The sequence below is a fragment of the Mucilaginibacter sp. P25 genome, from assembly GCF_050859465.1.
GTDB lineage: Bacteria > Bacteroidota > Bacteroidia > Sphingobacteriales > Sphingobacteriaceae > Mucilaginibacter > Mucilaginibacter gossypii.
In genome coordinates this window covers 2,642,696-2,700,366 of the sequence record NZ_CP193937.1, presented here as the reverse complement: position 1 = coordinate 2,700,366, position 57,671 = coordinate 2,642,696, and the positions used below count along the sequence as shown (strand labels likewise).

At 42.9% G+C, this 57,671-nt stretch carries 53 protein-coding genes and 5 pseudogenes (1 of these 58 cut by a window edge); 32 read left to right on the top strand and 26 right to left on the bottom strand.

The genetic code is table 11. The features are described 5' to 3' along the window. Window positions 1–79: 79 nt before the first annotated feature. The 4 genes from ACRQ5D_RS14010 (at window position 80) to ACRQ5D_RS13995 (ending at window position 3,917) form a co-directional block, all read left to right on the top strand. Window positions 80–274, top strand: a complete 195-nt coding sequence (locus tag ACRQ5D_RS14010; protein ID WP_431199834.1) for a hypothetical protein — start codon at window positions 80–82, stop codon at window positions 272–274. A 4-nt stretch (window positions 275–278) separates the two neighbouring features. Then, window positions 279–1,076 (top strand): DUF4249 family protein, encoded by a 798-nt coding sequence (locus tag ACRQ5D_RS14005; RefSeq protein WP_431200788.1) that lies wholly within the window; start codon window positions 279–281, stop codon window positions 1,074–1,076. A 331-nt stretch (window positions 1,077–1,407) separates the two neighbouring features. Then, window positions 1,408–2,745 (top strand): carboxypeptidase-like regulatory domain-containing protein, encoded by a 1,338-nt coding sequence (locus ACRQ5D_RS14000; RefSeq protein WP_432329260.1) that lies wholly within the window; start codon window positions 1,408–1,410, stop codon window positions 2,743–2,745. Then, window positions 2,634–3,917: an outer membrane beta-barrel family protein gene (locus tag ACRQ5D_RS13995; protein ID WP_432329768.1), complete on the top strand. Its 1,284-nt coding sequence runs from the start codon at window positions 2,634–2,636 to the stop codon at window positions 3,915–3,917. The genes ACRQ5D_RS14000 and ACRQ5D_RS13995 overlap by 112 nt, the downstream gene beginning before the upstream one ends. Before the next feature lie 194 nt (window positions 3,918–4,111). Here the strand turns inward: ACRQ5D_RS13995 and ACRQ5D_RS13990 are convergent, their stop codons facing one another. Together ACRQ5D_RS13990 and ACRQ5D_RS13985 are read right to left on the bottom strand one after the other, a co-directional pair. Continuing rightward, window positions 4,112–4,912 carry a MutS-related protein gene (locus tag ACRQ5D_RS13990; RefSeq protein WP_431199833.1) on the bottom strand — a complete coding sequence of 267 codons (801 nt, stop codon included), beginning with the start codon at window positions 4,910–4,912 and terminating at the stop codon, window positions 4,112–4,114. Then, entirely contained in the window at window positions 4,807–5,919 is a 1,113-nt protein-coding gene (locus ACRQ5D_RS13985; protein WP_431199832.1) for a hypothetical protein, read from the bottom strand. The genes ACRQ5D_RS13990 and ACRQ5D_RS13985 overlap by 106 nt, the downstream gene beginning before the upstream one ends. A 63-nt stretch (window positions 5,920–5,982) precedes the next feature. Here ACRQ5D_RS13985 and rlmH point away from each other — a divergent pair. The 5 genes and pseudogenes from rlmH to ACRQ5D_RS13960 all read left to right on the top strand — a co-directional run bounded on the left by rlmH (window position 5,983) and on the right by ACRQ5D_RS13960 (window position 8,653). Next, window positions 5,983–6,455 (top strand): annotated as a pseudogene (rlmH, locus tag ACRQ5D_RS13980) (23S rRNA (pseudouridine(1915)-N(3))-methyltransferase RlmH). Between the two features lie 175 nt (window positions 6,456–6,630). After that, the gene (locus tag ACRQ5D_RS13975; RefSeq protein ID WP_091172098.1) at window positions 6,631–7,569 is read left to right on the top strand and encodes a cation diffusion facilitator family transporter; all 939 of its coding nucleotides are present in this window, start codon (window positions 6,631–6,633) and stop codon (window positions 7,567–7,569) included. Between the two features lie 65 nt (window positions 7,570–7,634). After that, window positions 7,635–7,916, top strand: a complete 282-nt coding sequence (locus tag ACRQ5D_RS13970; protein WP_091172096.1) for a hypothetical protein — start codon at window positions 7,635–7,637, stop codon at window positions 7,914–7,916. Between the two features lie 64 nt (window positions 7,917–7,980). Further along, window positions 7,981–8,388 (top strand): Dabb family protein, encoded by a 408-nt coding sequence (locus ACRQ5D_RS13965; RefSeq protein WP_091172094.1) that lies wholly within the window; start codon window positions 7,981–7,983, stop codon window positions 8,386–8,388. Next, window positions 8,381–8,653, top strand: a complete 273-nt coding sequence (locus ACRQ5D_RS13960; protein ID WP_091172092.1) for a hypothetical protein — start codon at window positions 8,381–8,383, stop codon at window positions 8,651–8,653. Before ACRQ5D_RS13965 ends, ACRQ5D_RS13960 begins: the two co-directional genes overlap by 8 nt. A gap of 13 nt (window positions 8,654–8,666) precedes the next feature. Here ACRQ5D_RS13960 and ACRQ5D_RS13955 read toward each other — a convergent pair whose 3' ends face one another. The 3 genes from ACRQ5D_RS13955 to ACRQ5D_RS13945 form a co-directional block, all read right to left on the bottom strand. Continuing rightward, complete coding sequence (locus ACRQ5D_RS13955) at window positions 8,667–9,185, bottom strand: DUF5606 family protein (protein ID WP_432329257.1); 519 nt, start codon at window positions 9,183–9,185, stop codon at window positions 8,667–8,669. Between the two features lie 78 nt (window positions 9,186–9,263). Beyond that, the gene (locus ACRQ5D_RS13950; protein WP_090534226.1) at window positions 9,264–9,701 is read right to left on the bottom strand and encodes a peptidylprolyl isomerase; all 438 of its coding nucleotides are present in this window, start codon (window positions 9,699–9,701) and stop codon (window positions 9,264–9,266) included. A 92-nt stretch (window positions 9,702–9,793) separates the two neighbouring features. Next, window positions 9,794–10,297 carry a hypothetical protein gene (locus tag ACRQ5D_RS13945; RefSeq protein WP_091172088.1) on the bottom strand — a complete coding sequence of 168 codons (504 nt, stop codon included), beginning with the start codon at window positions 10,295–10,297 and terminating at the stop codon, window positions 9,794–9,796. A 275-nt stretch (window positions 10,298–10,572) separates the two neighbouring features. On the opposite strand from ACRQ5D_RS13945, the pseudogene ACRQ5D_RS13940 reads away from it, so the two are divergent. Further along, window positions 10,573–11,753, top strand: a pseudogene (locus ACRQ5D_RS13940) (asparagine synthetase B). A 118-nt stretch (window positions 11,754–11,871) separates the two neighbouring features. On the opposite strand, the gene ACRQ5D_RS13935 reads toward ACRQ5D_RS13940, so the two are convergent. The 6 genes from ACRQ5D_RS13935 to ACRQ5D_RS13910 form a co-directional block, all read right to left on the bottom strand. Then, window positions 11,872–13,347: a serine hydrolase domain-containing protein gene (locus ACRQ5D_RS13935; RefSeq protein WP_432329254.1), complete on the bottom strand. Its 1,476-nt coding sequence runs from the start codon at window positions 13,345–13,347 to the stop codon at window positions 11,872–11,874. 348 nt (window positions 13,348–13,695) lie between these two features. Then, complete coding sequence (sucD, locus tag ACRQ5D_RS13930; protein WP_090534235.1) at window positions 13,696–14,574, bottom strand: succinate--CoA ligase subunit alpha; 879 nt, start codon at window positions 14,572–14,574, stop codon at window positions 13,696–13,698. 593 nt (window positions 14,575–15,167) lie between these two features. Beyond that, entirely contained in the window at window positions 15,168–16,415 is a 1,248-nt protein-coding gene (gene dctA / locus ACRQ5D_RS13925) for a C4-dicarboxylate transporter DctA (RefSeq protein WP_091172084.1), read from the bottom strand. A 133-nt stretch (window positions 16,416–16,548) separates the two neighbouring features. Next, the gene (locus ACRQ5D_RS13920) at window positions 16,549–17,325 is read right to left on the bottom strand and encodes a hypothetical protein (protein WP_091172082.1); all 777 of its coding nucleotides are present in this window, start codon (window positions 17,323–17,325) and stop codon (window positions 16,549–16,551) included. A gap of 337 nt (window positions 17,326–17,662) precedes the next feature. Then, entirely contained in the window at window positions 17,663–18,463 is an 801-nt protein-coding gene (locus ACRQ5D_RS13915) for a hypothetical protein (RefSeq protein WP_091172079.1), read from the bottom strand. A gap of 317 nt (window positions 18,464–18,780) precedes the next feature. After that, complete coding sequence (locus ACRQ5D_RS13910) at window positions 18,781–21,045, bottom strand: glycoside hydrolase family 31 protein (protein ID WP_091172076.1); 2,265 nt, start codon at window positions 21,043–21,045, stop codon at window positions 18,781–18,783. A 581-nt stretch (window positions 21,046–21,626) separates the two neighbouring features. Between ACRQ5D_RS13910 and ACRQ5D_RS13905 the strand changes: the two genes are divergently transcribed. Further along, window positions 21,627–22,013 (top strand): hypothetical protein, encoded by a 387-nt coding sequence (locus tag ACRQ5D_RS13905; RefSeq protein ID WP_091172075.1) that lies wholly within the window; start codon window positions 21,627–21,629, stop codon window positions 22,011–22,013. Between the two features lie 76 nt (window positions 22,014–22,089). Here ACRQ5D_RS13905 and ACRQ5D_RS13900 read toward each other — a convergent pair whose 3' ends face one another. Continuing rightward, window positions 22,090–22,992: a nucleotidyltransferase family protein gene (locus ACRQ5D_RS13900; RefSeq protein WP_091172073.1), complete on the bottom strand. Its 903-nt coding sequence runs from the start codon at window positions 22,990–22,992 to the stop codon at window positions 22,090–22,092. Window positions 22,993–23,093: 101 nt separating this feature from the next. After that, a complete protein-coding gene (locus ACRQ5D_RS13895) occupies window positions 23,094–24,209 on the bottom strand; it encodes a M42 family metallopeptidase (RefSeq protein ID WP_091172072.1) in 1,116 nt (371 codons plus the stop codon). A gap of 243 nt (window positions 24,210–24,452) precedes the next feature. Between ACRQ5D_RS13895 and ACRQ5D_RS13890 the strand changes: the two genes are divergently transcribed. After that, window positions 24,453–25,349, top strand: coding sequence for a DUF6340 family protein (locus tag ACRQ5D_RS13890; RefSeq protein ID WP_129568388.1), 897 nt, complete (start codon window positions 24,453–24,455; stop codon window positions 25,347–25,349). A 37-nt stretch (window positions 25,350–25,386) separates the two neighbouring features. Then, the gene (locus ACRQ5D_RS13885) at window positions 25,387–26,292 is read left to right on the top strand and encodes a DUF6340 family protein (RefSeq protein ID WP_143020835.1); all 906 of its coding nucleotides are present in this window, start codon (window positions 25,387–25,389) and stop codon (window positions 26,290–26,292) included. Here ACRQ5D_RS13885 and ACRQ5D_RS13880 read toward each other — a convergent pair. Continuing rightward, entirely contained in the window at window positions 26,267–26,701 is a 435-nt protein-coding gene (locus ACRQ5D_RS13880; RefSeq protein ID WP_091172066.1) for a GNAT family N-acetyltransferase, read from the bottom strand. The genes ACRQ5D_RS13885 and ACRQ5D_RS13880 overlap by 26 nt on opposite strands. Before the next feature lie 194 nt (window positions 26,702–26,895). Continuing rightward, window positions 26,896–28,437 carry an acyl-CoA carboxylase subunit beta gene (locus ACRQ5D_RS13875; protein ID WP_217633227.1) on the bottom strand — a complete coding sequence of 514 codons (1,542 nt, stop codon included), beginning with the start codon at window positions 28,435–28,437 and terminating at the stop codon, window positions 26,896–26,898. Window positions 28,438–28,543: 106 nt separating this feature from the next. Between ACRQ5D_RS13875 and ACRQ5D_RS13870 the strand changes: the two genes are divergently transcribed. The 5 genes and pseudogenes from ACRQ5D_RS13870 (at window position 28,544) to can (ACRQ5D_RS13850) (ending at window position 33,139) form a co-directional block, all read left to right on the top strand. Continuing rightward, complete coding sequence (locus ACRQ5D_RS13870) at window positions 28,544–28,768, top strand: hypothetical protein (RefSeq protein ID WP_432329249.1); 225 nt, start codon at window positions 28,544–28,546, stop codon at window positions 28,766–28,768. Window positions 28,769–28,984: 216 nt separating this feature from the next. Then, window positions 28,985–30,563 (top strand): annotated as a pseudogene (locus ACRQ5D_RS13865) (SulP family inorganic anion transporter). 14 nt (window positions 30,564–30,577) lie between these two features. After that, window positions 30,578–31,294: a carbonate dehydratase gene (can, locus tag ACRQ5D_RS13860; RefSeq protein WP_091172062.1), complete on the top strand. Its 717-nt coding sequence runs from the start codon at window positions 30,578–30,580 to the stop codon at window positions 31,292–31,294. A 415-nt stretch (window positions 31,295–31,709) separates the two neighbouring features. Further along, window positions 31,710–32,462, top strand: coding sequence for a YoaK family protein (locus ACRQ5D_RS13855; protein WP_091172060.1), 753 nt, complete (start codon window positions 31,710–31,712; stop codon window positions 32,460–32,462). Between the two features lie 20 nt (window positions 32,463–32,482). After that, window positions 32,483–33,139, top strand: coding sequence for a carbonate dehydratase (gene can, locus ACRQ5D_RS13850; protein ID WP_091172058.1), 657 nt, complete (start codon window positions 32,483–32,485; stop codon window positions 33,137–33,139). 217 nt (window positions 33,140–33,356) lie between these two features. On the opposite strand, the gene pruA is transcribed toward can (ACRQ5D_RS13850), so the two are convergent. Beyond that, complete coding sequence (pruA, locus tag ACRQ5D_RS13845) at window positions 33,357–34,994, bottom strand: L-glutamate gamma-semialdehyde dehydrogenase (RefSeq protein ID WP_091172057.1); 1,638 nt, start codon at window positions 34,992–34,994, stop codon at window positions 33,357–33,359. 131 nt (window positions 34,995–35,125) lie between these two features. Here pruA and ACRQ5D_RS13840 point away from each other — a divergent pair, with 131 nt between their 5' ends. The 4 genes and pseudogenes from ACRQ5D_RS13840 (at window position 35,126) to ACRQ5D_RS13825 (ending at window position 37,943) form a co-directional block, all read left to right on the top strand. Further along, window positions 35,126–35,593, top strand: coding sequence for a hypothetical protein (locus tag ACRQ5D_RS13840; RefSeq protein WP_091172054.1), 468 nt, complete (start codon window positions 35,126–35,128; stop codon window positions 35,591–35,593). Window positions 35,594–35,849: 256 nt separating this feature from the next. Further along, window positions 35,850–36,416: a pentapeptide repeat-containing protein gene (locus ACRQ5D_RS13835; protein WP_091172052.1), complete on the top strand. Its 567-nt coding sequence runs from the start codon at window positions 35,850–35,852 to the stop codon at window positions 36,414–36,416. Window positions 36,417–36,494: 78 nt separating this feature from the next. Next, window positions 36,495–37,226, top strand: a complete 732-nt coding sequence (locus tag ACRQ5D_RS13830; RefSeq protein WP_432329245.1) for a M23 family metallopeptidase — start codon at window positions 36,495–36,497, stop codon at window positions 37,224–37,226. Continuing rightward, window positions 37,183–37,943, top strand: a pseudogene (locus tag ACRQ5D_RS13825) (DUF4846 domain-containing protein). The gene ACRQ5D_RS13830 and the pseudogene ACRQ5D_RS13825 overlap by 44 nt, the downstream one beginning before the upstream one ends. A 62-nt stretch (window positions 37,944–38,005) precedes the next feature. On the opposite strand, the gene ACRQ5D_RS13820 reads toward ACRQ5D_RS13825, so the two are convergent. From ACRQ5D_RS13820 to ACRQ5D_RS13810, 3 genes are all read right to left on the bottom strand, one after another. Beyond that, window positions 38,006–38,605, bottom strand: coding sequence for a hypothetical protein (locus ACRQ5D_RS13820; protein ID WP_091172046.1), 600 nt, complete (start codon window positions 38,603–38,605; stop codon window positions 38,006–38,008). Window positions 38,606–38,677: 72 nt separating this feature from the next. Further along, a complete protein-coding gene (locus ACRQ5D_RS13815; RefSeq protein WP_091172044.1) occupies window positions 38,678–39,697 on the bottom strand; it encodes an aldo/keto reductase in 1,020 nt (339 codons plus the stop codon). Window positions 39,698–39,784: 87 nt separating this feature from the next. Beyond that, window positions 39,785–40,081 carry a GIY-YIG nuclease family protein gene (locus ACRQ5D_RS13810; RefSeq protein WP_175490110.1) on the bottom strand — a complete coding sequence of 99 codons (297 nt, stop codon included), beginning with the start codon at window positions 40,079–40,081 and terminating at the stop codon, window positions 39,785–39,787. A gap of 500 nt (window positions 40,082–40,581) precedes the next feature. Here ACRQ5D_RS13810 and ACRQ5D_RS13805 point away from each other — a divergent pair, with 500 nt between their 5' ends. Continuing rightward, a complete protein-coding gene (locus tag ACRQ5D_RS13805) occupies window positions 40,582–40,908 on the top strand; it encodes a hypothetical protein (RefSeq protein ID WP_091172039.1) in 327 nt (108 codons plus the stop codon). Window positions 40,909–41,306: 398 nt separating this feature from the next. Then, window positions 41,307–42,917, top strand: coding sequence for a mechanosensitive ion channel family protein (locus ACRQ5D_RS13800; protein ID WP_091172037.1), 1,611 nt, complete (start codon window positions 41,307–41,309; stop codon window positions 42,915–42,917). A gap of 130 nt (window positions 42,918–43,047) precedes the next feature. Here the strand turns inward: ACRQ5D_RS13800 and ACRQ5D_RS13795 are convergent. Together ACRQ5D_RS13795 and ACRQ5D_RS13790 are read right to left on the bottom strand one after the other, a co-directional pair. Beyond that, window positions 43,048–44,029: pseudogene (locus tag ACRQ5D_RS13795) on the bottom strand (acyl-ACP desaturase). Window positions 44,030–44,480: 451 nt separating this feature from the next. Next, window positions 44,481–44,939 carry a cellulase family glycosylhydrolase gene (locus tag ACRQ5D_RS13790; RefSeq protein WP_091172031.1) on the bottom strand — a complete coding sequence of 153 codons (459 nt, stop codon included), beginning with the start codon at window positions 44,937–44,939 and terminating at the stop codon, window positions 44,481–44,483. 327 nt (window positions 44,940–45,266) lie between these two features. Between ACRQ5D_RS13790 and ACRQ5D_RS13785 the strand changes: the two genes are divergently transcribed. From ACRQ5D_RS13785 to ACRQ5D_RS13770, 4 genes are all read left to right on the top strand, one after another. Beyond that, window positions 45,267–46,613 carry a sensor histidine kinase gene (locus ACRQ5D_RS13785; RefSeq protein ID WP_091172029.1) on the top strand — a complete coding sequence of 449 codons (1,347 nt, stop codon included), beginning with the start codon at window positions 45,267–45,269 and terminating at the stop codon, window positions 46,611–46,613. Window positions 46,614–46,624: 11 nt separating this feature from the next. After that, on the top strand, window positions 46,625–48,712 hold the full coding sequence (locus tag ACRQ5D_RS13780) for a cellulose biosynthesis cyclic di-GMP-binding regulatory protein BcsB (protein WP_091172027.1): 2,088 nt from the start codon (window positions 46,625–46,627) through the stop codon (window positions 48,710–48,712). Between the two features lie 163 nt (window positions 48,713–48,875). Beyond that, window positions 48,876–50,729, top strand: a complete 1,854-nt coding sequence (locus ACRQ5D_RS13775) for a glycosyltransferase family 2 protein (protein WP_091172025.1) — start codon at window positions 48,876–48,878, stop codon at window positions 50,727–50,729. Beyond that, entirely contained in the window at window positions 50,726–52,294 is a 1,569-nt protein-coding gene (locus ACRQ5D_RS13770) for a hypothetical protein (RefSeq protein WP_091172023.1), read from the top strand. The genes ACRQ5D_RS13775 and ACRQ5D_RS13770 overlap by 4 nt, the downstream gene beginning before the upstream one ends. 515 nt (window positions 52,295–52,809) lie before the next feature. On the opposite strand, the gene ACRQ5D_RS13765 is transcribed toward ACRQ5D_RS13770, so the two are convergent. Next, window positions 52,810–53,106, bottom strand: a complete 297-nt coding sequence (locus tag ACRQ5D_RS13765; protein ID WP_432329240.1) for a hypothetical protein — start codon at window positions 53,104–53,106, stop codon at window positions 52,810–52,812. 597 nt (window positions 53,107–53,703) lie between these two features. On the opposite strand from ACRQ5D_RS13765, the gene ACRQ5D_RS13760 reads away from it, so the two are divergent. From ACRQ5D_RS13760 to ACRQ5D_RS13750, 3 genes are all read left to right on the top strand, one after another. Then, the gene (locus ACRQ5D_RS13760; protein ID WP_432329238.1) at window positions 53,704–54,045 is read left to right on the top strand and encodes a hypothetical protein; all 342 of its coding nucleotides are present in this window, start codon (window positions 53,704–53,706) and stop codon (window positions 54,043–54,045) included. A 25-nt stretch (window positions 54,046–54,070) separates the two neighbouring features. Further along, the gene (locus ACRQ5D_RS13755) at window positions 54,071–54,562 is read left to right on the top strand and encodes a TIR domain-containing protein (RefSeq protein ID WP_432329766.1); all 492 of its coding nucleotides are present in this window, start codon (window positions 54,071–54,073) and stop codon (window positions 54,560–54,562) included. Between the two features lie 76 nt (window positions 54,563–54,638). Then, window positions 54,639–55,109, top strand: a complete 471-nt coding sequence (locus ACRQ5D_RS13750) for a hypothetical protein (protein WP_091172016.1) — start codon at window positions 54,639–54,641, stop codon at window positions 55,107–55,109. A gap of 294 nt (window positions 55,110–55,403) precedes the next feature. On the opposite strand, the gene ACRQ5D_RS13745 is transcribed toward ACRQ5D_RS13750, so the two are convergent. The 4 genes from ACRQ5D_RS13745 to ACRQ5D_RS13730 all read right to left on the bottom strand — a co-directional run bounded on the left by ACRQ5D_RS13745 (window position 55,404) and on the right by ACRQ5D_RS13730 (window position 57,265). After that, complete coding sequence (locus ACRQ5D_RS13745) at window positions 55,404–55,751, bottom strand: hypothetical protein (protein ID WP_432329236.1); 348 nt, start codon at window positions 55,749–55,751, stop codon at window positions 55,404–55,406. A 154-nt stretch (window positions 55,752–55,905) separates the two neighbouring features. Beyond that, on the bottom strand, window positions 55,906–56,733 hold the full coding sequence (locus ACRQ5D_RS13740; protein WP_432329234.1) for a hypothetical protein: 828 nt from the start codon (window positions 56,731–56,733) through the stop codon (window positions 55,906–55,908). After that, window positions 56,730–56,948 carry a hypothetical protein gene (locus tag ACRQ5D_RS13735; protein ID WP_432329233.1) on the bottom strand — a complete coding sequence of 73 codons (219 nt, stop codon included), beginning with the start codon at window positions 56,946–56,948 and terminating at the stop codon, window positions 56,730–56,732. Before ACRQ5D_RS13735 ends, ACRQ5D_RS13740 begins: the two co-directional genes overlap by 4 nt. Before the next feature lie 65 nt (window positions 56,949–57,013). Further along, window positions 57,014–57,265 carry a hypothetical protein gene (locus ACRQ5D_RS13730; RefSeq protein ID WP_432329231.1) on the bottom strand — a complete coding sequence of 84 codons (252 nt, stop codon included), beginning with the start codon at window positions 57,263–57,265 and terminating at the stop codon, window positions 57,014–57,016. Between the two features lie 264 nt (window positions 57,266–57,529). Between ACRQ5D_RS13730 and ACRQ5D_RS13725 the strand changes: the two genes are divergently transcribed. Then, a protein-coding gene (locus ACRQ5D_RS13725) for a transposase (RefSeq protein ID WP_091162066.1) crosses the window boundary here: on the top strand, window positions 57,530–57,671 show its 5' end (the start). It continues 1,253 nt past the right edge of the window; 142 of the gene's 1,395 nt are visible here — the first part of the coding sequence; the start codon lies at window positions 57,530–57,532; its stop codon lies off the right edge, out of view.

The following is a 57,671-nucleotide window of genomic DNA, read 5'->3' as shown; positions in this document are numbered from 1 at the left end:
CGTTGACGGCAACAGCATCACTTACCTCAACATCAGCGATAAAAATGCCGAACGTTTGCCGGCTTATCACCGGCTGGACATGTCAGTGTCATATGATCTGTTGAAGATAGACGGGCATAAAATAGGCTCTATAGGCTTGTCGCTGTTTAACGTTTACAATCATACCAACACCTGGTACCGCGAATACCAGATGCAAAATAACCAGGTTATCACTACCGATGTTAACTACCTCGGCTTTACCCCTAACGTTACATTAAGCTTAAGATGGAAATAAAAACATACATACGATATACATTTTTTGCACTGATAGCCGGCTGCCTGATGATGGCATCGGCCTGCAAAAAAACTCTTCTGATACTGATGCGGTAAACAAACCTGTTGTTGAAGCATACCTGGTTGCAGGGCAACCGCTTTCAGTAAAAGTTTATCAGCAAAAAGACCTGACGGATACTGCTACTTATGGATCGGCCATTACCGGGCTGACAATTAATGTAAGCAATGGTACACAGACTGTAAAACTCACCGAAGGAACAAACGGAACTTACACTTACAGCGATGCCTCGTTCGTAACTGCCGGTAAAACTTACTCCTTGCAGTTTACCTATAACAATTTGGTTGTGAGCGCGTCAACAGTGATGCCGGGCAAATCAGTTGGATTTAAACTAACCGACAGTGTATTCCATGAGCCTAATACGCTTGATCAGGCTTATAACGATAAGGTGCGTGATACCATTACCTGGACCAACCCCGATTCGTTACAGCATATGTTGCTTTTCAAAAACACCGACAGTAATCCTTTTGAGATCATAGCGGTAAGGAACAACAGGAACCCAAGTTTCGAAATCAATACCGAACGTGCCTCTACATACAGCATAACGCAAACCACTTTCAAATACTACGGGGTTTATAAAGTAATATTGCTAAGGGTAAACGACGAATACATTAATATATTAACCAGCAATACCCGCGGCAGCTCACAAAACCTGGTAAATACCCCAACCAATGTTGTTAACGGCCTCGGTATTTTTACCGCTATGCAAGCCGACACCTTGAATTTGAGGGTAACGACAGAGTAAAATCTGATAATTGGTATTGAATCATCTGCTGGCACAAGTTGCCCCGGTCCGGGCTTACTTGTGCCTTTCCTAAAAAACGGTGTTGAATCCAGATTTACGAAGTTTCAAAACTTCGTAAATCTTCCCTAAGTTTTATCACTCCTAATTGACATGGTTTTTATATCGTTGTCACTTCATTGCAAATCCCTCTTTTTAATCCCCCATTGTAAAATCCCCGGTTACATCATAATAGTGTAACTTATACATTACAAATGCACTATTTGTAAAAAAATAAAAATTCAGCATGTAACATTTAAAGTATTTTCGCCTCCAATTACCAAAATAATACTAAATGAAACGTTTTTACATACTTATTGCATTATTCTGCTTCGCGTTATCGGCTCAGGCCCAGTTTGGTGTGGGCGGCGGCGGACCTACAACAACAGGCAGAATATCAGGCACTATCATTGATTCGCTAACCAAAAAACCAATGGACTACGCCTCGGTTGGTTTATATCGCAGCGGAGGCAAATCGCCAATTACCGGTGTTGTAACCGATGAAAAAGGTAACTTTAAATTGGACAATATAAAGCCGGGCGTATATAAGCTGGCTATCTCTTTTATAGGTTACCCAACTAAATATATTGACCAGGTAACCACTACCCCATCAAAACCAGATGCTAAGCTTGGCCAGGTACTGTTGGCCCCAAGCTCACACGCGCTTAAAGAAGTTTCGGTAGTTGGCCAGGCCGCATTAATCGAAAATAAGATCGATAAGATAGTTTATAACGCGGAGAAAGATCTTACTGCCGCTGGCGGTAACGCTACCGATGTGTTACAGAAAGTGCCTTTGGTTGCTGTCGACCTTAACGGTAACGTATCCATCCGCGGCGACCAGAACGTACGTGTATTGATCAATGGCAAGCCATCCGGTGCTACATCTGCCAGCCTATCGGATGTGTTGAAAACCATCCCTGCCGACCAGATCAAGAGTATCGAGGTGGTAACTTCGCCATCGGCAAAATATGATGCAGAAGGTTCGGCCGGTATCCTGAACATCATTACCAAGCAAAAAAATGTTTCAGGTATCAGCGGTTCAATCAGCGGTGGTGTTGGTACACGTCAAAACAACGGCAACGCCAATATCAACTATAACCACAACAGGTTTAGTTTATCGGCAAACGCCGGTGGTAACGCAACATGGCCTCAAACCTCGCTTACCTCAAGCGATCAGAATTTTAATTACAGTGACCCTACCAAACACTATGAGCAAACATCTACAGGAACCAGCCGCGTTAAACGTCACGGCGTAATAGGTTCTGTTTCGGCTGGCTATGATTTTAACGCGTACAACAACTTACGTACTTCTATCCGTTTAAATCAGGGTGGTTTTGATCCGCATTCGCTGTCAACCACAAATCAAACTTATTATTTTGATCACACCAAAGATCAGTCTTACACTTCTGATGGTCGCGGGCATAATAGTTTTGGTGGCTTTGACTGGAACATTGATTACACGCACAAATTTAAAAAGAAGGTCATGAATTGGACCTGTCTGCACAATGGAGCCATAGCAAAATTGTTACCGATTATACTAACTTGTATTCGGCGGTGTTTGATTCCCTTGAAAACAATATTAATGGTAAAAACAACGAGTATACTATACAAGCCGACTATACTTTACCTGTAAGCAAACTGCTTAAGCTGGAAGCCGGTGGTAAAAACATCATCAGGAGGATAAAAAGTATTTCGGATTATTTTGTACCGGACGGAAACGGCGGTTTTGTATTCAGCGATCCAAACTCAAACAGGTATAATTATAATCAAACAGTTTGGGCCGGTTACACCGTATTAACTTTCTCTCTGCCTAAAGGCTACTCCATTATGACAGGTGCAAGGCTTGAAAATACGGATATTCACGGCGAGCCAATCAATAGCGCTCAAAATCTTAGCCCTTTTGATCAAAACTATAATACGTTTATACCGAGCTTAACTTTTCAAAAGGCGCTTACACCTACTCAAACTATCAAATTATCATATAGCAAGCGTATAACTCGCCCAAGCTTACAGTTTTTGAACCCGTTTGTTAACAGGAGCAATATTACAGCACAAACAGTGGGTAACCCCGACTTAGCGCCCGAAATATCGCAAACAGTTGAATTGGGTTACAACACATTCATAAAATCGTCTGTGATCAACCTGTCTGCTTATTATAAGCATACATCAGGCTTAATTGAAGGTATAGTTGAAAACCTGCCACCTAATGGTGATCAGAACGCTACTTTAACTACCTATCAAAACATTGGCGTAAATAACTCATATGGCGCAAGCTTTTTTGGTTCGGTAACCCCGTTCAAGATCCTGACCATACGCGGTCAAATCAACGCTTACACCTATAAGCCAACCGCTATTGACCAGTTTACGCACCAGCAAACACAAACCAATACTTATGTGCAGTACAACGCATTTTTAAGTGCTCAGCTTACACTGCCAAACAACTTTATAGCGGAGGCATTTGCTGTTGAAAATTCGGCACGCCGCACCATTCAGGGCTCAAACCCATCGTTCAGCATTATGGGCTTTGGCTTTAAAAAACAGTTTATGCAAAAGAAACTTGCATTGGGTATTAATGCCATTGAGCCATTCAATACTTACAAAAACTTTAATACCGACATAAAAACGCCAACATTTACACAAAGCAGCAAATTTGCGTTCCCATTCCGTTCGTTTGGTGTAACGTTTAGCTACAGCTTCGGTAAATTAAGCTTCAGCAACCCGCAACAGCAGAAAAAAGGCATCAACAATGATGACATGAAACAAGGCGACCAGGGTGCCGGCGGTTCACCTACGGGAGGCCGATAATATTTAAGAGTCAAGACTGTTAGAGTCAGGATATAAGAAAAAACTAAAGAGCCGGGAGCGTAAATGCTTCCGGCTCTTTTTCTGAACCAGGATTGTCTGAACTCGAATTTGTTGAATTCATTGAATTGACAGAATTTTAAAATTCGATAAATTCTTAAAATTCGTTTAATTCGAGTTCAGACAAAATCCCGGTTCTATTCCGCGTCCACCTCAATCCCTATCTGTTTAAGCAATAGCGAGGCATTGAAAGTTTTGCACTCGCCGTGCTTGATCTTGTAATCAAACAGCATTTCGCCGTTCACGACCTGGATATCAAAATAAAAATTACGTACGTAATCAGGATATTTGGTTTCGAGATGGGCTATCTGCAAATCATGAGTGGCTACCATACCCACCGCATTTTTGCGGATGAGTTGCTCGATAACCGCCTTTGAGCCGAGGTACTTATCAACCGAATTGGTACCGCGCAGCATTTCATCTATCAGGAAAAACACCTTAGGCTCATTTTCGACCGCGGCCAGCAGCATTTGCAGACGGTCGAGCTCGGCCTTAAAAGTCGAAGTACTTTCATTGAGCGAATCTTTGATGCGCATATAACTGATCATGGTGATCACCGAAACCTGCATGCTTTTGGCACAAACCGGTGCACCGCTTAAGGCCAACACGGTATTAATGCCCACGGTACGCAAAAAGGTACTCTTGCCGGCCATATTTGATCCGGTTATGATGTCAACTTTAAAGGTATTATCCAGTTCGTAATCATTTTCGATGCGTTTGGTGACATCAATAAGCGGGTGGGCAATGGCTTTAGCTGTAAGGGTATAGCCCTGCCTGTCGTCAATAACAGGAAAGCACCAGTCCGGATAGTTTACTACTAAACCGGCCAGGCTCAGGAGTGATTCAAATTCGGCAATGACATCAAAAGCGGCTTCAAGGCTGTCCTGGTTTTGCCGTTTCCAGTTTTCAATGGCGATGATCTGGCGGATATCCCACAAAAAAACAGGTTGAGTACAAAGCCAATTAATAGGTTAAGGTGATAATTAAGCTTATTGATCAGCTCTCCCAGCTCTTTTATTTTAGCCGATGTTTTATCTGTTTTAAGCTGTTGTGCTAATATATTGTTATAGGGAGCTTGCCATTGCTGGTCTTCAATGCACTTAAATACATTTGCATAGTTGGATAAAGTATCACCTATTTTACCGGCAATAAGATCGGCTTTGCTGATGTAGGCTGCTTTTGAAAACACCACCCCCATATTAAACAAGCCAACCACGATGGCCGCAAGCTTCGCCGGCGAATAAAAATAAGCAACTACCAACAACGCCGTAAACAAGTATGGCGCTATTTTTGTATAAGCGGCAAGCCATTTTTCGCCTGGCATATCGAGCGGAATGTGCAGGTATTTAAACAGGTTTTTAAGTTGGTTTACATCCTGCTTTATGGCGAAAATGAGCCGTGTTTGCAGATCGAGCTTCCAGCTGTTCTTAGCGGCTATTTCTTTAACGGCTTCCTGTCGTTGTGATACGGTTTGCTTGCTTGCCGGGGCATTGAGCCAACCCGCCAGTTTATTATTTCCCGGGGTAGTAGCTGCACGGTTGATGAGCTGGTATAACGATGCATTACCGTAAATATCCAGGTCGGAAGTGTAAAAGTGTTTGTCGTTAGCGTAGCGTGCGCCATCGTTGTAGATATTGCCATGGGTTTGGATACTGGCTATCTCGTTTTCATTTACCTGCTGCAGATCGTCATAATACTGTTTCTGCTTTTCAAAAGCGCTTTGGCGCGCTACCAGCCAGGCAAAGGCAAAAACCAGCAGTACAAAGGCTATGGCGATGATACTAAAATTGTCGAAGTGAATGGCAAAGGCTATAGTTAAGGCCACCATAGCAAATATGCCGAGCCTCAGCAGCGAATAGGTATTGGCAAGCTTTTTATATTTGGCCGCTTCTGCAGCGGCGAGGCTTGCCCTTTGCGTATAATCGTTTATAATTGTTTGTTCCATGTGCAGATAAATTCAACCAAAATAAACACATATATTTTAAATAAACGTTTATTTGTTTCAGATATGAAGATCACGTTCCTTACCGTTGGAAAAACAGAGGATGCCTATTTAAAGGAAGGCATTGATAAATATGTAAAACGGCTAAAACATTACACCAAACTGGAGCTTGTAGAAATCCCCGAGCTTAAGAACACCAAAGCCCTGAGCCCTGAGCAGCAAAAGGCTAAAGAGGCCGAGTTGATCCTCAAGAAAATCACCCCGCTTGATTTTGTGATCCTGATGGATGAGAAAGGTTCTGAATTTACCTCAACCCAGTTTGCGGCTTATATCAATAAAAAGAAGTTACCACATCTGCCAATTTAATATTCATCATCGGCGGGCCTTATGGCTTTGATACCTCCGTTTACCAGCGGGCTAACGACAAGATCTCTCTTTCGCGCATGACATTTTCACACCAGATGGTACGCCTGTTTTTTGTGGAGCAACTGTACAGGGCTTATACCATTATGAAGGGTGAGCCTTATCATCATGAGTAGGACTGAACCATGATTTATAGGATTTTAGGATTTCATGAATTGGCCTGATAATTTATATTCATAGCCCAATTCATGAAATCCTAAAATCAAGTTAATCAAGGTTCAAAAATGAACAACACATGAATCTGCACATCCATAATCTGCACATCTGCACATTTTCCCCTACCTTTGCTAAATGTCAGCAGGTCACGATCATTCACACTCACATTCGCACGGGCACCATCATCATGACCATGCCCCTAAGCTTGATCATTTAAATTCGGCTTTTATTTGGGGCATAGTGCTTAACTCGGTGTTTGTAGTGGTTGAGGCTATCACAGGTTTTGTTACCCACTCTTTGTCCCTGTTAACCGACGCCGGCCATAACCTGAGCGATGTGGCCTCGCTCGCGTTAGCCTTGCTTGCTTTTAAACTCACCAAAGTAAGCGCTAACAGTAAGTATACCTACGGCTATAAGCGGTCGACTATCATCGTATCTTTTTTTAACGCGGTAATATTATTTGCAGCCGTTGGTTTTATTATTTATGAAGCGGTTACGCGCTTCATGAACCCCGAAACAGTATCGGGCGGCACCATGGCCTGGGTTGCTTTTATAGGCATTGGCATTAACGCTTTTACAGCCTGGCTGTTTGTTAAAGATAAAGATACCGACCTCAATATTAAAGGCGCTTACCTGCACATGGCTGTTGATGCCATAGTATCCTTTGGTGTGGTGATATCTGGTATTGTCATATACTTTACCAAACTATACTGGATTGACAGCGCAGTGAGCCTGATAATAGGTTTTGTGATATTACGCGGCACCTGGAGCCTGCTTACAGCCAGCCTGCGTTTGGAAATGGACGGCGTGCCTGCCGAAATGGACCTTGATAAGATCAAAGCCGAACTTAAAAAAGCCAAAGGGGTGGTTGATGTTCACCACATGCACGTTTGGGCGCTCAGCACCACCGAAAACGCACTTACTGCCCACCTGGTCATCAAGCCTGAAGCCATGGCCGATTTTGATAATATCAAGCATGACCTTCGTCACCGTTTGGAACATCTGGATATCAGCCACAGTACTTTTGAACCCGAATTTTCGGAAGAAGGGTGTAAGCAGCCGGAGTGTTTGTAGGTTAGTTTTTCCTATTTCATAAAATTCCTCATTTTCTTATTTTTAAGGTAAACAATTACCTTAAAATGAGCAAAGCCCAAACCTTAAAAATACTATCCGTTATCACCTTTCTTGAAATCGTCGGGATGGTAATATGGCCAATTATATTGGGCTGGGGCCAGCTTATGGGTTCTGCTGGGCTGCTGCTTTCCGTAATATTCGTTTTTCCGCTTATTTATTATGTGGTTTTTATCATATTCCTGTCCCGTTATGCGCAAAGAGATGTGCAGGATCAGAACATCGGGCTTGTAATATTTTTAAATGTGCTGCCTATTATTGCGCTGCTTTATGTTTTGGATGTGTTTTGATTGAAACAACTTATAAACGTTTTAAATAATTCTTACTACCTTGAAAGCGATTATTTAACCTGTCATGAAATCAACCCGAAGAAAATTCATTACCACAACAGCGGCACTGGCTGCAGGTACAGTTACAGCATCGGCAATATCGCTGAAAGAGCAAAAAGAAGAATGGCCAATAGTACACCACGTATTTTTCTGGCTTAAAAACCCGGGATCAACAGAAGATCGCGATAAACTGGTAGCGGGTGTTAAAACCCTTGCCAAAATTGAAACCGTGCGCAAACTTCGTGTAGGTATTGTGGCCAGTACCGAAAAACGCGACGTAGTAGATAACTCCTGGGCGGTATCCGAGCTGATGTTTTTCAGCGACCTGGCCGGACAGGCAACCTATCAAACTCACCCTATCCACCTGGAGTTTATTAAAAACTGCAGCCACCTTTGGGAAAAGGTTATTGTTTATGATGCGATGGATGTTTAATTTCAAAAACCTATTTACCGCGAAACAAGTCTGCGCCGACATTATTACTCCGGAGGAAACACCACTTTTAAAAAGAAGGCCAGCACCCGGCGCAATAAAAGAAGCATTGAATCATGCTAACGGTTGGGTGTATGAAATAGACGCCACATTTGAGCATGATGTAAACGTGCCGCCGCAAGCTATCAAAGGCGCCTGGAAAGTGGATTCAAGTGGAATAATTGAAGGAGATTTTATCCCCAATCCTAATTATTTAGCTAAGAAGTAAAATATATCTTAAACTAAAAAAAGCCGATTATTCGGCTTTTTTGTGGCTTTTTAGCTTTTGCTTTTGGAGCTGCTGGTTCAGCTTCCGGTTCAGCTGTTACAGCTTCGGCAACGGGTTCTTCTGCAACCGGGGCAGGTGCTTGGGTTGGATCGGCCTCTTCAAAAATTGGAAGCGGCTTTAATATCTGGAACCAGGCTATTACCTTTTTAATATCCGATGAGTAAACTTTCTCTTCGTCATGATCAGGCGCTACTTCATAAAAGAAGGTACGCAATGCTTTTCCATCGGCTTTAACATCAGGTATGTTTGATGCTGTTTTCATGCGCTCAAGCACATCAGTTAACCTGATATCATCCTCAACACCAAAAATGGTGATCTCACTTAAAGCAGCTAATTTGGCTGTAGAAAGGTTGGCTATCAGCTTTGTTTTCTGTGCATCTAAACTTTCCAGCACATAGCCGGTTTTGTTTTGTGCCAAAGCTTTCCATAAACCCGGTTTTCCTGATACCGATACAATTCCCTGTAAATTCATATATTTTTTGTTGGGGCTGATTGGATGAGTAGTTTATTATGTTTAACCAATAAACTACTCACCTCATCAACTACTCACTTAATCTTCAATAACTTCGATTCCTAAAATTTTATCTCCCTGGCGAATAGCGTCAACAACGTCAACATTTTCAATCACTTTACCAAAAACGGTGTGGTTACGGTCAAGGTGGGCAGTGTTTGTGCGGTTGTGGCAAATGAAAAACTGTGAGCCACCAGTGTTGCGGCCTGCATGTGCCATTGAAAGCACACCACGGTCATGGTATTGGTTGTTGCCGGTAAGCTCGCAATCAATTTTGTAGCCTGGGCCACCAGCACCGGTACCGGTTGGATCGCCGCCCTGAATCATAAAATTAGGGATAACACGGTGAAATATCACGTTATCATAAAAGTTTGATTTTGCTAATTTTTTAAAGTTAGCAACGGTATTAGGGGCATCCTGATCGTAAAACTCTACGGTCATGTCGCCTTTTTCGGTTTTGATTATTGCTTTGCTCATGTTTTTGTTTTTTTGAAAACAGTTGGCAAAGGTAATAAAATAGAAGGTTAAAGGCGAAAGGTAAAAAGCGAAAGGTTTGCAATATTTATTGGTTACCAGGGTGTAAAAGTCATGGTAAGTACTTTTTCTTTTGGCGAATAACTAATCTCGCCTTTGCTTTTTGAATCAAACATTTTAATTTCCAAAAGCGGCTTTTTATAATCTTTACCCAATTCGGCCAATTGGGCAAAAAACCAGTCGAGTCCTTCCTGATCACCTAAAGTATTAGCAAACCAGGCCAGTTTTTGCAGTTCGGCAAGGTTCACTTTTTCGTCGGCCGTAAAAACGTAAGTCCACTTAACTATTGCCAGCTCATCGGGCTTGCCAATTAGTTGGGCCCGGCTTCCATTGGCATCTGTTGCGACAAAATTTGGTAGCAGGCTGATATCTGTGTCCTGCTTAAAAACAAGACTACTATCGGCTTCTGTAAGCTTTTTAATCAACACATTACGATTGAGGCGCATACCCTTACTTCCATTCTGCGCGTACGCGGCCAAACAGGATATTGATAAAATACCGACAAGGAAAATATTTCTGATAGTAACAGATAAACTCATTTAAGGACCGGATTTAACAACGCCATAAAATTAAAACAACATGCATAAAGCCAGAAGCCCTTATGTGTTAAAAATGGTTAAAATACATTAGCCCTTTATTCGTTACATTTGATAACCCGGCAGTAAACAAATCAACAAGGATCGTGAATAATTCATCAGGCAATAACTTTTCACCTCTTACATTTCGTCTTTTACTTATAAAGCTAAAGTTCCTTTTACCTTTCGCCTTTTACCTTTTACCTTTTACGTCGAGGGCTGCATCTATATTAATTCCTATGGATGATGAGCAAAAGGACCATCTCAAATCGTACGGGATAGCTTTCTGGGTGCTCAAAAACGGCGAAGAAGTCGACTGGCTGCTCAACTATCGTGGTGGCAGTTTCATGATGAAGTACGGCCAAAAAGTTGAGGAAGAGTGCAAGATCCGCGGGGTGAGCTACGAAGTTATTGCCGACGCCAAAGCAAACGAAATTATTACCGAAGTAAGCGATCCATCGGTAAATATGGACCTGGTTAAACTGGAGAAAGCCCCCGCATGGCGGTTTACTCCCCCAAAAACAAGCTGCCCTGGGATGATGCAGTTACCCTGGTTTTAAAATATGCCGAAATTCCGTACGACGTAGTTTACGATGAAGAGGTGATCCACGGCGAACTGCCTAAGTATGATTGGCTGCACCTGCACCACGAGGATTTTACAGGGCAATACAGCAAGTTTTATGGCGCCTTCCGTTACGCGCAATGGTATACCGATGATATCAAAATCCAGGAGACCATGGCCCATAAACTGGGCTTTAGCAAGGTATCAAAAATGAAGCTGGCCGTAGCCCAAAACATCCGAGATTTTTGCGCAGGCGGCGGCTTCCTGTTTGCCATGTGCTCAGGTACCGATACTTTTGACATTGCACTATCGGCTGCTAATACAGATATCTGCGAACGTATGTTCGACGGTGATGCTGCCGACCAGGACGCGCAATCCAAACTCGATTTTAGTCAAACGTTCGCCTTTCAGAATTTTACGCTGGATATGAACCCCATTTCGCATTCCTTCAGCAATATCGACGTTACCACCACCCGCCAGGTTGATCGTACCCGGGATTTCTTTACGTTGTTTGATTTTTCGGCCAAATGGGATGTAGTGCCGAGCATGCTTACGCAGGATCATGACAAAGTAATAAAAGGTTTTATGGGCTTAACCACGGCCTACAACAAAAGCATGCTCAAACCCGGCGTTACCATTATGGGCGAAATGAAAACCGCCAACGAAGCCCGTTACATTCACGGCGAATACGGCAAAGGCCAATGGACATTTTACGGCGGCCACGACCCTGAAGATTATCAGCATGCTGTAAATGATCCGCCGACAGATTTGAAACTACACCCCAATTCTCCCGGCTACAGACTGATCCTAAACAATGTGCTGTTCCCAGCTGCTAAGAAGAAAAAGCAGAAAACGTGATTGCTTTTGCTTAAAGCAAAATGCTCAAAGCCGAAGGCAACTTGGTAAACCAGTGTAACTATGCAACCCGCCCGCATTTACAACGAGCTTAAATTTAAACGACCGAATTAAGTACAAGCTATTGCACAATGTCGAAATGAAACTCTTGTACCAATGATGGGTTTTCGGGTGTAAGTGTAAAACTCACTTTGATATTTCCAGTTTCACATTTGATAATAAAATAGCCACGTAATTGATTTTCGGGCACCACATTGCCTGCGCTTATTATTCTGCCTGTTTTTGCAAAAGCTTCAGTTGCGGCTGCTTGAAGTTTATCGGGGAAATAATCCATAAAAAAGTTATCAGCAAAAATGCCGCTTTCTTTAGCCTTGCTCCAATCAGCGATGGCCTTAAGCAGATCATTTTTACGTTGCTCCAATATGGCTGATGCAGGCAATTGCCGTGGTTTTATACCCGAAAGAGCCAGTAACGTATCCAGAGCCTGGTTATTGGGATAACCAGCACGGGCATAAGTCAGGTTGGCAAATGAAACAACGCCCACACCGTACTCCGGCAAGATATTCCACTGACTGCCGAAACCCGGTAAGCCCCCTGTATGACCAATGTACACGCGGTTATCACAATCCTTTGCCCAACGTAAACCGTAGGCATAGGCACTGACATTGGGGCATGGTCTGCCCGTGGTTGTTTTGGCATTTACAGTTAAATAATTCACATCCCAGGGGTACTGCATTTCCCGGATAGAACTACGTTTTACAGGCAGGGCTTCGGCATCATCGCGCGGAGGCCAGGCATCCATATGTACAGCCATGTATTTGCTAAAATCCTCAATAGTGGTGATCAGGCCGCCCATCGCACCGTAAGCCCCGTCATGCAACAAAGGTTGTTCAACCCATTTACCATCAAGCCAGCGGTAACCATGCGCCAGTTTATCTTTGGGCACTTTGGTATATTCCCAATAGGTATGTGTCATACCTAACGGTTTAAGGATATTATCTGTGATGTATTGCTCGTAAGTTTTGCCCGATACTTTTTTGATGATATATCCCAGCGTAGCAAACCCAAGGTTGCTGTACTCATAGCCCTGCCCAGGATTATTGGAAAATGAAATGCCTTTTTTGTATAGCGCCAGAAGTTCTTCATCGCTAACTGCAAGTTGCCTGTCGCCCCATGGGTTATCTTCCGGGTAACCTGCTGTATGCGTAAGCAGATGCCTTACGGTTACAGGGACAGCATCTTTGGTCAAATATTTCAACCTCTTCATCTCGGGGATATAAATATAAGCCGGATCATCCAGTTTTAGCTTGCCCTCATCCCTGAGTTTTAGGATAGCCATAGCGGTAAGGCTTTTGGTCATGGAGGCGATCCGAAAATCCGACGATGAATCAGCCTTGATCCTGGCATCAATATCGGTATACCCTAAACCACCGCTGTGCACCAGTTTACCATCAACCACAATGCCATACACCAATCCCGGCCAGTGATTATCTTCAGCATATTTTTTATAAAGCTGATCGATGACAGGGAAAGTAGCCTGGATCTTTTTTAACCTGTCGGGATCAGTAAACATTGCGGGCTTGTAGGGTTGGGCCATAGATGAGTAGCTTACCGCAGCTAACGAAATGAATAAGACTAACTTAAGTAGATTTTTGACCATATACATAGATACGGAAAAATTGTCTGAATCTGAATTGCAGAATCCTATCGCTTTGAGCTATTTTATCCATTTGAATACTGTTAATAAAATATGTCATTGCAAACGCAGCGTGGCTAGGCATAACCGCCCTGTATAGCATGCGATTGCTCTCGTCGTTCCTCCTCGCAATGACATGTTTTTTGAGATTTAAGAAGTAATCATCTTAAACTAAAAAATCCCGGCCAAATCATGACCGGGATCTTCAATATTAAAAAGCTTTTCGCTTTCGGCTTTGCGCCTTAAGCATTAAGCTAACTTAGCCAATTCTTCTGCCATGGCAGCGCCAATTTCAGCTGGCGACTCAACCACTCGGATACCGCACTCGGCCATGATCTTCATTTTAGCAGCAGCAGTATCATCGGCACCACCTACGATAGCACCTGCGTGGCCCATACGGCGGCCCGGAGGCGCTGTTTGACCAGCAATGAAACCAACAACCGGTTTAGTACCGTTTGCTTTGATCCAGCGGGCAGCATCAGCTTCCATATTTCCGCCAATTTCACCAATCATGATGATACCATGAGTTTCCGGATCGTTCATTAATAATTCAACAGCTTCTTTGGTTGGTGTACCAATGATCGGGTCGCCACCAATACCGATAGCTGTAGTGATACCCAAACCGGCTTTAACCACCTGGTCAACCGCTTCATAAGTTAAAGTACCTGATTTTGAAACCACGCCAACGTTACCTTTTTTGAAAATAAAGCCAGGCATGATACCAATTTTGCTCTCATCAGCAGTGATGATACCGGGGCAGTTAGGACCAATCAGGCGTGCATCCTTATCTGTAAGATATTCTTTTACTGCGATCATATCCTTTGTAGGGATCCCTTCGGTAATACAAACAATAACCTTAATGCCGGCTTCAGCAGCTTCCATAATGGCATCTGCACCAAAAGCAGGAGGTACAAAAATGATGGATACATCGGCACCGGTTGCAACAACGGCATCTTTAACCGTGTTAAAAACCGGCCTGTCTAAATGGGTCTGACCACCTTTACCTGGTGTAACACCACCAACTAACTGAGTGCCATAAGCAATCATTTGCTCGGCATGGTATGACCCTTCTTTACCGGTGAAACCTTGTACAATAACTTTTGAATCTTTATTTACGAGTACACTCATTGGTTTTTTCGTTTTAGTACGGCAAAGCTAAAGTTTTTGCCCGAATGTCAAACCCTATTGTAATCTAAATTTATATGTTAACATAAAAGTGACTTTTAAGGGGATTGGATGTGGTTATAGGGTGTTTATGTGTTTTAAATTTTTTATGATTATAAAGTTCCCGTTGAATAAAACTGTCAACTGAAAACTATCTACTGCCAACTAAATTAGGGCGTTGCCTGCGGCCCAGGCTATTTGTCTGAACTCGAATTAAACGAATTTTAGCAATTTATTGAATTTGCTTTTCATTCTGGTAGATTCGGGTCCAGACAAAAAACCGTAAATCAAAAAATCCTATAAATCCCGGTTCAGACAAAATCCGAAATCATTACACTACCATCCATAACGTGGCCAATTACTAATTGAATGCAATTGCAAATTCAACCGCTGTAATTAAAACGAACACCAAAAACGTAGCAAGAAATATAATCCCGGCTTTTTTAAGTTTCACTTTATCGCCAGAAATACCCGGGATAAAATTGATCGCAGTAAATGTCAAACCAGTTAACAAAACCAGTGCTTTGAAAATTGTTAATAATATATATATATCCGATTTATTCATTAACTCCCCTTTCAGCGGGCTGGGCAACAAACTCCCCTTCACTCTTCGCAATCACAATTGTCGCCACACCATTGCCAATCACATTGGTAATGGCCCGCGCTTCCGACATAAACCTGTCGACCCCTATTAATATCGCCAGCCCTTCAACCGGGATTATTTTGATGGCTGTGAGCGTGCTGGTGAGCACAATAAAACCGCTTCCGGTTACACCTGCTGCTCCTTTGGAAGTGATCATCAGGATCCCGATAATCGTTAACTCCTGCCCTAATGAAAGCGGGATATTAAACACCTGCGCCAGGAATATCACGCACATGGACAAGTAAATCGTAGTGCCATCCAAATTAAAAGAATACCCCGTGGGGATCACCAGACCCACCACCGATTTGGAACAGCCAAACTTTTCCATTTTCTCCATCATGGCCGGTAATGCCGATTCGGATGAGGATGTACCAAGCACAATCAGGATCTCTTGCCTGATGTATTTCAGATATTCCCAAAGGCTGAACTTAAACAGCCGGCAAATAATATTCAATACTACAAATATGAACAGGAACATGGTCAGATAAACCGAGCCCATCAACAAAGCCAGCGGTTTAAGGGTTTGGATACCATATTTGCTCACCGTAAAGGCCATCCCTGCAAAAGCCCCTATCGGCGCCACCTTCATCACTATCTTCATGATATTAAAAAACACTTTCGAAAGCTTATCAAATAGCTGAATAACCGCTTCGCCACTTTTACCCATCCTGCTTAACCCAAAACCAAACAGTATCGCAAAAAACAGGATCTGCAAAATATCGCCTTCAGCAAAAGCTTTAAACATATTTGAGGGGACTATATGGGCAATAAAATCGCCCCAATGCATTTCGGCGGCAGCTTTTTCGTAAACGGCTAATTTGCCGGTATCCATTTTTGCTGCATGGTTTTCAAAACCGGCACCGGGTTTAATAATATTGGCTACGGTAACACCGATGACAAGTGCGAACGTGGTTACGATCTCGAAATACAACAAAGCTTTACCGCCTACCCTGCCCACTTTTTTCATATCGCTCATGCCGGCAATGCCCAGCACAATGGTTAAAAATATGATAGGCGCAATCAGCATGGTGATGAGACTGATGAACGTTTTGCTGATGAGTTCGGCAGTCGGGGCAAAACCTTTAACATATAAGCCGGCCACTACCCCAAGGGCAATGGCAATGAGTACCTGGAAAGTTAGGTTTGATAAGAGGCGTTTCATGATTGATCCCCCGGCGCCCTAAAGGGGGAGCAACAGGATGGGACGGCAATATAATAAGTTATTGTTTCAGGCACAAAAAAGCCCCGTACCGGAAACCGGCACAGGGCATAATTGATTGATTGAAAGATTGTGATTATGCAGGTGTTGATTTACCGGTTAGTAAATCAATTAAGAAAATTTTATTAAGGAAAGTTAGCTTTGCCTTGTGGTTGCCCAGGAAAACAATGGTGCCGCTATAATCCCAGCCGCCGCCGTTTGTTTTTCCTTCCGAACGGAAAGTAGCTGTGCCGCTGCTGATATCAAACTTATCGTTGCCATGTACATACAGGTTAGTGAACACGTAGGTATTATGCACCCTGCTAAACGTTTTGTATTTAGTGTATTCGTTATCAACATAGGCTTTCATCGGACCATCAAGCGAGAAGTTTGAGTTATTGGTGTTAAGGCCCCTAACCTTATATTTCTGCACAATATTGTAAACGAATGAATAACCCGGGCCACTGCCTTCGGTATTTAATGAATCAACCGAATCGTAACCAACAGTTTTGTTGCCGTCACAAATAAAATAATATTTAGTACCGCCTGTTTTGGTTGCTTTTAAAGTATCACCCTGGTTAAATACACGGTTCAGGCTGGTATCAATATAAAAACCGCAACTATAAGTACTCTGTACTTTAAGCTTTGATGAGGCATTGGTTGAGGGGGTAACACCGTCGTTAAGGCTGGCCCCTCCAAATGAGCCGGCCAACGATTTTGCCAGGTTATCTGCAATGGCCGAACTGGCTACATTATCGCTTGCTTTTACAGTTGATGGATCAGGTTTTACATTAATTCCTGTTTTTGTACAGGCCGAATAAAGAACAGCCACACCTGCTAATAAAGGTAATACACTCCGTAGATTTAGTTTCATAAACGTATAAGATAAAGTTTAGATCTCTTTGCCTCATTTCGCAATAAGCATACCACCAGGTAAAAAATTCGCAAAAAAAACGGCCGGGATATGTGTTTTTAGGCTCATTTTCCTTTTTTATAAAACAGTTAAAGATTTATACTGCTGATAGCAACGGAACACAAAACACACCCACTACCTACTTTCCCCGCTTCGGGGAAAAATACGTGGAAAATATTCCCCGTTTTTTTTATCAAATACAAGGTGATAAAAAGCATGCCGTTTTGAAAAACCATAGCATACAAAAAGCCCTGCCTCCTATTAGGGAGCAGGGCTCTACATATATTTAAAAACGAATTTAATTAACTTCGCCTGTCATCAGATCGGCGGTGTAAACAGTACCATCGATAGTGATCTTAGCTTTGTGACCACCTAAAAACGTTATTGTCCCTTTATAGTTCCAGACATTTTTTCCAATACTTCCTTTACTCGAAAAGGTAGCACTTCCGCTTAAAATAAAATCTGGGTCTTTTGTTGGATCAACAACAATTGATTTAAAATTGTAGTTAAACGTGCCTTCAACATTTGGCTGGTCTGTTGTAGGTTTGGTGTAGTTAACCCTGGCATAATAATTCACAGGGCCATCAAAAGAGTATTGCGCGTGTTCAACACCCGGATTAAGGCTTCTGAGTACCAGGTTTTCACCCATTTTTAAAACCATCGTAAAACCGCTGCCTGTCATAGTCATATTTAAACTATCATTAGCGGTAACACCTGAAGGCACTCCATTGGTACAGGTAAGCTCATATTTAACCTTAGCCCAGATATCAATTTTTGAGGTATCGCTTTGATCTAAATTAAATGCTATCGTGGTATCCATTTTGGCGCCGCACTGTGGCCGAGGGTCAACAGATTGTACTTTGATCTTACCTTTTTTGTTCAGGGATAGATCGGTTGGCATACTTAAACCGCTCTTAAAATCAAACCCGCCGTTTTCGGGGTTAAAAATGCCAACAAGGCTTTGCGCAATTTGCACACTCGCTTCTTTTTTACTTACTGTACTTTGATTATTAGGCGCCATGTTAAGCTTATGGCACGAAGTGTAAATGGCAGTAATACCGGCAAGCAGCAATACTATAATTTTGTACTTGTGTTTCATGTTTAGGATTTTAATTCCGCGCAAATTTAACTTATTATCAATTAATTAAAGAAATTTTGAAAATATTTAGGAGCAGAATGCTATAATATTGTTCATACCCATTTTGAACGATGAGTAAAGGCAAAAGGTTAGCCAATGTTTCGTCCACAATTAGGAGGCTCCGCTGGATCCCGCCATTCTTTAAATTTTCCATAATCATCATACCTCTCTGAGGCCGAATGGCAGGCCAGCCTGTTTTGGGCACCTGAGCCCCCTCCCGCCGCGTATTACAAACCATGAGACTGGTTCGATCACTACTCAAAGAAATGAAACAACAATTATAATTTCACTTCAATCTCTCCGCTTTTATTCTCTATTATTTCTTCCTGCAGCTTAACCCCATCAAAACCATGCAAAACAAATCTCAACTGCATAAACCTCGATTTAAATGAGCCTTCAACTGATGATAAATTAATTGTTTTTTCGATTGGATTAAAAGCGATAGTCCGTTTATAATAAATGTCCTGCTCATAATCATATGATACCCCGTCATCTTCATAATACACAAAGCTATTTGCTTCCCTGCCGTTCCATACGTGTACCTGCAATATACCGTCACCTTTTTCATTGGTGCTTTGTACAACACTTTGCATGGGGATAATACCGCCGGCCCTAACAAATACCGGCAGATCGGTTAATGGCGCCTGAACATTAACAATCTGTTCTCCCTCATAAAACCTATCGCTGCTTAACCTATACCACGAGCCTCGGGGCAGGTAAACATCTTCGGTTAGTTTAGTGCTTTCAACAGGAGCAACCAGCATCGCGTCGCCAAACATAAATTCATTTTGAAAACGCTCATCAAAAACATTCCCGTCAAAACTGTGCTCAATAGCTAATGTGCGGCTTACCGGCAGGCCGGTTTGGGTTGATTGATAAAAGCTGCTGTACAGGTAGGGCAGGATTTTGTACCGTTGTTCAATGTCCTTCTTAATGATTTGTTCATTACCCTTACCCCATTCCCATGGTTCGCGCATTTTACTGCCTTGTATAGCATGATTGCGAAACATTGGGGTATATACACCAAGGGAGTTCCAGCGTACCATGAGCTCAGACGTAGGGTTGCCGCTGAAGCCGCCGATATCCACCCCGATAAAACTCATACCTGTAATACCCAAACTATTTACCAGCCGTTGTCCTAAAAGCATATGGGCATCGGTGCCGGTATTATCGCCCGTCCACACGGCCGAATAGCGTTGTGTGCCCGAATAAGCCGCGCGGGTAAGTACAAACGGCCGTTTGTTTCCCATGATCTTTCTTGTGCCATCATAAGTGGCGCGGGCCATTTGCATGCCATAGGCATTACGCACTTCCGGCATAAACTTATCTCCAAACTTTACTATCCATGGGATATTTTGCCCCCAGGCGGCAGGCTCGTTCATATCATTCCAGAAACCTTCAACGCCGGGTTGGGTAAGAGCGGTAAAGGCTGCTCCCCACCATTCGCGTACCTCTTCCCTGAAAAAATCTGGAAAGTGACAGCGGCCCGGCCACACATAGCCGGTATAATTTTCGCCGTCGGGATATTTGGCAAAATAATCCTGCTCAATACCCTCATCGTATTCCTTATAACCTTCTTCTACCTTAATTCCCGGATCAACAATGGTAACCAGCCTAAAGTCCATCTCCTTTAGTTTATCGAGCATTTGCTTGGGTTTAGGGAAAGTTTTTTTGTTCCAGGTGAAGATCTTGAAATCGTCCATATAGTCGATATCGCAGTACATTACATCGGCAGGGATCTGTTTTTTGCGAAAGGTTTGGGCGATGTTCAACACTTCATCGGCACTCATATAACTCCATCGGCATTGCTGATAGCCCAGGCTCCAGAGCGGCGGCATTTCCATCCTGCCGGTAAGCCAGGTATAATCTTCAATTATTTTGGCAACACCCTGTGCCCCGAAAAAGTAGTAATTCAAATCGCCGCCATCGGCACCGAACCAGCTTGTTTCTTCATCTGTGGATGCACCAAAGTCGAAGTAGCTTTTATGGGTATTGTCAAGAAACAAACCGTAAGTTAACCCGCTGTGTAATCCTATAAAAAACGGAAAGGTTTTATACAGCGGATCGGATTCGGGCGTGTGGTTTGGCGCATCGGTATTCCAGTTTACATACGCCGCGCCACGCCTGTCGAGGTTACCTGTTTTTTCGCCCAGGCCAATAAACCGTTCACCCTCAAACAACCGGCGATAACAGATCACCCGTTCGCCCTGCCAGTTTGTACCAAAGCGGGCGTCATCTTCACTCAGCGAGATACCACCTGCAGTAAAAAAGTTGAAACGTAGTGGCGATTTCTGAATACTGAGCCTTAAGGCGGGTGTAGTAATATCAATATTGACCGATGACTCATCAAAATCGAAATCGGCCAGTGGCTGCCTGATTACCGCAAAGGAAGGATCATCCGGGTTGAAATTTTTACTGATGCTTACCCTGATAATTGTAGGGCTATAGATATAAACCCTTGCTTCGGCTTCGGCGGTTTTAATTGTTAAAATACCATCTTGTTGTTTAAAGCCCTGTACGTTACCTGCAATTTCTAAATTCATGCCTGTGGGGTACCCGGAATAGATAAAGGTACTTAAAGGCAACGTTGTTTGGTTAGGTTGGTTTTGTTAAATGTAGATTTTGAGATAAACGTCAACGGATTTTCCTCTTTTCATTTAACTCTCGCTCGTTTGTAACCATAGGTATTGGGAAGGGGAAAGTTGCTTTGGAAAACAAATAGAAACCATGTCATTATAAGCGCAGCGCGGCAATCTCGTAGCCAATGCAAGTCCGATCTATATAGCTACGAGATTGCCACGTCGCTCCAGGGGCTTCTTCCCCTGCGGCTCCTCGCAACGACATGGTTGTTAATTGAGCTTAAAAAACGTTGCATGGGTTTTTCTATTTCATCCCCAAAAACGACCAACCCGCTTTCCTGCCCGATAAACGCCCTTTAATTTTCGACCAACTTGTAAAACACTGATAATTAGCATGTTTTTGGTGTTTGCCGAATACTTCCGGGTATTGGTCTATATCTTTTCGGTGCTGGTATAACACTTTTTAGCACTTAAAATTAATGTTGTTCATTTGATCATTGAAATAACAAACACAAAATATTTAACATACTTAAAAGCTCAAAATCATGAAAACTTCAATAAAATTATCAGCATTATTCTTATTATTAAGCGCAGGTGTATTTGCTACTACAGCAGCTAAAGCCGTCGATGTAACTCCTAAAGCTAAAGAGGTTGTTACCTTTAAAGCCCTTGACCACGACCGCGGTGTTAAGTTAATACTCGCAAAATCAGAAAACGGCCGTTCATTTATACGCGTTTATAGCAAACAAAATGAACTTTTGCTGAAAGATGTTGTATCAACCAAAACCGATGTTGAAAGGGGTTATGTTTTAACCAATCTTGAAGATGGTGATTACATTATGGAAGTTAAAACCAATAACCAGGTGGTTAAGAAAACCCTGCACGTTTATGAAGACGGTGATCAAAAAACATTCTTTATTTACCAGGACTAATTTAGGAAGCCATATCAAACAAAAAGCTCCCGTTCGGTTGGAACGGGAGCTTTTTGTTTGAAGGAGCAAATATTAATTAGTCCCAAAGTTTTTCGGGATAAACACCGTTAGCTACCAGGTCAGATATGCTTTTTTGAACGATAGGTTTGTCTTCTTTATACGTAACACCAAACCATTTTGAACCGGTTGGGATCACTTTAAACGCAGCAGTACCATCTTTAATCAGCTTATCAGCAGCAAGCGGGATAAAGAATTCCGCTTTAGGGTTATTTTCGTTAGCCGCAACAAAATCTACGAACATTTGCTCACTTTGTTTGAAGATAGCCGGTGTAAAGCCCCAGAAATTCATTGATACACGGGTATCGTTAGGAAGCGCATGCTCGCCGGTGGCATCCTTGTAAGCTACGGTACTATCTTCCTTAAAATAAACCTCGGTACGCTCGTTAATTTCAACCATGTTGCCCGCGTCATCAACTTTACATACACCACGGGATACCGAACCATAATCAGAAAGGGTGCGGTCAATCTGATAACCTACCAGTGAATACAGATTGTCCTTCACTTCAGTAGTTAAAAATTTAGCCATTTTTTCAAACGCGTCATAGCCGTAATAATCATCGGCATTGATTACGCAAAAAGGTTCTTTTACCTGATTGCGCGCGGCAAGCACTGCATGGGCTGTACCCCATGGTTTGGCGCGTTCGATTTCTTTGTTGATACCAAATGGCTTAAGGTCAAAGCTTTGGAAAACGTAATCTGTTTCAACACGACCAGCCAATTTAGGCTCAAAAATGGCCTTAAAGCTGTCAACAAACTCTTCGCGGATGATAAAAGTAACTTTGCCGAAGCCTGCTTTTATAGCATCATATATTGAATAATCAATAATTGTTTCGCCATTGGGGCCAAAGCCGTCAACTTGTTTCATACTGCCATAACGGCTAGCCATCCCTGCGGCCAATATCAGTAAGGTTGGTTTCATAGATAGTATCGGGGGTATTTGTTAAAAGCTATTTTATGATTAATTATTATAGGTGAATGGATTTTTGCCCGGATTGTTTTATATGCAATATAAACTTTTTGTTATTTAAAGTACCTGAAATCCTGACCGGCCTGAATATTTAGCAGAGACTCGTATATCAAACGGATCACGTTATCAACATCCTCTTTGTGGATCATCTCGACAGTGGTATGCATATAACGTAAAGGTAATGAGATTAATGCCGATGGCACGCCATCATTTGAGTAAGCAAAGGCATCGGTATCGGTCCCTGTTGACCGTGATGATGCCTGACGCTGGAACGGTATGCCCGCTTTTTGAGCACTTTCAATAAGCAGCTTATTCAGGTTGTTTTGTACTGCCGGAGCATATGATACAACAGGGCCTTTACCGCAGGCTAAGTCGCCCTGGGTAATTTTGTTAATCATTGGCGTTTGGGTGTCATGCGTAACATCGGTAACAATAGCCACATTGGGTTTAATTTTATGCGCTATCATTTCGGCACCGCGTAAACCTATCTCCTCCTGCACCGCGTTAACTATATATAAACCAAAAGGAAGTTTTACATTGTTTTCTTTAAGTAAACGGGCAACCTCGGCAATCATGAAGCCGCCTGCACGATTATCAAGCGCACGGCCAACATAATAGCGGTCGTTAAGCACCATAAATTCATCTTCGTAAGTGATAACACAACCTACGTGGATACCCAGTTTTTCAACTTCTTCTTTTGAGGTGCAACCGCAATCTAAAAAGATATTTTTAAGGGTAGGCGCTTCTTCTTTATCACCGCCCAGGCGGGTGTGGATAGCAGGCCAGCCGAAAACAGCTTTAACCACGCCATTATCGGTATGGATATTTACACGTTTTGAAGGCGCTATCTGATGATCGGAGCCGCCGTTGCGGATAACATATATTAAGCCATCGTTAGTGATGTAATTCACAAACCATGAAATTTCATCGGCATGAGCTTCAATAACTACTTTGTAATCGGCTTTAGGATTGATGATGCCAACCGCGGTGCCATAATTATCAACATAATGGGTGTCAATATAGGGCTTCAGGTATTCGAGCCAAAGCTCCTGGCCTTTCCATTCAAAACCTGTAGGTGAGGGGTTGTTGATATATTTTTCAAAAAACGCGAGTGAAGTTTCGTTTACAACGGACGTATGCTGTGGGGCGTCAGATTTCTTTTTGGCCATATTGAATTAATGTTTTCAATCTAAATGTAGTAATACAGCAAATATAATAAAGCTCATGACATTGCACTAAAATTAAGCCGGATATAAGCAGTAAATCAATTATATAAAATCATTATTAAACGTTTTTGAAAATATTTAGTCACAATGAAGGCGCTGGTTTGTTTTGATACAAAAATGACCGGTTATTTCATAAAGCTTTCATGCTTATGTTATACCTTTCCACGATATTTAATTTTTAATAAGGTGAAACTATTCAGGCTAACTTGTATCCTATTTGCGGCATGTTTTTTAGCGGCATGCAGCGTTCCTCAATATGTAAATGTTCCGGTTGATTACGCGCCGAAGCTGAATTTTAACAGGGCAAAAACAACCATCGTGGTCATTAACCACTACATGCCCGATTCGACCCGTAACCGCAATAAACGCGTATTAACTACATTTAAAGCCGCCGCTTATACCGCTATAAACCATGCAGCGGTACAGCTGCATGCGCTGCCCGGTGTAAAAGTTGTACAACTGGTTGACTCGGTTAACTTTACCGCCAATACCGATTCGGTGAAATTTCTGGCAAAAAAATACAACGCTTCTTATGTGCTCGCGTTTGAGGATTTTAAAGGCGAAACCAAATTGGAGCAGGATTATTATAACGGCGTACCGTCGGTTTACCGGGTATCGGTGGTTAAAACCAGCTTTACTCTTTACGAAGCCAATGGCATCTACTTTAAAAAGCTAAACGGTGAGGCTGAAATAAATGATAATAATCCTTATGGTAATGCATCCAGCTTACTTGCCCATGGCGGGCCGTTATTTGATGCTATCCGTAATTCGGCATTGGATGCCCTAAAGGATTACCTGCCGTACACCGATTATCATGACAGGCCCCTGTATACCAATGGCGACCAGCTAAGCAGCTCGGTAGAACTGATCAAAGCCGGTAAATTTGATAAGGCTTTCCAGCTATTAAACCCGCTTATTGACGGGCCCGACCTGAAGCTTGCCAGCCGCGCAGCTTACAACCTTGCCGTAGTATATGAGGCGCAGGGCGATATCGAGGCCGCACTTGAGGTGGCCAAGATCTCGAACCAGAAACAGCCCAATGATTTTGCCAAAGCTATTATTGTTGATTTGATGAAAGAGTAAAGTCCTCAAAACCTAAACCAACCTTATTACAAATACCTTGAAAAACTTATTTGCCATTTGTGTGCTCGTTGCCATGGGTTTGGCAGCCTGCAGTGTAAATTATGAAATTACAGTACCGGTTAATTACGCCCCTAAACTGGAATTGGGGCATAACGAAACCAAAGTTGTAGTAGTAAACAGGTTTACTGTTGACTCGGTAGCTAATAAAAATAAACGCAAACGAGCTGTACTTAAGGGCGGCGCTTACAGCGCTATTGCAATGGCAGCCAAACAGCTTGATATGCTGCCCCGCATCCAAACAACAGTACTTGCCGACTCTGTTAATTTGATTGCAGATACCACGCCAATAAAAACACTTGCCGAAAAATGCAATGCCAACTATGTTTTAACGCTTGACTCGCTTAGTGCCGATATCCCCGTAGAGCTTGTTGATACCATGGAAGTATATACCACGGTGGTTAATACAAGGTTTACTTTATACGAAAGCAACGGCAAGTATTTTAAAATTCTTAGAGGGAAAGCGAAGGATTTTCATTCGGAGAGCCGTTATTACGGTATAATTGCTGCCTTGCTGGTACATCCTACGGTAAAAGGCAATGGTGCGGCCATAAGCCAGTCGGCAGGTAATGCGGCTATTGATGCGATAAAGGATTATCTGCCATCTACATTAACTAACCAGCGGCAATTATATGCTGATAACGACAGCTTGAAGGTTGCTATTAACCACATGATAGCAAAGCGATATAATGAGGCCTTTAAAATACTGAATCCAATTATTGATGGGCCCGATCTTAAACTGGCCAGCCATGCGGCTTACAATTTGGCGGTGTTATATGAAGCACAGGGCGACATTGAAGAAGCTTTAAAGGCAGCAAAATTATCGAACGAAAAACAACAAAACGTTAAGGCGACTGCAATTATTCCTGATTTAGAGAAGGAGTAAGTTCTTTTTCGAGAATCTCATAATCGAAACCATTTTTTGAAAAGAAATTACCTGTGTGAATAAAACCAGCTTTGAGGTAAAATGGAATGGCCGATAACCTTGCGTTACACCACAGGCGGGTCCCCCCGCTTACAAGGACAAAATCGGTAATATGCTGCAATACCGCACGGCCTATTCCCATGTTTTGCATGGTTTCATCAACAGCAAATTTGCGAAACTGCCAATCGTTCCCTTTATTAAAGAGTGATACTACCGCTATGATATGATTATCTTTAAATGCAGCAAAGTGATACCCGTGGTTATCCTCCTCCATCTCCATTTCGTACAGCTTGCTTTCGGGGTATAATATACGTTGCCTTAACCGCCAGGTAAGCTCGGGACGGATTTGTTCGATAGAGATATTTTTCATTGCGGATTTCGGATGTTCGATTTCGGAATTAGAAACGCAAAGGTAAACAAATCTGATTTTCTATTGCCGAAGGCACAAATAATCACGGCGCTGGCGGCCGCACATACTTGCGCCAGCAAACAGCCAGAAAGGCAATTACGGCATCTACAATAAAAAAGAAATAAATCCGAAATCGAACATCCGAATTCCCAAATCTACAGTGGAATATTCCCGTGTTTCTTCCTTGGGTTGTTCACTACTTTATTTTCCAGCATTTTAAAAGCCTGGATCAATTTAATGCGCGTTTCGGCAGGTTCAATAACTTCGTCGATAAATCCGCGTTCGGCAGCACGGTAGGGATTGGCAAAGGTATCTGAATATAATTGTTCCATCTCCAGCCATTTGGCTTCATGGTCTTCGGCCTTCGTGATCTCGCGTTTAAAAATGATTTCGGCGGCACCTTTGGCTCCCATTACCGCAATCTCGGCCGATGGCCAGGCAAAGTTCATATCGGCACCAATATGTTTGGAGTTCATTACATCATAAGCGCCTCCATAAGCCTTGCGCGTAATTACAGTAACACGCGGAACGGTGGCTTCACAAAAAGCATATAACAGTTTAGCGCCATTGGTGATAATAGCATTCCATTCCTGGTCGGTACCGGGCAAAAAGCCGGGAACATCTTCAAACACCAGCAGCGGAATGTTGAAGGAATCGCAAAAGCGCACAAAACGTGCAGCCTTGGTTGATGAATGGATATCCAATACCCCGGCCAAAAAAGCGGGCTGATTAGCCACTATGCCAATACTGCGGCCTGCCAGGCGCGCGAAGCCCACCACAATGTTTTCAGCAAAATCTTTATGCACTTCCAAAAACGAAGCTTTATCGATGATATGATCAATAACCTCGCGGATATCATAGGGTTGTGAGGCTATTGATGGCAGGATGGTGTTTAACTCGGGCCTAAGCTCGTCGCCGTTTTCGTAGGGAGCGGCGGGAGCTTTATCCTCACAATTTTGAGGCATATAGCTCAGCAGGCTTTTGATATGCTGAATGGCGGCTATTTCATTGGCACAGGCAAAATGAGTAACGCCCGATTTGCTGGCGTGGGTATTGGCACCGCCCAGTTCTTCGGAGGTTACCACTTCATGCGTAACCGTTTTTACTACATTAGGCCCGGTAACAAACATGTATGAGGTATGCTCAACCATCAAAATAAAATCGGTAATAGCAGGCGAGTAAACAGCACCACCTGCGCATGGCCCCATAATAGCCGAGATTTGCGGGATAACGCCCGATGCCATGGTATTGCGGTAAAAAATATCGGCATAACCGCCAAGGGATACCACACCTTCCTGGATGCGCGCACCGCCCGAGTCATTAAGACCGATAAGGGGAGCGCCATTCTTTAGGGCGAGATCCATGATCTTGCAGATCTTTTCGGCATGGGTTTCGGAAAGCGAGCCGCCAAACACTGTAAAATCCTGGGAAAATACGTAGGTGAGCCGTCCGTTTATGGTGCCATAACCTGTAACAACACCGTCGCCGGGATATTTTTCTTTCTCCATGCCAAAATCAATGGAGCGGTGGGTAACCAGCATCCCTATCTCCTGGAACGAGCCTTCATCCAATAAAAAATGTAAACGTTCACGTGCCGTTAATTTTCCTTTTTTATGCTGACTTTCAATACGTACCGGGCCTCCGCCCTGCATGGCTTCATGACGTTTTAGCCTTAACAGATCAAGCTTTTTATCCACAATTCAGGTTGTTAGTAATTGTCTAAAAATAGTAATTATATTGTAAGAATAGCTTTTGCTTACTTATTCTGGTGGTTTAATAACGGATTTTTATATATTTGTGTTGATGAAGATCAGGAATAATAAAATATGGGTAGTGGCGCTGTTCATGACCGTCTTTGTAATAAAGATGGGCATTTCGCTTGCACCTGTTTTTTTATATCTTGATAATAAAACGGTAAGTGCGGTGATCCTTCAGTTGGAGCAGGAAAGCAAAACTGAAAAAGACAGCCCCGAAAAAGACCTTGTGAAAGAGAAAAAATCTTCGATGAGTATGACCTTCATACCATAAACTTCATCACATTTATTGCCGAAACCAAAGTTCTCCACAACCAGGAAAACGCATTATATAAACAGGTTTATCACCCTGTAGTTCCTACACCCCCTCCAAACGCATAAGGTGAATTTAACCGGATACTTCCCTATCCGGATAGCAATGCTTTTTAATTCATTTTAACAATCTTACTCAATTTTCATTCTTATGCAAATCAAGCAAGGTGAGGCTGCTATGGGCAATCTCAACCTAAAAAAATATTTTCTGCCCAAAAATTTAAAAAGGGATATTCCTTCAAGTGTCGTTGTATTCCTGGTGGCTTTGCCGCTGTGTTTAGGTATAGCGCTGGCATCGGGAGCGCCGCTCTTCGCAGGCGTATTAACAGGCATTATTGGCGGTATAGTAGTAGGTACGCTTAGCGGCTCGCAACTGAGTGTGGCCGGTCCTGCGGCTGGTTTAACAGTAATTGTACTTAATGCCATTACTACGCTTGGCGCTTACGAAACCTTTTTAATGGCCCTGGTACTGGCGGGTGTTTTCCAGATCATACTTGGAATTGTTAAAGCCGGCACCATTGCCAATTACTTCCCGTCATCGGTTATTGAGGGGATGCTGGCAGCGATAGGTATTATTTTGATCATGAAGCAGTTTCCGCACGCGGTTGGCTATGATGCCGATTTTGAAGGCGATGAGGGCTTTCGCCAAATTGATGAACACAATACTTTTTCGGGTATAACACGGGCTTTCGCCAGGATAAACTATGGCGCAGTGATCATCAGCGTGGTGTCCCTGGCATTTATGATTTACTGGCCCAGGTTTAAAAAGCTGGCTATAGTTCCGGCTCCTTTATTGGTGGTACTGGCCGGTATCGGGCTAAGCCTCGCGTTTTCCGGAACAGGCCTTGCCTTGCTTGATAAGCAGTTTGTACGCATACCGCTGGTGAACAGCAGTGCCGAATTTTTTGCGCTGTTTAAATCGGCTGATTTTAGCCAGATAGGCAACAAGCAGGTTTGGATAACGGCTTTCACCATTGCGGTGGTTGCCAGTTTGGAAACACTGCTGAGCCTGGAGGCTGTAGATAAAATAGATCCTATCAAACGTATCTCGCCCACCAACCGCGAACTGCTTGCACAGGGAACGGCCAATATCGTTAGCGGTATGCTTGGCGGCTTACCCATGACGGCAGTAATTGTTCGTCTCGTCGGCAAACGTAAATGCCGGTGCCCGCACTAAAGTGAGCGCCATACTGCATGGTATATTGTTATTGGTTGCTTTACTGGCGATACCGTCTTTAATTAACCATATCCCGCTGTCGTGTTTGGCAGCGATCCTGCTTATGACTGGGTATAAACTGGCTCGTATAAGCCTTTTCAAGCACATGTGGCACCAGGGCTTGAGCCAGTTTATCCCTTTCGTAGTTACCATTGTGGCCGTTGTTATGACCGATTTGCTTATTGGTGTGGGCATAGGCATGCTGGTGGGGATCTTTTATATTCTGCGTACCAACCTGCGTAACCCTTATTTCTATCACATTGAAAAAAATGGCAGCAAAAAAGTTATTAAGATTAAGCTGGCCGAGGAAGTATCCTTCCTGAACAAGGCTGCCATACAGGTAACGCTTACCAGCTTGCCACAAGGCGCCGAAGTGGTGATCGACGGAGCGAACTCAAGGTACATCGATCCGGATGTGCTGGAGATCATCCACAATTACAAGCACAATGCCTATACCAAGGGCATTATTGTGCAACTGAACGAAGTAAAGGACAAGTACGATGTACCTCCTTTAAAAGAACTGGTTTATAACCCTAACTAAAAAATCGAAAAACAATGTCAACACAAGAAAAAACAAACGGTAAAGCCGTAATAGATACAAACAATATTAAACTGGCCCAGTCAAGCAGTTACAGTGCTTTAATTAAAAACAACGCCGCCTGGGTTGAGCGTAAACTTGCCGAGGATGGTGAGTATTTTAAGAACCTGGCCAAAGGTCAGAGTCCTGAAGTGCTGTGGATAGGCTGCTCAGATAGTCGTGTTCCGGCTAATGAAGTAACCGGTACCAAACCCGGCGAAGTGTTTGTGCACCGCAATATTGCCAACGTATGCGTACACTCGGACATGAACATGCTGAGTGTGCTTGACTATGCCGTTAACGTACTAAAAGTAAAACATGTTATTGTTGCCGGGCACTATGGTTGCGGCGGTGTTGCCGCTGCTATGAGCAGCAAACAATTTGGCTTAATTGATAACTGGCTGCGCCATATTAAGGATGTGTACCGTTTGCATAGCCATGAACTTGACCGTATAACCGACGAGACCGCCAAAGTTAACCGCCTGGTTGAGCTTAACGTTACCGAGCAGGTATATAACCTGTGTAAAACCACCATTATCCAAAACGCGTGGAAAGAACGTCATGACCTTGAAGTACACGGTTGGGTAATTGACCTGGGCAGCGGCCTGGTTAAAGATCTGAAAGTTAGCAGCAGCAGCCCTCATAATTTAGGCTACGTATACGAGCTTGACGTTGAAGCTGTAGCAGCACACTAAAATATAATTTGATCAGTGCTTCCGACGCCGTAAGGGGCGTAGGGAGGTTTGATTGTTAAGTTGATCCCGGCTCTTAGGAAGTGGCCGGGATTTTTTTAGCACCCCACCCAAACCCTCCCCGGAAGGGAGGGCTTAAAAATCTTTAATAAAAAATGTCATTTCGATAGAGCAGCGTGGGGATAGAGCGCAGGTGCGAAAGAGAAATCTTCTACGCCCTGTAAAGTGGATGCGCATAGTTCACGTATAAGATTTCTCCTCACTCCCCTCGCTTTTCACCGCATACTGATCGTCGAAATGACAATTTTTATATTTATTCCCAATTCGTTTAAAATATTATCCCTTGCATCAAACAAGCTTATATAAACGCGGTTAAGTTTTTTGTAATTTTAACAGAAACCCCTGCCGTGAAATATCTATGCTTAAAGCTGTAAAAGAACAACGTACCCTTAAAGAAAACCTGATGCTGGCTTCATCAACGGCATTTGTAGCAGGCGTTACCAATGTGGCGGGCATGCTGGCTTTTTTGGCTTTTACCTCAAATATTACCGGGCATGTGGCTAACCTCGCCAAACACATTATTGAACAAAACTACCGCCAGATGATCATATTTTTAGTTTGGCTGCTGATGTTCTTTGCCGGGGCTTTTGTATCCAGTTTTATTGTACGCTCATTTGATGATAAAAGCAGGTGGCGGGCAAACTCCACCCCAATGGTAATTGAAGCTGTTATTTTACTGGGAGTAGCCATTTACGGGCATAATTTTTACCGGGAAACACAGATGGAGCGCGAAATTGTGATCAGCGCTATTTTGTTTTCGATGGGATTGCAGAATAGCCTGGTTTCCAATATCTCGGGTGGCCTGATCAAATCGAGTCATTTAACCGGTTTATTTACCGACCTGGGCAGTGAGGTGGCCGAATGGTTCCATCCGCGTACCAAAAATACGGAAGCCGCCGGTAATAAAATACTGATCAGGTTTACGGTGCTTGGCTTTTACCTGTTCGGCGCACTGGCAGGCGGATACTTCTTTAACCTGTATGAGTTTGCCATATTTTATTTTATCCCTGTTATTTTGCTTACCATTATGTATTATGATGTTTCGCCACTTGCTTTGCATAAACTTAGCCGTATGTTTGCATCAGGCAGAAAACGTCAAACCGCATCTTAAAACATCAATTTTTTAAATATATGTGTGCTCAAATTCATGATACCAGTCATATCACCTATGAAGGCTTACTGGAAGGAAACAAAAAATTTATTGAAGGTGCTTTAGCCGAAGATCCTCTATATTTTGATAAACTGGCTAACGGGCAAAAGCCCCCTATACTTTGGATAGGCTGCGCCGACAGTCGCGTGCCTGCCAACCAAATCACCAATACCGCCCCGGGCGAGATCTTTGTACACCGTAACATTGCCAACATGGTTATCCACTCGGACATGAATATGCTGAGTGTGCTTGATTACGCGGTGAACGTATTAAAAGTGAAGCATGTAATTGTTACCGGTCACTACGGCTGCGGTGGTGTTAATGCGGCCATGGGCAATACCCAGTTTGGCCTGATTGATAACTGGCTGCGCCACATCAAAGATGTTTACCGCTTACATGCCGATGAGCTTGACGCCATTGAAAACGAAACCGAGCGCAGTAACCGCCTGGTTGAACTGAACGTGATAGAAAATGTGAACAACCTTTGCAAAACATCTATCGTGCAAAATGCCTGGAAAAATGGGCAGGAACTTTCGGTACACGGCTGGGTTTACAGCCTCAGCACCGGCCTTATCAACGATATGAAAGTAAGCACATCCAGCAATGAGAAAATGGATGCTGTGTTTAAATTTAAATAGTCGCTCCCCGGCCCCCTAAAGGGGAGGAATAGAGGATAAATAGAAAAGCGATGAGTCTGTCGACTCATCGCTTTTCTATTTAAAAAATGTCATTTCCTTTAAACCAAAGGAAATGACAAGTTGTTTTTGAGTTTTTTGCACAAAAAAAGCGATGAATTAATAAACTCATCGCTTTTTTATATCGTTGTCTATTGCTCCCCCTTTAGGGGGCCGGGGGCTACACCTCCTTAGCCAAAAACGGGTACCTGTAATCCTTTGGTGGATCAAAGGTTTCTTTGATGGTGCGTGGCGATACCCAGCGAAGCAAGTTAATCATTGATCCGGCTTTATCGTTAGTGCCTGATCCCCTTGCGCCGCCAAATGGCTGCTGACCAACTACCGCTCCTGTAGGTTTATCATTAATGTAGAAGTTACCTGCCGCGTTGCGTAAACGGGTGGTAGCTTTTTCAATAGCATACCTGTCCTGCGAGATGATTGAGCCTGTAAGCGCGTAGATAGATGTTTTATCTACAACTTCAAGGATTTCATCAAATTTATCATCTTCGTAAACATATACTGTTAGTACCGGGCCGAAAAGTTCCTCGCACATGGTTACGTAGTACGGATCTTCGACTTTTAATACAGTTGGCTCTATGAACCATCCTTTGCTTTTGTCATAGCTGCCACCGGCAACAATTTCAACACCTTCGTCGGCTTTAGCAGCGTCGATGTATTTGGCCAGTTTATCAAACGATACTTCGGTGATCACGGCATTGATGAAGTTTTCAAAATCTTCTACCGGGCCAATTTTAAACGAAGTAATGTCACGCTGCATGTTTGCTTTTACCGCAGGCCACAATGAAGCCGGGATATAAGCCCTTGAAGCAGCCGAACATTTTTGTCCCTGGTATTCAAAAGCGCCGCGAACAAGGGCAGTGCTTACCACATCGGCGTTGGCACTCGGATGGGCAAGTACAAAATCTTTACCACCGGTCTCGCCTACAATACGTGGATATGTTTTGTATTTGTGGATATTGGTACCAATTGTTTGCCAGATGTTCTGGAACACTTTGGTTGAACCTGTAAAGTGTATGCCAGCAAAATCAGGGTGGTTAAAGATCACCTCGCCTGCAACAGGGCCATCAACATAAATCAGGTTGATAACGCCATCGGGTACGCCGGCTTCTTTAAAAATCTTCATGATCACGTTAGCAGCGTAGATTTGCGTATAAGCAGGTTTCCAAACCACTACATTGCCCATCATGGCTGCAGATGCAGGCAGGTTCCCGGCAATAGCCGTAAAGTTGAATGGCGTAAGCGCGAACACAAACCCTTCAAGCGGGCGTTGTTCTACACGGTTCCAAACACCTTTGCCCGATACCGGCGGCTGTTGTTTGTAAATCTCGGTCATGTACTCCACATTGAAACGCAGGAAGTCGATCAGCTCGCAAGCCGAATCAATCTCGGCCTGGTAAGCGTTCTTTGACTGACCAAGCATAGTGGCTGCATTGATTTCGGCACGGTATGGACCGGCTATCAGTTCGGCGGCTTTCAGGAATATAGCAGCACGCTGTTCCCAGGCCAGGCTTTCCCAGTCGGCTTTGGCTGCAAGGGCTACATCAATAGCGGCTGTGACGTGACTTGCATCACCTTCGCTGAAGGTAGCCAGCAAATGTTTATGATCATGCGGCGGACGAATTTCCAACTTGGTGTTGGTACGTACTTCCTTGCCGCCAATGTACATAGGTATATCTAATTGTTGGGCACGACCGGCTTCTAAAGCTGCCTTAAGCGCCACACGCTCCAAACTCCGCGGACCGTAATTTAAAACGGGCTCATTTATCGGTGCCGGAACATTAAAAAATCCTTTAAGCATAGATGATAATTTATGTTGCCGCAAAGATAGGGATTTTGCAGGGGAAGGTTGGGTAGGCTATTTAGGAAATTACGGGAAGCTGATATTTAGTTAAAATACATTAGCACAACTTAATTGTATATTTTTATGTTATGAAGGACTATACTATTTTAGAAAAGCTTGATGCAATATTGAACTTTATAATTAATGAAAGGGATGAAATAGGACTTTCGGAATATCTCAATAACAACTACAACGAAGCAGTCGAATTATTAGAAAAGCTATCAAAAGATGGCTATATAAAGCGCGAACAGAAAACCAAGAACGATCCATTTAATAGCATTCCTACTACTGAAGGGCGAGTATTCAGCATCTCCGGAGGTTATGTTGGACATAAAGCAGCAAATGATTTGAAAGAAAAATTATCAAATGATAAGGTAATTATAGATCTTAAAAATGCAAAGAGAATTTATAAGACATATTGGATCACCTTTGCATTGGCTTGTTTAGGTGCTCTGTTAGGTATTTATACATTCGTTAACAATCTATTAAGCTCACATCAGAGTACTTCACTTAAAAATGAAACTGTACAAAAAAAGTCTATCAAAGCGATCAAATGAAATCATTCGTTGTTAAAACACTGGCATAGATTGTATCACCGCCGAATGGAAATATAACATGCCCTTCGTTTGTTGTAAACGGTTGTAATTAACAAAATACTGATTTATCGATTGAGCGAAGTAAGATTGCGCGTGAGGTTGAAACAGAAATCTTGTACGCCATGCAAATCCGGTAAGCATGATGGTTGATCATATTTATTTAATTTAAAGAGACCGGAAACCATCCCATTCCCTTTAACCTTTTACATTTGCCCCCATGCAATCCCTCCTCTACGAAGATCAAACTTTTACCAAAATAACCGCCGGCCAGCTCAACGGCGCCACTTACGAAAACTGTAAATTCATCAACTGTGACCTCGCCCATGCCCATCTCACGGGCATTACTTTCGTCGACTGCCAGTTTGATACCTGCAACCTGCTCCTTGCCGAATTAGGCAATACCGGCTTGCAGAACATTCGTTTTAAGCACTGCAAAATAAGCGGCGTAAACTTTGGCAAGGCTAACGACTTTTTGTTCGAGGTACATTTTGAGGATTGTATTTTAGACAATGCCGTGTTTTATAAAAAGAAGAACAAGAAAGCAACCTACACCGATTGTTCCATGATGGAAACCGACTTGACCGAGGCCGACCTGAGCGATTGTAAATTCATTAACTGTAATCTTAAAAACGCTTTCTTCAGTCGTACCATCCTTAAAAACGCCGACCTGAGCACATCCTATAACTTCATCATCGATCCGGATGATAACATCATCAAAAAAGCAAAGTTCTCGCTTCATGGTTTACCGGGATTGCTTAACAAATATGATATCCGGATAGGATAACAATATTTCACCCGCTTATTAGTTAATGTTATTGATTATAAACCTTATGCAAAAACTTGTCCTGTTTTTTCTTTTCTGTTGATAAGCACCGGGGCTTTAGCTCAGCGTGATACTTCTGCGTTTACCAAATTCAATGATTTTAACAACCTGGTTTTAAATGGTGGTGTCAAAAAACCGGAAGCTCAAAAGCAATTTGAAACCCTGTTAAAACGAATTAACATTCTGGAAATGATCCGTGCTGAGCGGATCATTCCAAAAACGCAATGGGTATTCCCCTTAAAGGGCTATAAAAGCAGCGCCATTGGCGGTACTCATGGTAATGGTTATTTTGATAAAGGATACCGTTACCTTGACGGCAACAAGCATGGCGCCCATCCTGCACACGATATTTTTATCAACGACCGCAATCAGGATTGCATTGACGACCATACTCAAAAAGCGGTTGATGTTATTGCAGTTGATGACGGCTGGGTAATAGCCTGTACCAATCAATGGGAGCCCAACAGCAATATGCGGGGAGGCAAATTTATCTGGATCTATCATCCGGCAACCCATATTTTCACGTACTATGCGCACAATAACCAGATTTTTGTAAAACCGGGCGGCTATGTTACGCAGGGACAAAAAATAGCCGAGGTTGGCAGAACAGGGTACAACGCTTATAAAAAACGCTCCCCTACTCACCTGCATTTTTCGGCATTTAAACTGGTAGATGGTATCCCCGTTCCTTATAACCCTTATGAACAGCTAAAAAAGCCAAAACGTTATGAAAATCCTGATCACCTGCCTGCTTTTATTTTTGAATATTAACATTGCTCCTCCGGATAACGTGATTAAAAGATTCGCGGTACCGGCAGGCTATCAGCGTATAGCAGCGTCACCCGGCAGTTTCGGGGCATGGCTGCAGGCTTTACCTTTAAAGCCGGCGGGCACACCAACCAAAACTTATAGAGGCGATATTGCCCGTACCGATGTTTACACTGCTGCGGTTATTGACATGAGCATAGGCAACCAGGACCTGCAGCAATGTGCCGACGCGGTGATGCGCTTACGCGGCGAATACCTTTATCAGCAAAAAAATTCAACGAAATTTCTTTCAACTTTACCAGCGGTTTTAAATGCGATTATGAACATTATGCTAAAGGCTATCGCTACAAAAACGACCATTGGGTATTAAAAGCCAAACCCGATTATTCGTACCCGGCATTTTTAAATTACATGAATTTGGTATTCAGTTATGCGGGCACCCTGTCCCTGCAAAAAGAATTAAAAACTGTAACTAACCCCAAGGATGTAAAACCAGGTGATGTGTTCATCCGAGGGGGCTCGCCCGGGCATTGTTTTATTGTGCTTGAGGTAGTAGAAAATGCCGCTCATCAAAAGCAATTTTTACTGGCGCAGAGTTTTATGCCGGCCCAAAATATCCAGGTATTAAAATATGATTCACCGTGGTTTGCTATGGACCAGCACAGCGGGATCATGTATGGCGAGCTGATCAGTAAAAATTATCTGAAGCGGTTTGATTAAAGTACCCTGTCCGGGATACATGTTGATGTGCCCAAAAAGGAACCGGGAGCACTTACCTATTTTTACTGCTTATCACCGGGTTCTAATATGGCCTTATCTATTACTATATTAAAATGCGGCATCATATTCCCGGCCACCGATATTGATTTTAACACCCCGCCTATCCTGAATAATTTACCATCATAACTTTTAAACTCGTCTATAGTAATGGGATGGGCGGGCACTATACTTTCAGAAGTATATAAATCTGTTCCCTTCCTGTTGGTGCAGGATGAGGCGAGTGTATCCGTTTTATTATCAGAACTTACAATGCGGTTAAGCCCATATTTCAGCGAAGTATATCGGGATGGGGAAAAAATAGTATGACCGATATAACCCGAAACATTTTTCAATGCCTCAGTTTTGGTTAATTTACCCATGTACATTAAACCGGCCTCGGATATAATATGCATGTACCTGATAACAGCCGGTGCATCATCGTCTTGCTTGTTTCCGGGAATTTTCTTTAAAATAGCTTCGGATAGTTTGGCGGCCTCAGGCCAGTTCTCCTCATTTAAAAAGCCTATGAGTGTTGAGAATTGAGCATCGGGAACCAACTCCTGGGCATGTGATCTTGTAAAAGCTACCGATAAGATAAATAGCAGAATGAGGAATTTTTTCATAAAGTTTAGGCGGGCTCTTTCTTATTGTTCCCGCCTAAATTTACATCAAAAAATATATAAATGAAATGAGCGCTACCTTTTTTCAACCCTATCATAAAACCCGCCGAAGCTGTTCATTTTTACAGCATCCTCATTGAAAAAATCGCCGGGGAAACCTAATTCAATAGCGCTTACTTCATTCAGCTTTTTGAAATGTTCGGGGGTTAATTTGGTGTCGATGGCTTTGAGGTTATCATTTAACTGGTCAATTTTGGTAGCGCCCACAATGGGGATACAGCTAAAATCCCTGTCCATCATCCATTGCAGGGCAACATGACTTTCGGATACCCCTAATTCAGCGGCGATGCCAACAACCACTTCAGTAATAGTTTTAGCCCTGTCGTTACGGCGGTTACTTTCCGGTTTTACACGTCCCTGTTCGCCGCGCAGGTATTTGCCGGTTAATGCACCACCTGCCAGCGGGGCCCATGGGGTAACCGTCATGCCATAGTGTTTTGCCATCGGTATCAGCTCCCGCTCGGCAGTCCGGGCCAGCAGGCTGTACTCAACCTGTAAGGCAATGAACTGGCTCCAACCCATCAGCTCGGCAAGGGTATTCCCTTTTGATACCACCCACGCGGGCGTATCACTGATAGCCGCGTAGTTTACTTTGCCCTGTTTTATCAGATCGTCCAACCCGCGCAGCACCTCATCAATAGGGGTAATATTATCCCAGATGTGCAGGTACAGCACATCAATAAAATCAGTTTTGAGGCGTTTAAGGCTTTCTTCCACGCTACGCATCATGTTTTTGCGGTTATTGCCCGATGCATTAGGATTGGTAGTATTATCCTTTAGCGTGTATTTGGTAGCCAGCACAAAATAATCGCGGTCATGATTACCCAGGTATTCGCCAATAATCTTCTCGCTGGTACCCAGTTTATAAACATTGGCGGTATCAATAAAATTGCCGCCTGCGTTGGCATAGGCATCCATAATGGCAAAGCTGGTATCTTTTTCGGCGCCCCAGCCGCCTTCGGTACCGAAGCCCATAGTGCCCAGGCATAATTCAGAAACTTTAAGGCCCGAGCGGCCTAATAATTTATAGTTCATATATGGTGATGTTTTGTGTAACGTTTTTAAAATATGTTATTGGCGAAGCGCGGCAATCTTGCAGCCAATGCATTGTGGCTATGCAGATCAATCATACCAGTCTACACTTAAATCTCCCCACGATGGATTAGTTGCCACTATCAAATCAATTTTCTTTTGTCTTGATCCTGCTTTCAATTGTTTTTCTCTGGCTATGGCATCGTCTATCCATTGAAATTGTTCAAAGTATACCAATTTATCGCACGCATATTTTGCCGTATAACCTTTATAGATCTTTTTCTTATGCTCTAATATCCTGTTATGTAAATCACTCGATACTCCTACGTACAACACTGTGTTAGCTTTGTTTGTTAAAATATAAACGAAGTATTGGTGTATTTTCATTAGATAAGGTTTGGCGCTAATCTAAAAGAATTAATATTAAACTACATCATTTTTAAACATCCATCTCATTGCGGGGAGGTAGATTGGCACATGCATAATCCAACCATTAAAAGTTATGTCATTGAGGAGCAGCACGGGCAAAAGAGCGTCCGGGCGACGTGGCAATCTCGTCGTTATGCCTCTACGATATGCAAAGACGTCGAGCATAGCTACGAGATTGCCGCGCTTCGCTACCCATGACATATTGGATTGGCACATATATAATCCTACCATTAAAAGTTATGTCATTGCGAGGAGCAGCACGGGCAAAAGAGCGTCCGGGCGACGTGGCAATCTCGTCGTTATGCCTCGATGATTTGCAAAGCCGCTGAGCATAGCTACGAGATTGCCGCGCTCCGCTCGCAATGACATATTGTTTTTTTATAATTAGAGGAAAGTCGGTTCCAAACAATCCCTCCTTCAACTTTGTACTATTTAATACATCGCTAATATACCAAATTATGAAAATCATCACCCTTCATACCAATACCGACATTAACCAGTTATACCAGTTACTGCACGAAAAACTTAACCCGCTGTTTCATGAGCAACGAAAAAGCGAATTAAATTTCACCGTTGAGCGCAAAGGCGGGGCGGTTGAAATATCGTTGCCTGCTGTTTATGAAAGCGCACTGTTCAGCATCGCGATTAACGGTAACGAACTTTGGATTACCCGGAATGAGCATTATGTTGATGACGTAAATTCGCTCACCGTCGAATCGATCCTGAACGATCTGTTCAGCAAAATTGCCGGTAATTTGGGGACGGATCTGGTACAGGAGGGGTAAAAAGTTTTGATTTACCAAAGAATAATACGTTAAAAAGAGAGACGACGAAGTATCTCTTGTTATACAATGCGCTATTCATGTGCGGTTACTTCGTTCGCGAAAACATGGTGTCTGTTCCATTTGTTAAATAGGATGATAGTCCTAAGCATTACGCAGTTTAAAAATGCAAAATATTCATTGCCGTTGGTTAAAACCAACGGCAAAAAAGCTAAAAGTCCTGGCTTTAGCCCCAATTAGGCAAGCGGATTTAGGCTGAAGCCCTTTTATCGCTATTCATTATTCCGTTGGTTAAAACCAACGGTAATGAAGTTTTATCTACCGGTAAATGATATTCAACCACTTTAAACAGCTTCTTATTTCCGCTAAATAATTTTTAGCTTTAACAGAAAAACATCCCTATGCCTAAAATTTATAGCCTGCTCATCCTTTTTCTGTTTGCTGCATTTACCACACGGGCACAAAAACTCCCTGAAAAAAACGGCGAACCTGTGATCATTAACCGGGATACCCTGTTTAAATTTTATGCCCCGCAGGGATTGTTTGATCCTAAAGAGCGCGCCGGGATTGTTACCCAACGCATTAAGGCCCTGATGAGCCGGATAGATTTTAACCCGGATTCGTTAACGCTTAAAAACGATACGTCCATATCGGTAATAACTTACAACGGCCAGATGATCATGGGGGTTAATAATACCGATGCCTCTTACTCCGAACTGAACCGGCCGCAGCTGGCAGCAAGCTATCTGTCTATACTAAAAAACAAACTGGGCAATGTTTTTGAAAGCAACAGCCCCAAACAATTAATCACCAACGTGCTCGAAGCCGTGGCGGTTGTTATTTTACTGATTTTACTGATCTGGAGTGTTAACAAGGGCTTCAGGTGGATAAAATTAAAGATTATACTGGGTTGGGAACGCCGTGTTGAAAAGCTGGCAGCCAAAGGGGCGCCCGTGGCTTACGCCTCACGCCTGCTTCCTTTTATCAGCGGACTTGTAAATATTGGCCGGCTGCTCATTATCCTGCTGCTGGTTTACCTGGCTTTACCCGTATTGTTTTATATCTTCCCTTCGTCGCAGCCTATTGCCACACAGTTAATCGGCTTTGTGGTTAACCCCTTGAAAAGTATAATGCTGGCCATTGTTCACTTTATACCCAACCTGCTTACCATAACGGTTATTTACCTGGTTACCCGGTATATTGTAAAACTGGTAAAATTTATAGCTACCGAAATAGCAAACGGGGCCATCGCTTTAAAAGGCTTTTACCCTGAATGGGCTATCCCAACTTACAATATCATCCGGGTACTCATGTATGCGTTTATGTTTGTGGTGATATTTCCATATTTGCCGGGGTCGCAGTCTAAAGTTTTCCAGGGAGTTACGGTGTTTATAGGCGTACTGTTTTCGTTAGGTTCCTCGTCGGCTATTGCCAATATGGTATCGGGTATTGTGCTTACCTATATGCGCCCCTTTAAAATTGGCGACCGCATAAAAGTTGGCGAAATTATGGGCGATGTAATTGAGAAAAACCTGCTGGTTACCCGTGTGCGCACCATTAAAAACGAAGATGTAACCGTGCCCAACGCCACCATTTTAAGCGGTGCTACGGTTAATTATACTTCATCGTCAAAAACTTTGGGTTTGATACTGAATACCAGTGTTACTATAGGCTACGATGCCCCCTGGGAAACCATCCACAATCTGCTCATAAGTGCGGCCGAAGCAACAGAGGGGATCCTTGCCAATCCAAAACCGTTTGTACTGCAAACCGCTTTGAATGATTTTAATGTGAGTTACCAGATAAACGCCTATACAGATCAGCCCGGCAAAATGGCCATGATCTATTCGGTATTGTATCAAAACATACAGGATAAATTTAATGAAGCCGGCATGGAGATCATGTCACCGCATTTTACGGCTGTGCGCGATGGAAGCCACATCCAGATCCCCGAAAACTATGTTGCCGATGGGTATAAAAAGCCGGGGTATAAAATAGAACGGGATAGCTAAAAGCCATTAATAAGCAGAAAGCTATAGGAAAGAAGCTTAAAGCAAAAAGCTCTGAAAAAGAAGCATTAACCTAAAACCCGGTTGCAAGGAAAGCTTTAAGCCTTCGGCCTTTAGCTTTAAGCTTAAAAAACTACCCGTTAATCCAGGTAAACTTATACTCGAGCATTGGGTTTTTCATGCGCTCGGCTACACGCAGTAAGCGGGCGGGAAGGTTTACAACGTAATCCCGGGCTTTTTCGCCGGCTTCTGTCCAAACCTGTGATACTTTCGATATGCCAGTCGGTCAAAAGCTCTTTCAGGATATCCACATAGTCGATAGCGGTATAAATACCCAAACGCTGTGCGGCATCGGTAAAGTGGCCAAAGGTTTGACCAACCTTTAAACCAACCTCACGCAGAAAGTGGGCAGGCATTACAATCTTTTTACGCATCATATCCTCAAAAGCTACCATAGCCTCGCTTGGATCTACCTCAAATATTTTTTCGATAAAGTATTTGTAAGCTTTGGCATGGCGGGCTTCATCAGATGCGATAACACCGCACATTTTTGAAAGCAGCGGATCGCCATATTTTTTAGCCTGTGATGCTACACGGCGGTGCGAAACATTGGTTGCCAACTCCTGGAAAGAGGTATAGATAAAGTTACGGTAAGGATCATGACCGGTACCGATGTCAAAACCATCAGAGATGAGGTATTGGGTGGAAATCTCCATCATGCGCATATCCACACGACCAGACAGGTACAAGTATTTGTTAAGCAGGTCGCCATGGCGGTTTTCTTCACCGGTCCAGTGGCGGGTCCATTTCATCCAGCCGCCTTCTTCATTGTCAGATACCCCTTCAACCATGGTAAGCCATGATTCGTAAGTAGGCAACGCTTCTTCGGTAATGGTATCGCCAATTAAAACGGCGATCAGATCATATGAAAGACCTGCGGCGCTTTCCTGCAATTCCTTAATTTCAGTAAAGAACGAGTCCCTTGAAGAATCGGGCAAAAAATCAGACGGCTGCCAGATGGTATCAATCGGTTTCAGGTATTCATGTATCTTTTCTAACATGAACTTTTCGATATGCACCATTACTTCTCTGCGCTTTTCTTCAAAAAATCTCATAATTGTATATTAGTGAGCAAAGGTAATAAAATTGTAACATTAATGTTTAAAATTTCACTGTACGGCGCTAATTGTGTCCTTCATACACAAGGATAATTTTATAGTAACCGGCCTGCCGTTAAACATTGAAAAACTACTGTTATAACCCCAAAGCATGCCAGGAATATCAAGCTCATTTAAAGCCCTGCGTACAGACTTAATATGAGGGCAGCGGCTATGTGCATCGGCATATTTGTTATAGACGCTTTACGCACCACAATAATGGGCACATCATATTTCAGGGGCCGTTTTTTTACAATTTGCCGCTTATCATTTATGGATTGTTTGTTACCATCTCGCGGATACGTCTGGTAATTGCTTTCGCCGGGGGTGTTTTTTGCTTTTTGATTAAGTGCAGGAAAATTTTCCGCATTGTATGGAAATGATACCCCGGTAGTTGCAACCTGGTCGCTTACCCGGCTTGTGCTCTGGTGAATAAAAAGAAAGGCTCGTAAAAGTGAAAAGTGCAGATGATATGGTCATCGGCCAGCCTTGCCAACCTGCTTAGCTCATAGATGCTGTTATAGTTTGATGCACTTACAATCAGGGTTCTTTGTTTATCAAACCTACGGATAAGCGTAACAATATTATACGCGGCAACTTTCCACAGTTTGGGGTTAATATGGGGCAGTTCATTATAATCCTCAATAAACAAGTTATTATAATCTGCTTTTTTATACCTTTTAGTTAATTTTAACCACAAATCAATTACCAGGGGTGTTTCTGTAAGGTAATTATTATCATTTAAGCGGCCGTAATGATAATCTATAACTAACCTAAATCCGTAAGTATTGCATTGCTCAACAACTTTATCTATATAGGTAAATAGCTGCGCAGTTGTCGCCGGGCCAAAAGGAAGTAAAAGCCACAGGTAGCCTTATGCTTTTGAAGCCCAGTTTTTTGAACAGCATAAAATCGTTTTTTTAATGGCGTTTGGGCCGCTGAGCTTTCGTTCCGGATTTGTGCAAGCCATAAAATACTGATGTCCTTGCTTAAACTTTAGCATGGTTTAAAAGCAACTTCCCGAACTTGCCGGGGAATTGGACGGCTTTTTGCAACGGCGATTATTACTGTAGGCAACAGTAACAACAAACCTGTTTAAATTATCGTATAACGAATATTTTTCGTCTATCAATATTAAACGGATTTAATTTAAACAGCGGCCTTAATTTTTAATTACAATTCAAGATAACAAATAATGTTTGTTCAAATTACCAACGAAGAATTAATTAGAGAGACCTCCAAAAAAGCATGGTACCAAACCAATAATATAATCTGGACAATTATATTCCTGTACCCTCTTTTTAGTATTGTTGATTTTATTTACGCTACAAACTACTGGCTGCAGTTTTTTATTATCCGCATTATAACTATCCTTATTATATACGGCCTGTTCAGCTATTTTCAGCATAAACAATTTAGTTACCGCATATTATTGCACATCAGTTTCTTTATGCTTTCGGTAACGGCAGCTATATTATGTAACCTGGTAAACATTCAGTTCCTGACCATTTATTTTATGCTGTTTGCTACCACCCTGCTGTTTTTTAACCTGCAGGTTTTTTGGGAGCCCTTAAACTCCATCATCCAAACCTTAATGGCGCTATTGTTACTGGCTATTTTCTTTAACCTGTTAAGCGAATACAACCTCGACCTGGTTTTAAGTAACGGCGGGCAGATCTTTTTTATCATCTCGGGCATCTCCTGCTTAATACCCGGGGCGCGCTATAAGGTAATCCAGCGTGAAGTACGCGCGCAGATCATGATCGAAAAATCAAACGAACAGCTTAAACAGCAAAACAAGGATATCAACGAAAAAAACAACCTCATCGACCATCAGTATGAGCAGCTCCGCAAGCTCGACAGCCAGAAGAACAGCTTTATCAATATTGCCGGGCACGACCTTAAAAACCTCATCGGCTCTATTATAATGAGCAACAACATGATCAGGGAGGAGGATTTCAGGCTGAGCACCGACCAGAAAGAATTTGTAGGCTACATCGCCGAATCGGCTGATAAGATGCAGTATATGCTTAACAAGCTCATGGATGTTAAGGAGATCGAATCGCCGGATATGAAATTCAACATGGAGATCTTTGATATCAACGTTGAAGTAATGCATATTTTTAAAGGCCTGTATGAAACGGCCCTCATGAAAAACATCCACCTGGTTGATAATATCCTGAAGCTGCCCCTCAACGTGCGGCTCGACAAAGTATTTGCCGGCCAGGTGTTTCAAAACCTGCTATCAAACGCCATCAAATTTTCGCAAACCAATAACAGCATTAAGGTAGTAACCAGCCTGCAGCGCCAGCGTTTTGTTTTCGAGATTATTGACGAAGGTATAGCCATAGGCCAGCAGGAGCTGGACATGATGTTCAACAAGCTTAAAACCCTTAACGATACATCGGGCGTTACCGAAAGCCGCCTGGGTTTGGGCTTATCAATTGCCAAGCTGATGACCCAGGAAATGGGCGGCGAGCTCAGCTACCGCAGTGATGACAACGGTAATTATTTCAGAGTAGAATTTTACGTAATAAATTAATATTGATATCAATGAATAAGTTTTTTACCTTATTAGCCTTTATCCTATTATTCAACACGGCTTCGCAGGCCCAGGGCAACAGCATTGCATCCTTTAAAGCCTACGGCCATGACGATGACGTGGTATACGGCATGAGCGGCGCTATTTCATTTTATTTCAAGGTCACCCCTTTGATTGAAATGAATGGCAGTAAACTGGTTTTATTTTTTGAACCGTCGCAGGCATTGATAAAATCGCATTCGTATATCAACCTGGTTATTAATAACAAACCGGCATACAGCAGCCACCTGGGCCCCGATTCTATCCAGAAAATCATCATTAACCTGAGCCGTGCCGATCTGAGCCCCGATAAGTTCCTCAAGATCCAGATCAAAACACTGCTCACCATTACCGATGATCAGTGTAAAGACCTGGATAACCCGGCGATGTGGTTAAAAATCAAAAACTACTCATACCTATCGCTGGTTAAAAGCAATAAAAACTTTTTTGATAACGTAAATATCAGCAACTGCTTCGACTCTAAAAAAGCTATCGTTTACCCGTCAAACCCAAGCCTGCATGACCTTAAGGCCGTAGCATGGGCCTATTCAAGGTTAAAAAAGACCCAAACACGTGAAATTGCCGTTTACGAAGAAAGCAAACTGCCCGATAGCGTTCGTAACTACATCAGGGTAGGCGCCATTGATAAATTACCTGCCGATGCGCGCGCATTGGTAAAAGTTACCCCGCAAAATACGCAGGGTTTATTCTACCTGCATAAATCAGTAAGTCTGCTTACTGATACCATTGTGCACATGGTTGATGTAAAAGGCCGGTTGGTGCCGGTTAAAACCGTAACGCAGGAGCAGGCCCCTAAAGAGGTACTGTTTGTTACCGGCGGCGATGATACAGGTTATGAAAAGGCTATCACCGCCCTGGGCAACATGAACATCCTGAACTCAACCTATGGCGATTACCTGCTGATCAACAAGGCCGAAAACACCTTCTTTAAAACTATCGACGAAAACCGTTCAAAGCTATCCTTAAAGCAAATTGGCGGCGTGAGCGACTTCCTGTCGGGCATTGGCTCGTTGAAGAGCGCTTACAGCTTTAAAAACAGTGATTTCAGCTTCACCCCTAAAGAAGTGGAGATCCGGTTTGTTGCCAATTACAGCGGCCTTGCCCCCGGCGACCGTGGTTTCTTCAATATATACCTTAACGGTTTGCTCATCAGCAGCGAAAAACTGGATGCATCGGGCAAGCTGAACAGCTCTATCACCATTAACCGTTATCAGCATCATAAATACAACACGCTGGAGGCCGAATTCAGGTTTTACCCAACCAACGGCAACTGTAAAAACAGCTTCACCAACTTTTTTGCCGAAGTTGACGTTGACAAATCATACCTCGAATCAAAAAACCCCTTCATCACCAGCGACCTGAGCTTTTACCAGTATCCCGAGGCCTTTAACAACGGCACCACCAAAATTGTAGTAAGCGAGGAATACGCCAAATATGCCGCCGGTGCTATGGGCGAGATCATTTACGAGCTTAACAATAACATCAACGCCAATAACTTCCCCGAGTTTGTTTACTCGAAAGATTTGAAGCCAACTGATCTGAAGCAATACAATATCATAGCCCTGCTATCGAAAGATGATAAAGTACTTAAGGAGTTTCGCGATGCCCCTATCCAGTTCGACAGGAACTTCAGGCTGTACAACACCGATAATAATAGCCCGGTTTACTCGCTGTCGGATACGGTATCAAACGGCCTGGCGCAAATATTTTACGGCGTAAGCAACAATGCTACCCTGGTGCTTACCGCTACCGGCACGCATGTTTCCGAAGCTTTCCTGGCAGTATCCAAATCCATTACCGAGCAGCTTTCAACCCTGTCAAGCAATGTTTGTATCTCGGATGTTAACTCCAACAAATACCTGTTCAACATCAACAAATCCAGCGAAAACCTGGAGTACATCGATACCAAGAGCGGCCTTACCCGTTTCTGGGACAGCTATAACCTGTACATTTTGCTGGGCATCCTGATCCTGATCCTGCTTTCGTTCCTGTATGTGCGGTCAAAAGTTCAAAAATCGCAGGATCTGTTTAACGATTAATGCCTCACCCTGCCCTCTCCAAAGGAGAGGGTGTTAAGAAAATGACGCTAAGGCGTCATCATAAATACAGTAACAAACCGCCTGCCCTCTCCAAAGGAGAAGGCTTAAAAAAGAGCTCCCTCTCCTTTGGAGAGGGCGGGAGTGAGGTTATAAAACACCTAATATGGATACATTGAGTATTTCTGTTCCTGAAATTTTGGTTGCCCACGGATTTATTTCGCCGGCCGACCAGGAAAAGATCCATGCTTTTTCGGAAAGATCGGGTATGTCATACCTCAAAATAGCCCTTAACTTCGGCTATGTTTCCCGCAAAAACTATGAACGCGCCCTGGGCAACGCAGGCTACCACTTTGCCGAAATCCGCCAGGAAGCCTTCGACCAAAAGATCCTCGACCAGGTTGACCTTAAATTTGCCAACGACCAGCTGGGCCTCCCCCTCCGCATCGAAAACAATAAGGTGGTTACCGTTATGGCCGACCCCGGCAATGAACTTTTCCTTGATTTTGTAAGGTTTACCTATGACATGGAACCCGAAATCATCGTAGCATCCGATTTGGAGATCACCTGGCTAAGCCACAAGCTTACCGGGCAAAAATATGTGAAGGCATCTGTTTTTGAGCTCCTTAAACGCGACCCTAAAAGCTCGGCCTCAACAACGTTCACCACAGCACAGTTGGTTTTCATTTTTGCCTTGTGGGGCATTACCGCCATCGGCCTGTTCCTCAACTTTAAAAACGTATCCATCACCATTAACTTAATCATCAGTTCGTTTTTCCTGATAGCTATCATCTTCAAACTGTTTTTGGCGCTGGTAGGCTCCCGGTTTGAGCTGCACCAGGCCGTCACCAAAAATGACCTGCGCACTATCGTAAACGAGGAGCTGCCCGTATATACCATCCTGCTGCCCGTTTACAAGGAAGATAAGCTGATCAAAAAACTCATCTGGAACCTGCAAAGCCTCGACTATCCGCGCGAGCAGCTGGATATCAAACTGCTTATTGAAGAAGATGATGATAAAACATTAAACGCCGTAAAAAACCTCGATTTCCCCTCTGTTTTTGAAGTTATTGTGGTGCCTTTCCACATGCCTAAAACCAAGCCCAAGGCCTGCAACTATGGCCTGCACTTTTCGAGGGGCCAGTACCTCACCATTTATGATGCCGAGGATATCCCCGATACCGATCAGCTTAAAAAAGTGGTAGCCCTGTTTAACAAGCTGCCCGAAAACTATATCTGCATTCAAAGCGCCTTAAACTACTTTAACCGCAACGAAAACTTCCTTACCCGGATGTTCACCCTCGAATATTCGTACTGGTTTGATTATATGCTGCCCGGTTTGGATACGCTGGATATCCCCATCCCGCTCGGCGGCACCAGCAATCACTTTAAAATGGACGCGCTGATTGAGCTTGGCGCCTGGGACCCCTTTAACGTAACCGAAGATGCCGACCTTGGCGTGCGCGCCTATGCCAAAGGCTATAAGGTGGCCATTGTAAACTCCACCACGTATGAAGAAGCTAATAACAACTTCTGGAACTGGATCCGCCAGCGCTCGCGCTGGATCAAGGGCTACATGCAAACCTACCTGGTGCACATGCGCAACCCGCCGGCCCTCATCCGTAAAATAGGCTTTCGCGGTTTCCTGGGTTTTAACTTTTTCATCGGCGCCACATCAGCCACCTTTTTAATTTACCCGGTGCTGCTTATCATCTTTATCTGTTACCTCATATTTGATTTTTCAACCATCCGCAATTTGTTTCCGGACTGGGTGCTGTTCATGTCGATATTTAACCTCATGGTGGGCAATATCCTCATGATCTATATCAACATGATGGCCGTGTTTAAACGCCGTTATTTCGAGCTCATTTTGTTTGCCATAGCCAACCCGGTTTACTGGCTCATGCACTCGGTAGCAGCCTATATGGGCCTGTACCAGCTCATCACCAATCCGTTTTACTGGGAAAAAACCAACCACGGTTTAAGTAAGGTTAATAACCCCACAAACGTTATTAAATGAAAATTGCCAAAAGTACATACCTGTTTATATTTACCCTGGTGCTGGCAGCCTGGTACCTGGTTATTGGCGTATACCTTAACCACTTAGGCTATTATAACCAGGAAAGCCTTTTTTATGTCGAAAAAACAAAGATCGTGTTTGAGGGGCTTGGCAACCGCCTTAAAGTAATGGGCCTAACCGCCCCGCTGCTGCCCTTTTACTCCTCGCTTATATTTTCGTCAATAAACAGTTACCTCGCCCCGGTCATCGCATCGGCGTTGGGTACGGCGGGCTTCTTTTATCTTATTTCGCGCTCGTTTGTTATCAGGGTGAAGGACGATTTTTACCTCATCATGGTAGCCCTGCTATTTTTGCTGCATCCCGGTATCATTTACATGGCCTGCTCGGGCAAAGCCATTTACCTGGTAGTGATCTTCGTGTACCTGTTTTTCCTTAACCTGCTTAAGTTTTACCGCTCAAACACCACGTTCCACGTATCCATAGCCAGCATGTGTTTGGTATTGCTCATTTTTTGCGATTACCGATTCATCTGGCTTACGCTGTTCTTTATCCCGCTGGTGCTGTCCATCACGCTGGCCAGCCTTAACCTGGGCGAAAAGGAATCCATTTTCAGGCTGTTCATGAGCTTTAACAGTCCGTCGTTAAGGCGTAAGCTTATTAATAAAACCTTTGCCATTTATGTCATCTTGTTTATCCTGCCTGTGGTATCGCTGGTTTGCTACAAGCTGCTTAACCAAACCCACGCCAGCGACTATAACTACTTTATGGAGAGCCCCCTGGCCACCTGGAATGTACTGGTCGATAAGTTGAATTACGATACCGCCGCCACTGCCGTAAACTACCAGCTGCCCGAGCTCAGCATCCTGGTATCATTAAGGGTGATTTATTTTTGTCCGCTGATACTGTTTGGCCTGTACCTGCTGCGCGAAAGCACTTATCATGTGCTCACCGTGCTCACCCTGTTTGCCTTTGTAGAGTTTTTGCACATTAAGTACGATAAGCTGTTCCTCACCTACCAGTACTATCTTATATTTTTGTTTGTGGCGCTGCTGTGTATCATATTTAAGGTACATACTATCAAAAATAAACTGGCCGTTAAACTGGGCCTGGCCTTTGTAATTGTACTGCAGCTGTATACCGGCTACACCTTTTTAACCAACTCGCTCATTACCGACGAGCGCCGCTTCATCACAACCCTTAGCCGGCTGGAACCTAATACCGATCAAAACGAAAGCAAAGAAATAGCAGCCTACATCAATAGCCTGCCCGATGGTACGCACATCCTCATGGACGATGCCGTATCATACCCCATTGTGGCTTTTACCAACAATATCAAAAAACTAACCCTGCCCTACCAGCTCAACTCGTTCCTGTCGGCCATTGAAACCCCTTACAAATACGACGACTATATCCTGATAGCCACCCCCAAAAACCCCTTCACCGGCTACACCCAGCTCAGCGACCGGTACATCCCCGAAATCCGCCGCCTCAACAGCGGTGTAAACTATAAACGCGCCTACGAAACCGATGGGTGGATTTTGTACAAGGTGGTGACGTTGCAATAATCAGTTGGCAGTTTTTGGTGGGCAGTTTGCAGTTAGTTTTTTAGTTGCAGTAGCAGCAGTTGCAGTGATAGCGGCCTGTCAGCCTGAGCCTGTCGAAGGGTCGCGCGCAGAGGCCTGCCCGCCATACTTCGACGAGCTACCCATGACCAAGAAAAAAATGTGGTTTTTCGCAGCAGATCAGCTTCGGGTGAAAACGAGCAGAACGATGCTGGGCGGTGCGGCTGAAGGGGCATAGCAAGTTTTTGCAGAAGCGGAGGCATTGCGTGCGAATCGGGGCAAAATAATTGCAGCCCGTGGTTCTGTTCGTTTTGCAGGGTGAAGGCCGCGCCGAGGGCTATGGGGCCAGGCTGTGCGCAAAGAAGCCTTTCTGCTGCAAGCCTTTTTGGTTACTTTTGTGGCGACAAAAGTAACTGGCCCCGCGCGGCCAAGAGCGCGACGATGTAAGTCAAATACTAATGAAGCCCGTTTCCAACCTGTCGGGGATTGCTTTATTCCTTACAGCAATGACGTAGATGTCATTTTACTACCCATGACAAGATAAAAAATGTAGTTTTTCGCAGCAGATCAGCTTCGGGTGAAAACGAGCAGAACGATGCTGGGCGGTGCGGCTGCAGGGGCATAGCAAGTTTTTGCAGAAGCGGAGGCATTGCGTGCGAATCGGGGCAAAATAATTGCAGCCCGTGGTTCTGTTCGTTTTGCAGGGTAAAGGCCGCGCCGAGGGCTATGGGGCCAGGTTGTGCGCAAAGAAGCCTTCTGCTGCAAGCCTTTTTGGTTACTTTTGTGGCGGCAAACGGCGGAGCCTTCTTGAGCACCTTAAAAAATGAACAATAGCGAAAAACGTAACTGGCCCCGCGCGGCCAGGAGCGCGACGATGCAAGTCAAATACTAATAAACCCCGTTACCAGCCTGTCGGGGATTGCTTCACTCCTTATAGCAATGACGTGGTGGATTTGTCATTTCACCTTCAGACGCCCCGGATTTAAACACTCAGCATAACAGCCGTTTCTCCATGCCTTAAATCCGAAATTGAAAATCCCAATTCCGAAATGAAACAATGGCGTTGCCTGCGGCCGGGCTTTACGCTGCAAATCCTCGCCTTAGCCTCTGCGCGAAGGCCTGCGCAAGGCTGTGGGTTTTCCGCTGCAATCCCTAACGCGGCTGCGGCGCGGGGGCCCGAAGGGGAGGATAAAAAATGGTTTGTCCGTCCGTTTTGAGGAAGGGGTAGTTGCCGGACGGGTTTCGGACAGGACCTTGAATTTTTATTTATTGCTTAGCCTTGTGGCCAGTTTGCTAAGTATTGGATTTGCTTGCGGTAGCAGGGAGCATATATTATTAAAAAATAACTATTTATATATAATGAAGAATATTTATATTTATTCCCCAATTTAAACTTAGAACCATAAACTTAGATGGGACAAAAATCCTCCAATCCGCAATCTTTATCCACCCGCTTAAACATTTCTAATCACGAATTTGAAAGTAAAATAGATCAAAGGATTAAATTAGGTACAGATTTAGTTCTCCGCAATATTATAAGTCAAGACGAACTGGCTTTACTTCAGACCGACTACACCTCTTGGAACGGTTATAATAATGAATATTTAAAACAAAGTTTTGATAATCCGCAAAACGAGTATAGAAAATCATACGCTGACGCTGGCTATACTTTTATTGGACAAATGGGAGATGTTCCGGGTAACCCTATTTTGACATTAAAGAATTTAATTAATTATAAACTGACGAGATCTTAAAGATCTAAAAGATAAATCCGAACTCATAAAATCAGAAATTAATACAACTTCATCCCAACAAATAAATGCTCTCTCAAAAACACATGTTTTCATAGTACACGGTCGCGATGAAATCGCAAAGCTACAAGCAGCACGGCTTATAGAAAAACTCGGTTTTACGCCAATTATTTTGCATGAACAAAGCAGTGCTGGAAAAACTATAATTGAAAAAATCGAAAGTTATTCAAATGTCGGGTTTGGCATTGTGCTTTACACTGCATGTGATATGGGTGCCGTACAAGGGGAGGAAGCCAATTTGAAATCACGAGCGCGGCAAAACGTGGTATTTGAACACGGTTTTTTGATCGGGAAGATTGGTCGTAAAAATGTATGCGCACTGGTAAAAGGTGACATAGAAACTCCTAACGATATTTCCGGCGTTGTTTATATTGATATGAATAATGCGAGGTGGGAAGTCGATGTTGCTAAGGAATTAAAGGAATCGGGATATAATGTAGATATGAACAAATTGTTTTAACTCAACAGCACTTCCACAAAACACTTATTATCAGTAAAATAAAAGCAGAAAATTATTAATCAATATATAACTAATCATGGAATACCTTCAAGGAACGGTCGAAGCGGCTTACAATAGACCGTTTGATAATGAAAATGACGAAGTCGAAGTTCGGAGCATTATCAATACTGAATTTAGGAATCGCATAACATCGAACCTGGATTATATAGAAATTGCGAGAGCTAAGATTATAGAATATTTCAAAAAAAATGATATAATTTTAATTAATCATGCTAAAAGGGATTTAAAAACAGAAGACTTTGTTGAAATCGTTTACTTAGAAGTGGAGTTAACCGGGACTGAAACTTTTGGGAATATTACCGAACCTCATTATAGTGGTAGTCTTAAATATTACGCAAAAACTGAAGTTCTTAGAGTTGTAAATATTTTCCAGGATAAAAGTATCGCTTATTATTCATATGACCATCCAACGTTAAGATTTTTAAACTTATCGGCTAACGTTGAGTTTATTGTTGATGACAACGAGATAGATGAATCCGATGATTAATTAAGTTTTATCCTCCCCTCTGGCCCCACCCGGCGCGAGTATGCAGCGTCGGCAAAAGCACGGCGTACTCGTGACTTTATACTTCATCCTATATAAGTTTACAATACAAATTCAAAAAAGTCACGAGTACTCACCCCACAACCTCCCGCTGCATACTCGCGCCAGCTAAGAAATATTATCATTAAAAATGGAATTTGGAGATTTAAATAAGATAAAGGTTTTCGTACAGGTAGCGAGTACTCTCCCCTTAAACTTAAACCCGCCCTGCATAGTCACGCCGGTTATGAATTTATACTAAGAAACTAAAAATGTTTTTTTCATATTCTCTAAAACAACCTGATCATCAATCGAAAGATCATTATTAGTTGACAAAGTTAAATACTTTCGCACTAAAGCAAGTTCATAAGCTTTCTTGATTTCCTTGAAATCTTGACTATCGACGTAAATTTGAAAAAAGCTATCATTTATTGAAAACCTATTTCCTTCAAAAACGATTTTAATATTGTAAGGATCTGAGAAATAGATTCGAGTATCTTGTTGTTTTTCGTCGATGTCAGAAATATCAATTGAAAACTCCGCATAACTCAAATATTCAGTCTGTAGTTTTGCTCGTTTATTACCGTCAACATCTGTTAACTCCATTGTTTTTTTATAACTAATTCACTTTCGGTTTCATTAACTCTTACAACTTTAGGTTTTAAGATTGACTGTGCTTTTTTATTAATCGTTGGTAATTCTCTGACCTTGAATTTAAAGTCTTGATCGGATATAGAAATTTTATAATCAGATTTACTTTCTAATGAATTAATAATAGTAGAATAGATTTTAGTTCGTTCTTCATCATCGAATCTTTCAGCAATCTGTTGATGAAATTTTTCAGAATTAAGATCTGCAAATAAAACGTCGTTTTTAAATCCATCGAAAAGAGTTTTTTAAAGCTGACAAACTTTTCGCTCATGTCATATTTATAGTTCATAATTTCAGTGTCAGCAACCAAACCAATACCAAAACTTTGATAATTCAAATTGACCATTAGAAGATTAGAATCTTTTCGAAACGAAGTCAATGCATTTTCATAATTCGGGTATTCGTCTTCCCCAAAGTTCTTTCTGAATAATATCTCAGCAAAATTTTTGTAAGATGTCTGTATGTTTTTCAAAAAGTCTACAATGTAATCTACGACCACAGCTTTTGAGTATTTATCCGTCTTAGGTTCGATTTTTAGATTAACTGCATTCTCCTTTATAACATTTATATAACTATATTCTACAATATCATTCGCTGATAATTCCCTGACAAGCGAATCCTCTATTTTTTCCTTTAAGCCAATTAATTCAGCTTTTATTTCTGCGTAAGGAGATCCAGATAGCGCCTGATAAATGAGCTTCTCGGCTCTTCCATGTTCTCCTAAATTATAAGCTAAGTTTGCAGCACTTCTAAATAAGACCGATCTCGTGGGTTCGCTATCAAAATCTGCGAATAATTCAAAAGCTGCTTCTTCCTCCAATTCCAAGGCGGCCTTTGTATTTTCATAATAGGCTTCTTTATTTCGATCAATGAGGTTTTGATTTGCAATACGCATCAACTCCATTGCACGGCCATGAATGTTTTTGATGTCTTTCATTTTTTGCTAAAATGTGCTTTTGGAGTAGAATGTTCAACAATAGAAATATATGCAGGTAAAGCAGTATCATCCGATGGCACTGTTTGCATCATCTTTACTTTTACACGTTTTTCAAGGCTATTCGAGAGTGTTTCAATGTTAATTCCAGAAATTTCCAGACGAGCAGTTAAAAAATTTTTCGGATTATATTTTTGGTGCTTGTCATCGTATCCCAACCAGTAATCAACCCCAGTCCCTATACATGCTTCTTCGATGACATTGAATTCAGTAAAATGTCTGGTTAAAAAAAGGATATGGCCTCTGCACTTTTTTCAATAAATTTCTTTTCTTCCTTGTAACCATTTTTCACTACTGTTTTTGTCCATTTCAATCCAATCTCGTCAACCTGATCACCGTATACCTTTAAAATACAACCTGATTGATGATTATTATGCTCTAAAGCGACAATGCTATTCTCGCTCCAAAAATCAGCTTCAGTTGCACTAAACAATGTAATTGTATCTTTTAGCTCTTCTAATGTAAAGATTGTCATACGGTTGAGGTTATTGGTATTAACATGTAATATTATACAAATAAAATCAAATTATAAATACCTCTGTTATCCAACCTACATGAGTATGTAGCCCTGCGCTGGCGCACGCGTGTCGCGTGTGCCTCAATTGCTAAGTCTGCATCGTCGCCTCGCCTACTAAGCCTACATCCTTCGCTGGCGCACGCGTGTTGTGGCCGTTGCACAACGCGCCAGTTATTTTATAATAATTTATGTTAAGATACTGGTTTTTAGTATCTTAATGACATGCAAGGAAAGAAGCACTATCAAGAGAAACTCTTTACCAATTTCCAATTATCCGACCGTGTTCCGGCAGACAACATATACCGAAAGCTGAAAGAAACACTAGATCTTCAGTTTTTATATGCTTCTACTGCTAAGTATTACG

Bases quoted from the DNA above. Each gene is read 5' to 3' on its own strand.
- ACRQ5D_RS14010 (WP_431199834.1), top strand. From the start codon at position 80: ATGTCAGTGTCATATGATCTGTTGAAGATAGACGGGCATAAAATAGGC.
- ACRQ5D_RS14000 (WP_432329260.1), top strand. From the start codon at position 1,408: ATGAAACGTTTTTACATACTTATTGCATTATTCTGCTTCGCGTTATCG.
- ACRQ5D_RS13985 (WP_431199832.1), bottom strand. From the start codon at position 5,919: ATGGAACAAACAATTATAAACGATTATACGCAAAGGGCAAGCCTCGCC.
- ACRQ5D_RS13975 (WP_091172098.1), top strand. From the start codon at position 6,631: ATGTCAGCAGGTCACGATCATTCACACTCACATTCGCACGGGCACCAT.
- ACRQ5D_RS13970 (WP_091172096.1), top strand. From the start codon at position 7,635: ATGAGCAAAGCCCAAACCTTAAAAATACTATCCGTTATCACCTTTCTT.
- ACRQ5D_RS13965 (WP_091172094.1), top strand. From the start codon at position 7,981: ATGAAATCAACCCGAAGAAAATTCATTACCACAACAGCGGCACTGGCT.
- ACRQ5D_RS13960 (WP_091172092.1), top strand. From the start codon at position 8,381: ATGTTTAATTTCAAAAACCTATTTACCGCGAAACAAGTCTGCGCCGAC.
- ACRQ5D_RS13955 (WP_432329257.1), bottom strand. From the start codon at position 9,185: ATGAATTTACAGGGAATTGTATCGGTATCAGGAAAACCGGGTTTATGG.
- ACRQ5D_RS13950 (WP_090534226.1), bottom strand. From the start codon at position 9,701: ATGAGCAAAGCAATAATCAAAACCGAAAAAGGCGACATGACCGTAGAG.
- ACRQ5D_RS13945 (WP_091172088.1), bottom strand. From the start codon at position 10,297: ATGAGTTTATCTGTTACTATCAGAAATATTTTCCTTGTCGGTATTTTA.
- ACRQ5D_RS13935 (WP_432329254.1), bottom strand. From the start codon at position 13,347: ATGGCCCAACCCTACAAGCCCGCAATGTTTACTGATCCCGACAGGTTA.
- sucD (WP_090534235.1), bottom strand. From the start codon at position 14,574: ATGAGTGTACTCGTAAATAAAGATTCAAAAGTTATTGTACAAGGTTTC.
- dctA (WP_091172084.1), bottom strand. From the start codon at position 16,415: ATGAAACGCCTCTTATCAAACCTAACTTTCCAGGTACTCATTGCCATT.
- ACRQ5D_RS13920 (WP_091172082.1), bottom strand. From the start codon at position 17,325: ATGAAACTAAATCTACGGAGTGTATTACCTTTATTAGCAGGTGTGGCT.
- ACRQ5D_RS13915 (WP_091172079.1), bottom strand. From the start codon at position 18,463: ATGAAACACAAGTACAAAATTATAGTATTGCTGCTTGCCGGTATTACT.
- ACRQ5D_RS13910 (WP_091172076.1), bottom strand. From the start codon at position 21,045: ATGAATTTAGAAATTGCAGGTAACGTACAGGGCTTTAAACAACAAGAT.
- ACRQ5D_RS13905 (WP_091172075.1), top strand. From the start codon at position 21,627: ATGAAAACTTCAATAAAATTATCAGCATTATTCTTATTATTAAGCGCA.
- ACRQ5D_RS13900 (WP_091172073.1), bottom strand. From the start codon at position 22,992: ATGAAACCAACCTTACTGATATTGGCCGCAGGGATGGCTAGCCGTTAT.
- ACRQ5D_RS13895 (WP_091172072.1), bottom strand. From the start codon at position 24,209: ATGGCCAAAAAGAAATCTGACGCCCCACAGCATACGTCCGTTGTAAAC.
- ACRQ5D_RS13880 (WP_091172066.1), bottom strand. From the start codon at position 26,701: ATGAAAAATATCTCTATCGAACAAATCCGTCCCGAGCTTACCTGGCGG.
- ACRQ5D_RS13870 (WP_432329249.1), top strand. From the start codon at position 28,544: ATGAAGATCAGGAATAATAAAATATGGGTAGTGGCGCTGTTCATGACC.
- can (WP_091172062.1), top strand. From the start codon at position 30,578: ATGTCAACACAAGAAAAAACAAACGGTAAAGCCGTAATAGATACAAAC.
- ACRQ5D_RS13855 (WP_091172060.1), top strand. From the start codon at position 31,710: ATGCTTAAAGCTGTAAAAGAACAACGTACCCTTAAAGAAAACCTGATG.
- can (WP_091172058.1), top strand. From the start codon at position 32,483: ATGTGTGCTCAAATTCATGATACCAGTCATATCACCTATGAAGGCTTA.
- pruA (WP_091172057.1), bottom strand. From the start codon at position 34,994: ATGCTTAAAGGATTTTTTAATGTTCCGGCACCGATAAATGAGCCCGTT.
- ACRQ5D_RS13840 (WP_091172054.1), top strand. From the start codon at position 35,126: ATGAAGGACTATACTATTTTAGAAAAGCTTGATGCAATATTGAACTTT.
- ACRQ5D_RS13835 (WP_091172052.1), top strand. From the start codon at position 35,850: ATGCAATCCCTCCTCTACGAAGATCAAACTTTTACCAAAATAACCGCC.
- ACRQ5D_RS13820 (WP_091172046.1), bottom strand. From the start codon at position 38,605: ATGAAAAAATTCCTCATTCTGCTATTTATCTTATCGGTAGCTTTTACA.
- ACRQ5D_RS13815 (WP_091172044.1), bottom strand. From the start codon at position 39,697: ATGAACTATAAATTATTAGGCCGCTCGGGCCTTAAAGTTTCTGAATTA.
- ACRQ5D_RS13810 (WP_175490110.1), bottom strand. From the start codon at position 40,081: ATGAAAATACACCAATACTTCGTTTATATTTTAACAAACAAAGCTAAC.
- ACRQ5D_RS13805 (WP_091172039.1), top strand. From the start codon at position 40,582: ATGAAAATCATCACCCTTCATACCAATACCGACATTAACCAGTTATAC.
- ACRQ5D_RS13800 (WP_091172037.1), top strand. From the start codon at position 41,307: ATGCCTAAAATTTATAGCCTGCTCATCCTTTTTCTGTTTGCTGCATTT.
- ACRQ5D_RS13785 (WP_091172029.1), top strand. From the start codon at position 45,267: ATGTTTGTTCAAATTACCAACGAAGAATTAATTAGAGAGACCTCCAAA.
- ACRQ5D_RS13780 (WP_091172027.1), top strand. From the start codon at position 46,625: ATGAATAAGTTTTTTACCTTATTAGCCTTTATCCTATTATTCAACACG.
- ACRQ5D_RS13775 (WP_091172025.1), top strand. From the start codon at position 48,876: ATGGATACATTGAGTATTTCTGTTCCTGAAATTTTGGTTGCCCACGGA.
- ACRQ5D_RS13770 (WP_091172023.1), top strand. From the start codon at position 50,726: ATGAAAATTGCCAAAAGTACATACCTGTTTATATTTACCCTGGTGCTG.
- ACRQ5D_RS13760 (WP_432329238.1), top strand. From the start codon at position 53,704: ATGGGACAAAAATCCTCCAATCCGCAATCTTTATCCACCCGCTTAAAC.
- ACRQ5D_RS13750 (WP_091172016.1), top strand. From the start codon at position 54,639: ATGGAATACCTTCAAGGAACGGTCGAAGCGGCTTACAATAGACCGTTT.
- ACRQ5D_RS13745 (WP_432329236.1), bottom strand. From the start codon at position 55,751: ATGGAGTTAACAGATGTTGACGGTAATAAACGAGCAAAACTACAGACT.
- ACRQ5D_RS13740 (WP_432329234.1), bottom strand. From the start codon at position 56,733: ATGAAAGACATCAAAAACATTCATGGCCGTGCAATGGAGTTGATGCGT.
- ACRQ5D_RS13730 (WP_432329231.1), bottom strand. From the start codon at position 57,265: ATGACAATCTTTACATTAGAAGAGCTAAAAGATACAATTACATTGTTT.